The organism is Micromonospora sp. C95 (genome assembly GCF_018070465.1).
Classification (GTDB): domain Bacteria; phylum Actinomycetota; class Actinomycetes; order Mycobacteriales; family Micromonosporaceae; genus Micromonospora.
In genome coordinates this window covers 1-54,515 of the sequence record NZ_JAGPXT010000027.1, presented here as the reverse complement: position 1 = coordinate 54,515, position 54,515 = coordinate 1, and the positions used below count along the sequence as shown (strand labels likewise).

Here is a 54,515-nt window from a genome sequence, read left to right as displayed (position 1 = left end):
CGGAGGAACTCGCCGAGCTGGTGCGCGGCTCCCGCTGGCAGTTGGTCGACGTGGACAACCGCGACGCCCCGTACTACCTGGCCACCCTGCAACTGGCCCGCTGAGCCCGGCAACGGCAGCCAGCGGAAGTGTCAAGAAGGGCCCCTGCTCCAGCGCAGGCGTCGGCAGGGTGCCCTTCCTCACACCTCAGACTCGGACGGTCGGTGGAAGCTGCTCCGGGGGAAGCCCGCCGTCGCCGTCGACGATCTCGTCCGGCTGGCCGTCCTCGTCGATGTCGACCATCGTGATGTCCACCTTGCCGTCGCCGTCGGTGTCGAACTGGAACAGGTCGGCCTTGCCGTCGCCGTCGGTGTCGACCACCCACACGTCGGTACGGCCGTCGTTGTTGGTGTCGGCGCGCAGCAGCTCGACGCGCTCGTCGCCGCGTGTCTCGACGGTCCCCTCGACGGTCCCCTCGGCGCCCGCGCCGTCCACGGTCTCCGGTGCCTGGCTCATCTGCTCGTCCTTCCCTCGGTTGTCGGCGGTCTGTACCCGATCCCGTCCGCCCCCACGCATCGGACCGGGGCCGGCGCTGCATAGGGTCGCAGCATGACTGAGCGGAGCGTACGGGCTGACCCCCGGCGTGGCGGCGATCCCGCGCGCCGGAGGTTTCGGCGAGCGACCGAATCTCACTGTGCGGTGGTGTCGCGATGACGGAACGGTTCGTGGTGGTGGGTGCCGGCACGATGGGTCTCGGCATCGCCTACGTGGCGGCCGGCAGCGGTCACGCCGTGGAGCTGGTCGAGGTGGACCGGGAGCGCGGTGACGCCGCGGTGCGGCGGCTCGCCGAACTCTGGGAGCGGGCCGTGCGGCGGGGCAGGCTCAGCGCCGAGCAGGCGGACGCCAACCAGGCGCGGATCACCCTGCGGGCGGGGCTCGCCGAGGTCGCACCGGCACCGGACGTGATCGTGGAGGCGGTACCGGAACGGACCGACCTCAAGCGGGCCGTGCTCGCCGAGGCGGAGGCGCTGCGGCCGGCGCTGCTGGGCAGCAACACGTCAAGCATCCCGATCGCCGATCTCGCGGCGGGGCTGACCCGGCCGGAGGTCTTCTGCGGGCTGCACTTCTTCAACCCGGTCTGGGCGATGACGCTGCTGGAGATCGTGGTCGGGCCGGCCACCGCGGTGCAGACCACCGACGCGGCCGTCACGCTCGCCGGCCGGCTGGGCAAGGACCCCGTCGTGGTACGCGACATGCCGGGCTTCGCCACGTCGCGGCTCGGCGTGACCCTCGGGCTGGAGGCGATCCGGATGGTCGCCGACGGCGTCGCCAGCCCCACCGACATCGACAAGGCGATGGTGCTCGGCTACCGGCATCCGATCGGGCCGCTGGAACTGACCGACCTGGTCGGTCTGGATGTGCGCCTGGACATCGCGCGGACGTTGCAGGCCGCGTACGGCGACCGGTTCGCGCCGCCGCCGCTGCTCGTGGAGCTGGTCGCCGCCGGTCGCCTGGGCAAGAAGTCCGGGCACGGCTTCTACCGGTGGACCGACGGGGCGCGCTCGGGCGGCAGCGAGCCCGTCGCGACCACTGGTGGTGTTGCGGGCGGTGCCGAGTCACCGGAGGCGGCACGATGAGCGGATTGCGGGTCGAGGAACAACCGGACCGGCTGGTGGTCACGCTGGACCGGCCGGAGAAGCGCAACGCCATCGACGCCGACCTGATCGCGGCGCTGCACGGGGTCTGCGCCGAGTTGGAGGCACACCCCCGGATGCTGCTGCTGACCGGCGGCACCGACGGGATCTTCGCCGGCGGGGCGGACATCGCCCAGTTGCGGGAACGCGGCCGGCTGGACGCACTGGCCGCGATCAACTCGGCGGCCTTCGCCCGGATCCGGGCGTTGCCGATGCCGACCGTGGCGGCGATCGACGGCCCGGCGCTGGGCGGCGGTGCCGAGCTGGCGTACGCCTGCGATCTTCGGGTCTGCTCGGCGCGGGCGGTCTTCGGCCAGCCGGAGGTGCGGCTCGGCATCCTGGCCGGCGCCGGCGCCACCCACCGCCTGCCCGCGCTGGTGGGCGAGGCGCTGGCCAAGGAACTGCTGTTCACCGGCCGACGGGTGGACGCGGCGGAGGCGCTGCGGATCGGCCTGGTGAACCGGGTGGTGGCCACGCCGGAAGAGTTGCTGCCGGCGGCCCACGGTCTGATCGACGAGATGGCCAAGGGCTCGGCGTTGGCGCTGCGGTTGACCAAGCTCGCCGTGGACGCCCCGACCGCCGCGCATCCACAACTGGACCTGGTCAGCCAGGCGGTGCTCTTCACCGACGAGGAGAAGCACCGCCGGATGACGGAGTTCCTGCAACGGCGGCGCGAGCGCTGAGGCGCGCCCGGAAACAGCGACGGCCGCACCGTGTCACGGTGCGGCCGTCGGCGTCGACTGGCTCAGGAGGCGTTCAGCGCGGCCAGCGGTACGTCGGCGTCGGCGAGTGCCCGGATCACCGCGGCGGACTCGCTGAATCCGATGATGAGCACCGCGTCGGCCCCGAACTGCTTGATCTGCTTGGCCCCCTCGGTGAAGTTGATCGGCGCGGCCTCGGCGTCCTCGCCGGGCTCGTAGCCGAGCAATTTCACCTTGTCGCCGCCGAAGCCGGCCCGCTCCAGCTCTGCCCGGACGACCTCCTGGAGCCCCTTGCCGTACGAGTCCTGACGCGCCACGATAGCGATCTTCTGCGGGCCGTCCCGGAGAATCACGTCGGCCAGCGCCCGACCCTGGAGACTGTCCGGCGGGGCGGTACGGAAGTAGAGACCCTTGTCGTCGGCCTCGGTCAGATCCGCGGCCGTGTTCGACGGCGAGAAGAGGATCAGGCCGGCGTCCACCACGTCGGGCAGCACGGCCGCGGAGATGCCCGAGCCGCCGGCACCGATGATCACGTGTACGCCGGCGTCGATGTGGCTGGCCACGGTCGCCTTGGCCACGGTCGGGCTGGTGCCGTCGTCCCCGTCGATCCAGACCACGTCCTCGCCGAGCACCCCACCGGCCGCGTTGATCTCCTTGAGGGCCAGCGCCGCACCGGCCGCGATCGGCGGGTTGGCGATGGCCAGGTCACCGGTCTTGGGGAGCAGGCCACCCAGGACCAGCGGGGCGCCGCTGTTCGGGTCGGGGAAGCTGCCGTTCTGCCGCTTCGCCTTCGGCGGGGATTTCTTGCTGGCCGTCGACTCGTCACCGGCGCCGACGAACTCCGTCTTGGCGTCGTTGAGCTGTTGACCGTCGAAGTGCAGGGTGGCGTAACTGGCGGTGGCCGGCTCGCCCGCGTCCGTGAAGCCGGCCCGGGTGATCGACACGCTGCGGTACTCGATGTCGGTGCCCTGGCGGGCCAGTTGCAGGCACTTGTTGGCCGTGGTGCAGCTGGTGCCCTTGTTCGTGACGCCCACGATCTGCTTGGCGATGTCCGCGGGGTCGGTCGACCCGGCGAGCTGCGCCGCCAGCGCGCTGATCAGCACCGCGTCGTACGCCTCGGCGCTGTAGAGGTAGTCGGTCAACCTCGGGTCCACGGACCGTAGCCGGTTCTTGAAGTTGTCCGGTAGCGGCGTGAGCGGGGTGGTGCCCTTCATCCCGTCGACCAGGCCGGCGCGATCCTTCAACTCCTCCGGGTACGAGTTGAGCATGTTGCCGTCCGTGCCGTAGAGGCGCACCTGTTGGGTGGTCGCCTCCTCGGGCTGGTCTTCCCCGCAGGCACTGGTGGCGAGCAGGACCGTGGCGCAGACAGCCAGGATGGCCGTCCGCGAGCCGCGCGACATGTGCATGGTCGTCCTTCCTCGGGCGAAGGTCCGCTGCGCAGACTAGCGTGCCGTGACCGGCGGCGGGACCGTGGAGGTCGGTCTATCCGCAGGTCGCCTCCACCATGTGCGGAGAGTAACCACGGTGGGTTCCTTGACCGGCACCCGTACTGTGCGGTCCGTGACCGACTCGCCACAGCAGACGTTCGAGGACGCCGCGACGATTCTCAGCTCGGCCCTTGACGGGGACTCCGACGCGGTGGTGGGAACCTTCGACGCGGTGGTGGACCGGGCCGGCCTGTCCGGCGCGTACGACGTGGCGTGGTGCCTGGCCGCGACGATGGTGGGGGATCCGGTGCCGCCCGGAGCCTGCGCGCTCGATTTTCCCGGCATCGACCAGGCCGGGTACGACGCCCGGTGGGTGGCCCGCTTCGTCAGCGCGTACGCCAATGCCGACCTGGACACCGCCCGGGCGCTGTTCGGCGCGGCGGCCGCCGACGGGCTGCTGCCGGAGTGTCTGCTCACGCTGGCCGGCTCGACCGTGGCGACGCTGCGGCATCGGGCCGCCTGACGTTGCGCGTCGATGGTCGAGCCCGGCACGGCGCTCATGCGGGCGAGTGGATCAGTGTCGCGGCGTAGCGGGAGAGCAACTCGTGCCAGCCGGCGGTCAGCGCCTGCCGGTAGCCCTCGGCGGCCGTGCCGTGCCGGTCGAAGTGCCGGTGCGCCACCTCGATCAGGGTGCCGGATTCGGCGGGGGTGAAGAGCACCTCGACCTCGCTGGCCCGGGCCGGGTCGGGCACCGGAGCGCGATCCGCACCGATCTGCCAGGTGAACACCAGGCGGCGGGGCGGATCCCAGGTCAGCACGCGACCCCAGTCGGCGCGGAACCCGTAGGGACCGACCTCGTAGAGCATCCCGCCCGGGCGGGGCTCCATGCCCAGCTCGGCCAGGAGGGTGGGGCCCGACCAGGTGTACTCCATCACCCACCAGTCGGCGAGCCGCCCGGTGAAGACCTCGTACGCCCGTTCGGCGGAAGCGGGGACGAACAGGGTGCTGCGGAGTGCGAACCGTTCAAGTTCCTGCTGGATGTCGGTAGGATCGGCCATCCCCTGTCCCATAGGCCCGGACCATACCGGCTCATGCCTCGGTGCGCAGCTTCCTCCGATGTCTGTCCCGCCTGATGATCGCCGGACTCTTCGATGTCGGGCGGAGCGGGACCACGAGACGCCGCAAGTCGCGCGCTGGACCGCCCCCGGAGGCCGCGACTTGCCGCAATCCGTTGCGCCCGAACGGTGGGAGATCGTTTTTCAGCCGGTGAGCCGGCCCAACCCGGGCAGGAAACGGCCGACCCGTCCCGCGTAGCGGCGGTAGGCGTCACCGTGGGCGGCGAACAGGTACGGCTCCTCCACCGCACGGACCTGTACCTGCAGCGCCACGATCAGGACGCCCAGGGCGGCGAGTGCCGCCGCGTTGGGCACCATGAGGGTCAGGCCGAGCATGGTCACGGCCATGGCGGTGAAGATGGGATTGCGGGCGTACGCGAATGCCCCTCCGGTCACCAGTTCGGTGCGCTCGGTCGGGTCGACTCCGATGCGCCACGAGGCGCCCATGGCCAGTTGGGCGGCGAGCGTCGCGCCGATGCCGACGGCGGCGACGACGAAGCCGGCCACGTGCAGCGGACGGTGATCCAGACCGGGCAGCGGAGGCAGGCCGGCGAGGGCGGCGACCGGGCCGGCCAGGCCGAGCACGAGAGCAGCGACGAACAGCAGCTTGGCCCACCACCGAAGCCTGCCGACCGGGCCGGCGTCGAGACGCAGGCCGGTGTCTCCGGTGCGCCGCCACTGGGCGAACGTGCGCCAGCCGAACGCGAGCAGCAGGCCGAGCAGGTAGAGCAGCAGCGCGGGCCAGGCCACGTCACACCTCCCGATTGGGGCAGCAGTTGTCGGTGGAGCCAGAGGTCGGTCCGGTGGTCTCCGCGACGGCGACCGGTGCGCAGTCGTCGCAGTGCTCGCCGCGCCACGCCTGCACGCCTTCCCTGACCGCGATCCCGGCGATGACGAGCGCCGCGATCGGGTCCGCCCAGGACCAGCCCCACAGGGCGTTGAGGAGCAGGCCGACGAGCAGGACGGCGGACAGGTACGTGCACAGCAGCGTCTGGGTGGAGTCGGCCATGACCGTGGCCGAGCCGAGTTCCCGTCCGGTGCGCCGCTTGGCGGCGACGAGCAGCGGCATCACGATCAGCGACGCCACGGCCAGGCCGATGCCGACCGGGCTGGCCTCGGCCTCACCACTGCCCAGCAGCGACCGGAGGGCGTCGACGCTCACCCACGCGGCCAGGGCGAAGAAGGAGAGGCCGATCAGGCGCAGCGCCAGCCGTTCCCGGTCCTCGGGGACCCGGGAGCGGAACTGCCAGATCAGCACCGCCGCGCTGGACACCTCGACGAACGAGTCCAGGCCGAAGGCGACAAGCGCGGTGGAGGAGGCTGCCGCTCCGGCGGCGATGGCGACCAGGCCCTCCAGGAGGTTGTAGCCGGCGGTGGCGTAGGCGAGCCACAGGCTGCGCCGGGACAGCACCGCCCGCCGTCGCGGGGTGACGGCCGACGAGCTCACGCCCGCGACTCGGCGGGCGCTCCGTACACCGGGCAGAGGGCGACCGCCTCGCCGGTGGCCGCCAGCAGCAGCTCCGCCGAGCGGAGCAGGTCCAGCAGCTCGGGTCGGGTCAACCGGTAGAACGACTGGCGACCCTCGACGCGGTAGTCGACGAGGCCGCAGTCGCGCAGACAGGCCAGGTGCTTGGACACCGTCGACTGGGCCGTGCCCAGCTCGCCGGTCAGATCCACCACCCGCGCCTCCCCGGCCGTGAGACGGCGCACGATGGCCAGCCGGGTCGGGTCGCCGAGGGAGCGGAACAGCGCCACGGCCGGGGTCGGTGCTGACGTGCAATCAATCGCCACAAGGCGATGATAGCCGGGTCTGGATGCTCCACCGCCGTCTGTCCGGCCGCAACCGCAGGTACCGGATGCAAGCTCCGAGGTCGGGCGTTGACACCCGGGTGCATGCTCGTTCCCGTGACCATGGACGACCCGGACCCGGTATGGGTCGCCCTATCTGGCGTCAGCGTGATCCTCAGCCTTGTCGTGGTCGTACTCGGCGTACGGGTTGCCGTGACGCGAACGTTTCCGGCGTTCTGGGTGCGGGTGGCGCGACTGACCACGCGCCAACGAGGCCAGCCGGTCCGTCGCGGTGGCTTCCTGGCCCTGCTCGGTGCGGGCCTGCTCGTCCAGCAGGCACCGCTGCTTCTCCCCGTGCCCCTCGCGGTCGGGCGGGCTCTGTTCGCACTGGCGCTGCTGCTGCTCGTGGGCGCGGTGGGATGGTTCGCCCTGCTCCGGCGCTGAGATCAACCAACCGAGGGCGCAAAGCAGAACGCCGACCGGCGTTTCCGCTGGTCGGCGTTGCAATAGCCCGGCGAAAGGCTATGTGGCCAGGGGCGGGGTCGAACCGCCGACCTTCCGATTTTCAGTCGGACGCTCGTACCAACTGAGCTACCTGGCCGTGGTGCTCGGCCCATGCTACCCAACCTGCGGGATCGCCGCTGGGACGGGTCACATGCCCCGATACGCAGAACGCCGCGCGAGGTGCGCGGCGTCAGCGCTTGCGGTCCTGACGGGACTTGAACCCGCGACCTCCGCCTTGACAGGGCGGCGAGCACTCCAACTGCTCCACAGGACCTTGCTGGTGTTGCCTCCGGCCTGAGCCGAACCGTGCCCCCAACGGGATTCGAACCCGTGCTACCGCCTTGAAAGGGCGGCGTCCTGGGCCGCTAGACGATGAGGGCGGCCCCGCCATCATTGCACACTCGCAACGTTTAGCGGACTTGCTCCCATCCGGCCCCGCCGGAGGCTTCGAAAGCATACGTGATGGCGTACCGGTCGACCAAACCGGTATGGCGGCAGCCGCAACGGCACGGAAAACGCCAGCTCGGAGCCGGTCTAGGTGAGCCCGGCGACGCCGTGGTCACGCTTCAGACCGGCGATCAACTTGGCGCAGGCCGCGAGGGTGGCGGCGCGGTCGCCGCCTCCGTCGTGCAGCAGGACCACGGCTCCGGGGCGGGCCGAGCGCTTCACCCGCTTCTCGATGGTGGCCGCCGTCGGCTTGGCCCAGTCCTGCGGGTCGACGGTCCAGTGCAACGAGCGCATGTCGAGCTGCTTGGCGACCTTCACCACCTCGGCGGTCCACCGGCCGCCGGGCTGGCGGTAGAACGGCACCTTTGCCTTCGGCACCGCCCGCCGGATCTCCCGGTTGGTGCGTACCAGGTCGGCGCGGATCTCGGCGACCGGCCGCCGGGCCAGGTCGAGGTCGTGGTTCCAGCTGTGGTTGCAGAGCTGGTGCCCCTCCCGGACGATCCGCCGCAGCAGGCCCGGATGCTTGCGCACCTGGGTACCCACCACGCAGAAGGTGGCGGTCACCTTGGCCGCCTTCAGGCGGTCGAGCACCTTCGGTGTCCAGGCCGGATCCGGGCCGTCGTCGAAGGTGAGGGCCACCTTGGCGGTGCCGGTGGTGCGGACCAGACCGGCCGGCAGTTTCGCCGGCAGCGGCCGTAGCGGCGGCTTGGGCGGCACGGTACGAGTCGGTGACGGAGTGGGCTCCGGCGGCAGGGCGGCCGAGGGCGGTGGGCTGGTCGGGGCGGTGGCCGTCGGCGTGCCGCCACCGTCGCCGCAACCGGCGACGAGCAGGACGAGCAGGCCGGTGAGGCAGGCCAGCAGGGCACGGTGACGCATCGTTCGCTCCCGAGAGGGGTTCGGGGTACGCGGACGCCCCGACGCTAGTTCACCCGATTCGAGTGGACCGACGCCGGGTCAGGATGCGGGAGCCCGCCGTACCGTCGGTGTGCCCGCCGTACCGTCGGGGTGCCGGCCGCGCCGCCGAAGGGGCCGGGCCGGCGGCCGGGCCGAGCGGTCAGGAGGCGGCCGGGCGGTCGAGCGAGTCGTGCACCGCGACGGTGAGGGAGACCGCCTCGGTCAGATCGGTCGGGCGGACCACGCCGGCCGGCAGGCTCCGGGCCGGCCAGCCCGGCCCGGCTGCGAGCACCAGAAGTGGCCGGCTCGGCGCGGTGAGCAGGGCGGTGAGTTGCGCCGGGTCGGCGGTGGCCCGAGTCTGCGACCAGAGCACCACGGCGGCCGGACCGGTCCGGTCGACGGCGGCGAGCAGTGCCGTCACCGGTACCCGGGCACCGAGCATCCGGTAGCCGACGCCGGCCTCGGCCAACGCCGCGGCGAGTGCCTCCAGCGGCAGACTGTGCTGCTCCTCGTCGGCGCAGGAGAGCAGGACGCGCGGTGGCCCGGGAGCGGGGCCGGCGGACGCCACCGCACCCAACGCCGCCGAGACGCAGCGGGACACCAGGTGCTCGACCTCGATCAGCTCGCCGGTGGCGACGTGTCGCTCGCCGATGCCGACGAGCAGCGGGCGCAGCAGCCGGTCCCAGGTCGTGACCACGCCGTCGGCGGCGATGGCGCGGGAGATCGTCTCACCGATGGCCGCGGCGTCCAGCCGCATCGCGGCGCGGGCCAGCCCCCGCACCGCCGGCCCGGCCCGGCCGACCGGGATGGTCGTACCGCCGCCGTCGCGTCGCCTGAGCACGGCACGGGAGGCACCGACAGCCGCGAGGGTGTCGGGTGCCTGACGGGCCCACCGGGCCGCCTCGGCAGGGCTGACCCCTTCGGCGGTGAGCCGCCGCATCACCTCGAGTCGGGCCAGATCGGCCGGCGTGTAGCGCCGGTGGTGGCCCGGGACGTGCTGGCTGGGCCCGAGGCCGTACCGCTGGTGCCAGGTGCGCAGTGTGGTCACCGCGACCCCCAGGCGCTGGGCGACCGCGCCCGCGCTCAGCGCCTCATCGGCCACCCGGCCGCTCCGACACGTCGTCGGCCGGCCGCCCGGGCGGCTCCGAGGGCGGCCACAGCCGATCCAGTACGCCACCCAGCCACGGCGCGTAGGCGTCGGGCTCGCGGTGCAGCGCGGCGGCGAGCTGGGTCGGCTCCACCCAGCGCAGCTCCGCCACCTCGGTCGGCTCCGGGCGTAGTGCACCGTCGGGATGGAACTCGCCGCGCAGGACGTGGTCGTACTCGACCTCGACCCGCCCGGTGGCCGGATCCTCCGCCCGGTAGACGTAGACGCCCACCTCGCGCAGCGGCACCGGTCCGGCGCCCAGTTCCTCCGACAGCCGCCGGTTGGCGGCCTCGGTAAGCGCCTCGCCCGGCTTGGGGTGACCGCAGCAGGAGTTCGCCCAGCGCAACGGAAAGCGGGTCTTCGTAGCGGCGCGCCGCTGGAGCAGCAACCGACCGTCCGGTGCCACGAGCAGTACGGAGAACGCCCGGTGCAGCTGACCGGGCGGCTGGTGGGCGGCGGCCACCGTGGCCTCCCCGACCGGCAGACCGGTGTCGTCGACCAGTTCGACGAGGTGGCTCTCCCGGGACTGCGGCATCAGCGCCACCCTCCGTTTGTCGACCCGGGGCTCGGCACTGCCTCGTTCCCCGTGCTCACCGAGGCTCCCCGGTGATCCGGGCGGCGGCGAGCTTGCCGGAGATCAGCACCATAGGTACGCCGACACCGGGCTGGGTGCCCGAGCCGACGAAGACCACGTTGGACAGCGAGCGGTGCAGGTTCGACGGTCGGAACGGTCCCGTCTGGAACAGGGTGTGCGCCGAGGCGAACGGTGTACCGGCGGCCATGCCCTGCTCGGCCCACTCCGCCGGGGTGATCGCCCGCAGCACCTCGACGCCGGCCCCGAAGCCGACGTATCCGCGCTCCTCCAGGGTGGCGATGAGCTGATCGGTGTAGCGGGCGGTGAGGTCGCCGCGCCAGTCGAAGGGCGCCCGGTCGAGGTTCGGCACCGGAGCCAGCACGTAATAGGTGTGCCGGCCGGTCGGTGCCACCGCCGGATCCGTCCGGCTCGGGTTGGTGACCAGCAGGGACGGGTCGGACATCAGGTGTCCGCGCCGGATGACCTCGTCGAAGGTGCCCTGCCAGGCCCGCCCGAAGTGGATGTTGTGATGGGCGATCCGCCGGTAGCCCTGGGTCGAGCCGACGTGCAGCACGACACACGAGGGTGAGTAGGTGAGCCGGCGCTGCCGGGCCGGCGGCAGCAGGTCGCGGTAGGCCACCGGGAGGTCGGGGTTGAGCACCACGGCGTCGGCGGGGACGAACTCCCCGTCGGCGGTCACCACCCCGGTGGCCCGGCCGTTCGCGGTCTCCACCCGGGTCACCGCGGTGCCGTACCGGATGCGTACGCCGTGCTTCTCGGCGGCACCGGCCAATCCTCGGGAGACGGCGTGGATGCCGCCGCGCGGGAAGAAGACCCCGGCCACCGAGTCGAGGTACGCGATGACCGCGTAGATGGCAAGCGCGTCGTGCGGGGCGAGACCGGCGTACATCGCCTGGAAGGAGAAGATCCGTCGGGTACGCGGATCCCGGAAGAACTGGTTGATCTTCGTTTGCAGTCGCCGGAAGGCACCGGTGGCGACGAGCTTGAGCAGGTTGCCGGTGAGCAGGTCGGTCGGAGCGTCGAGATTGCGTTCGATGAAGTCGGCCCGTTCCAGTCGCCACAGGTTCCGGGCGAAGTCGACGAACCGCAGGTAGCCGTCGGCCTCCCGGGGCCCGCAGACCCGGGAGATCTCCGCCGCCATCGCGGTGGTGTCGGTGCGCACGTCAAGCGTGGAACCGTCCGGATAGTAGGCCCGGTAGGCCGGGTCCAGCGGCACCAGGTCGAGCCAGTCGGTCAGCTCCTCACCGACTGCGGCGAGCGCCTCGGCGATGAGATCGGGCATGGTGAGCACCGTGGGGCCGGTGTCGAACTCGTAGCCGTCGACGCTGAGCCGGCCGGCCCGCCCACCCGGCACCGGCTCGCGCTCCAGCACGGTCACCTGGCGTCCGCTGCCCGCCAGGTGCAGCGCGCAGGCCAGCCCGCCGAAGCCGGCTCCGACAACCACCACCCGGTCAGTACGCCCGTCAACGGTCCGCACCGGCGACCACCTCTCTGTGCAGGAAGCCCATCATGCCCTCCGGTGCGTGGCGGCGGTCGCGAGGCCGACAAGCGCGGTACGGGCGGTCTCGTCGACGGCGACCGCGTCGAGCGCGGCCAGCGCGTCCTCGACCCGCTCGTCGATCATCCGCTCGATCCGTCGCACCGCGCCGGTGTCGAACACGACCTCGGCGAGCCGGGCGACCTCCGGCCCGTCGGCGCGCCGGCCGGCACCGTCGAGTGCCCGCAACTGCGTCGGCGTGGCCAGCTCCCGGGCCAGGACCAGTAGCGCCGTCGGCTTGCCGGTACGCAGGTCGTCGCCGGCCGGCTTGCCGGTGGTGGTCGGGTCACCGAAGACACCGAGCAGGTCGTCGCAGAGCTGGAAGGCCTCGCCGACGGCGAGGCCGTAGCGGGTGTACGCCGCGGCCAGGTCGCTGTCCCCGTCGACGCCGGCCAGGCTGGCGCCGAAGAGCAGCGGTCGTTGCACCGTGTAGCTGGCGGTCTTGTACCGGGCCACCCGGAGCGCCCGGTCCACCGACCAGCTCAGCGGATCGGTCTCGCCGAGGACGTCGAGGTACTGCCCGGCGACCGTCTCCACCCGCATCCGGTCGTAGCCCCGTCGTACCTGGAGCAGCCGGTCGGCCGGCAGGTCGGCCAGGGCCAGCACCTGGTCGGCCCAGACCATGCAGAGGTCACCGATGAGTACGGCCACCGCCTCGCCGAAACGCCCGGAGTCGCCGTTGCGACCCGCCGCGGCGTGCTGGGTGGCCACCGCCACGTGCGCGGTCGGTCGGCCGCGTCGGGTGGCGGAGGCATCCATCACGTCGTCGTGCACCAGCGCGAAGGTGTGCAGCAACTCCAAGGTGGCCAGTGCGGGCAGCACCGGGGCGACCGGCGTGTCGCCGCCGACCGCGCCACGCCATCCCCAGTAGGCGAACGTGGGTCGGACCCGCTTCCCGCCGGAGAGGACACAGTCGCGTGCGGTGGCGGCGAAGCCGCCCATCGCCGGGTCGATCGCGTCGAGCGCGTCGACCTCGGCGGTCAGGAACTCGGCAAGCGTGTTGTCGACGGCGGTGACGATGTCGCGCGTGTAGGCGGCCAGCACGGCAGCGATCGGGTCGTCTCCACCGACCGGCTGCTCAGGGACCACGCGAAGGAGGTTACCCGTTGGTCCGTCGCTGGCCATGCCGCTGAGCGTACCCTAGGGTCTCAAGTTGCGTCGATTGGTGCGTCGAATCAGAGGAGGGCCGGTGGACCTGGATCTCGCCGCTGCCTACGACAGATGCCGTGAGCTGCACAGACGGCACGGTCGCACCTACTATCTCGCCACCCGGCTGCTGCCCGCATGGAAACGGCGGCATGTGCATGCCTTATATGGATTCACCCGCTACGCCGACGAGATCGTCGATCAGACCGACACGCTGCCGCCGGCCGAGCGCGCGGCGCGGCTGGACGACTGGGGCGGCCGGTTCGTCGCCGGCCTGCACGGGGCGCGGGTGACCGACCCGCTGCTGCCGGCGGTGCTGCACACCATCGCCGTGTTCGATCTCGACCGGGAGGACTTCGCCTCGTTCCTCAAGAGCATGGCGATGGACCTGACCGTCACCTCCTACCGCACCTACGAGCACCTGCTGGACTACATGGAAGGCTCGGCCGCGGTCATCGGCACGATGATGCTGCCCATCCTGGGCAGCTCCGATCCGGTGGCGGCCCGCGAGCCCGCCCGCCAGCTCGGCTTCGCGTTCCAGCTGACCAACTTCATCCGGGACGTCGGCGAGGACCTGGCCCGGGGCCGGACCTACCTACCCGACGAGGACCTGGCCGCCTTCGGCGTGACGCGGGAGGACCTGGTGGCCTGTCACGCGGCCGGGCGGGCCAGCGAGCCGGTCCGCGAACTGATCCGGTACGAGGTGACCCGCGCCCAGGCGCACTACCTCGCCGCCGCGCCGGGCGTGGTCCTGCTCGACGGTGCCTCGCAGTCCTGCATCCGTACCGCCTACCTGCTCTACGGCGGCATCCTCGACGAGGTGGCCGCCCAGGACTACGACGTCTTCGCCCGCCGCGCCACGGTGCCGCAGCGGCGCCGGCTGGGGGTGGCCACCCGCGCCCTGCTGACCCCGGCCGGCAGCCCGGTCGCCGTGCCCGGACCGCCGCTGCGGTGAGCGGCCGTACCGCCGTCGTGCTGTTCACCCGCGACCTGCGGGTGCACGACCACCCGGCACTGGCGACCAGCTGCGCCGCCTTCGACCGCGTGGTCCCGCTGTACGTGTTGGACCCCGCGCTCGCGGAACTGTCGCCGAACCGCACCCGCTTCCTGCATGAGAGCCTCGCCGCGCTCCGCGAGGCGCTGCGTGGGCTCGGCGGTGACTTGGTGCTGCGACACGGTGATCCGGTGGCCGAGACGATCCGGTTGGCCGGCGAGGTGGGTGCCGAGGGCGTCGCGCTCTCCGCCGACGTCTCCCGGTACGCGGCCCGTCGGGCGCGACGCCTGCAAGCCGAGTGCGACCGGCACCGGCTGCATCTGCGGTTCTTTCCCGGTCTGACGGTGGTCGAGCCGGGGGCACTGACCCCGGCCAGCGGTGACCACTACCGGGTGTTCAGTCCGTACCACCGGGCGTGGAGTGCCCGGCGGTGGCGGGAGGAGCTGTCGGCGCCGGCGACCGTCACGTTGCCGGCCGGCGTGCCGGTCGGGCGCTTCCCGGTGCTGCCGTCAGGGGAGTCCCCGGACGCGGTGGCCGGCGGGGAGGACGAGGCGCGGCGTCGGTTGGCACGGTGGCGGCCCGACGTCGCGCGCTACGGCGACCGCCACGACGACATGGCCGGCGACGCCACCTCCCGGCTCAGTCCCTACCTGCGCTTCGGCTGCGTGTCCCCGTTGACCGTGGCCAACGCGATCGACGATCGGGAGTCACCGTTCGTCCGGCAACTCTGCTGGCGGGACTTCTACCACCAGGTGACCGCGGCCTTCCCCGACCTGCCCCGCACGGCGTACCGGCGCCGGGCGACCGAGCACTGGCGCTACGACGAGCAGGCCCTCACCGCTTGGGCGCAGGGGCGCACCGGCCTGCCGGTCGTGGACGCCGGCATGCGTCAGCTCCGGGCCCAGGGGTGGCTGCACAACCGCGCCCGCCTCATCACCGCCGGCTACCTGACCAAGACACTCGGGCTGGACTGGCGGGACGGGCAGGCGGTCTACTTCCGGTGGCTGCTCGACGGCGACATCGCCGACAACTCGGGCAACTGGCAGTGGGTCGCGGGTACCGGCAACGACACCCGGCCGTACCGGGGGTTCAACCCGGTCCGGCAGGCCGAGCGGTACGACCCCGACGGCGCGTACGTACGGCGGTGGGTGCCCGAGTTGGCGTCGGTGGCCGGCGGGGCGGTGCACCAGCCGTGGCGACTGCCCGAAGCGCTGCGCCGCACCCTCGACTACCCGCCGCCGCTGGAGCCGCCCGGTGACACCCCGGTCTGGCTGCGCTAACCGAGCACCTGCTGCCACAGGTAGTACAGCGCGAAACCGGCGAAGAACACGATCGCGATCACCACGAGGCCGGTGGCCACCCGACCGGCGCGCAGCGCGGCCGGGAGCGTACGCCGGTTGAGCCAGAGCACGAGCGCCGCGACGAGCGGAATGTGCAGGGCCTCGATCGACCCGGCCACGGTGAGCAGACCCACCGGGTCGCCGAAGATCACGAACACCGTGAACGGCAGCACCGCGAGCCAGCCGACGACGGCGACCCGACCGATGACCGCCGGTCGGGCCCAGGGCCGCTGCGTGAGGTGGGACGGCAGGGCCTTGCGGATGCCGTCGGTGTACAGCCGTTTCCAGCCGTCGATGTTTGTCAGCGTAGCCGTCCAGAAGGCCGAGATGAGGCCCACCACCATCAACCAGAACCCGACACTGCCGAAGACCTCACTGAACAGCGTGGTCAGGTCGCGGGCGACGTCGGACTCGGCGGGCACGATGCCCTCCGGACGCAGCAGCTCCGCACCGAGCACGAGGAAGGCCACCGTGATGATCCCGACGCCCACGACGGCGAACGTCGAGTCGAGCGTCATGGTCCGCAGCCACTGACGTACCCGGGCCACCTGACCGTCGTCCAGGCCGCGCGGGTCGAGCCGGGTCGGCTGCTCCAGCGCGCCGACACCCACGCCCTTCGCCGCGACCCAGTACGAGTACCACATGAGCCCGGCGGCACCGTTCGACAGGAAACCCAGCCAGGGCAGGATGTCGGCGACCACGAGATCCTCGGGCACGGTGGGCACCACACCCGACGCGGCCTCGCCGAGGTCCGGGCCGACGAGGATGGCGGCCACGACAACCCCGACCGCCAGCAGCAGCCCGATGACCCGGGAGACCCACTCCACCCCGGTGTAGTGGCCGAACAGCACCAGACCGGCCGCCGCCGCGATGACCACCGCCGTCCAGAGCTGGATCGGACCGGGTACGGCCAGGGTGAAGGCGCTGCCAGCGGCGCTCGCGATGCCGGCGATGGCGGCGACACCGACCACCAGCTGCGGTACCAGGATGACCCACAGCGCCCAGCCACGGGGACCGGGCAGCTCGGCCATCCCGCTGAGCAACCGTCGGCCGGTCACCACGCTGTAGCGCCCGATCTCCCGGGTCACGAAGAGCTTGAGCAGCAGGGCCGCGATCAACGCCCACAGCAGGGCGTACCCGTACTGGGCGCCGACCCGGGGCGTGAACAGCAGTTCCCCGGTGGCCAACGCGGCCAGCGCCCAGAGCACACCGGGGCCGATGTAGCCGAGTTTGGCGCGGCCGGTCGGCGGCTCCGGCACCGTCTTCCGTTCCTCGTCGCTGCCGGCCAGAGCCTGTTCCATCACCCGCTCCCTTCGATCCTCGGTTCCTGCCGACCTTGGACCTACCCACCGGGCGCGGCGCCCTACCGACCGGCGACCGATCGGGCCGGGCCGGTCCCCTTCCGTCGACGACGGCGTGGCCGAGTGGCCCGGGCGCAGGTTGGTGCGCGATGCTGGCGGCATGGCGGAGCCGGAACTGGTGGACGTGGTGGTGCTCGGGCTCGGTGTCGGCGGGCAGGAGGTTGCCGGTCGGCTCGCGGAGGCCGGGCTCACCGTGGTCGGCGTGGAACGCGACCTGCTCGGCGGGGAGTGTCCCTACTGGGGGTGCGTGCCGAGCAAGATGATGATCCGGGCGGCCAACGTGGTCGCCGAGGCACGCCGGGTCGACGGCCTGGGCGGCACCGCGCAGGTCACCCCGGACTGGGCGCCGGTGGCCAGGCGGATCCGGGCGGAGGCCACCGACGACTGGGACGACCGGGTGGCGGTGCAGCGGTTCACCGACCAGGGCGGACGCTTCGTACGCGGCAGCGGCCGACTCGACGGCCCGGGCCGGGTGCGGGTCGATGACCAGGTCTTCCAGGTCCGCCACGGGATCGTGCTGGGCACCGGCACCCGCCCGTCGGTGCCGCCGGTGGACGGGTTGGCGGACACCCCGTACTGGACCAACCGCGAGGCCATCGAGGTCGAGGAACTGCCCGCCTCGCTGCTGGTGCTGGGTGGTGGGGCGATCGGGCTGGAGCTGGCTCAGGTGTTCGCCCGTTTCGGCGTACGGGTCACCGTGGTCGAGGCGCTCGACCGGGTACTGGCCGTCGAGGAGCCGGAGTCGTCGGAGGCGGCGGCCGCCGCGTTGCGGTCCGACGGGGTGGAGATCCACACCGGGGTCAAGGCCGCCCGGGTCGAGCACGGCGTCGGCGGGTTCACCCTGCGCGGCACCAAAGGCGAGGAATTCACCGCCGAGCGGCTGCTGGTGGTGACCGGCCGCCGCGCCCACCTGGACGAACTCGGGCTGGACACGGTCGGCGTCGACGCGGGTGGGCGGTACCTGCCGGTGGACGACCGGCTGCACGTCACCGAGGGGATCTGGGCGGTCGGCGACGTCACCGGCGAGGGTGCCTTCACCCACGTCGCGATGTACCAGGCGTCCATCGTGGTCGCCGACGTGCTCGACCACATCCGACGTGCGCAGGGCGGCGCGGACCCGAGCGGTACGGCCAGCGTGGTCGGTGGCGCGGTCGGCGTGGCCAGTTCGCTGGCCGCCACCGGATCGAGCGGCTCGGCCGGATCGGTGCCCCGCGCCGACTACCGGGCGCTGCCCAGGGTCACCTTCACCGATCCGGAGATCGGCGCGGTCGGCCTCACCGAGCAGCAGGCCCGCGAACGCGGCATAAACGTGCAGGTCGGCTTCACCCGGCTGGCGTCGTCGACCCGTGGCTGGATCCACAAGACCGACGAGGACGGCTTCATCAAGCTCGTCGCCGACGCCGACCAGGGTGTGTTGATCGGGGCCACCTCGGCCGGCCCGGCCGGCGGTGAGGTGCTGTCGGGCCTGGTCGTGGCGGTGCACGCGGCCGTACCACTGAGCCAGCTCCGGCACATGATCTACGCGTACCCGACCTTCCACCGGGCGATCTCCGACGCGCTGCGCGATCTCGGACAGTGACCGGACAGCATCCGTCATCCTGCGACAGGTGACTGTTCTTTTCTTGCAGTGTGTCGGCGTACTATTGCGGCCGTGACGAAGAGACTGACCGAGGTCGCCCGCAAGGCAGGCGTCAGCGAGGCCACCGTGAGCCGGGTGCTCAACGGCCGCGATGGCGTGGCCGAGGCGACCCGGACGGCGGTGCTGACCGCCCTGGACGTGCTCGGTTACGAGCGGCCGAGCAAGCTGCGCGGCGAGCGTGCCCGACTGGTCGGGCTGGTCCTGCCCGAGTTGCAGAATCCGATCTTCCCGGCGCTGGCCGAGGTGGTCACCGGCTCGTTGGCCCAACGCGGCTTCACCCCGGCGCTGTGCGCCCGCACCATCGGTGGCGTCTCCGAAGCCGCGTACGTCGAGATGCTGCTGGACCATCAGGTCTCCGGCGTGATCTTCGCCGGCGGGTCGTACGCGCTGGCCGAAGCGTCGCACGAGCACTACCGCCGGCTGACCGACCGGGGGTTGCCGGTGGTGCTGGTCAACGCGGGTGTGGACGAACTCGGCTTCCCCCGGGTCTCCACCGACGACGCGGTCGCGGTCGAGCAGGCGTACGGCCATCTGCGCTCGCTGGGGCACGAGCGGATCGGGTTGGTGCTCGGCCCCGAGGACCATGTGCCGTCGCGGCGGAAGTTAGCCGCGATGGGCCGCGTCACGGGTCGGAGCGAGGGGACCGACTGGGTCGAGCGTTCGAGCTTCTCGATGGAGGGTGCCCGGGTCGCGGCGACCAAGCTGGTCGACCGGGGGGTCACCGGGATCATCTGCGCCAGCGACGTGCTGGCCCTGGGCGCCATTCGCGCGGTGCGCCGGCTCGGTCTTTCGGTGCCCGACGACGTCTCGGTGGTGGGCTACGACGACTCGGTCTTCATGACCTGCACCGATCCGCCGCTGACCACCGTCCGACAGCCGATCGAGACGATGGGGCAGGCGGCCGTGGACCTGCTGGTCACCCAGATCGAGGGCGGGGGTGTGCTCACCGATGAGTTGCTCTTCGAGCCGGAACTGGTGGTGCGCGGCTCGACCGCTCCCACGCCCCGCCGCTGACAAGCCCGTTCTCGGCCGCCGACCGCTACCCGCGGTCGGCGGCCGTTTCGGTGTTGCCGTGCTCCGCTCATCCGGTCTGTCGGTGTCGCCGACCGCTACGGTCTCCGTCTGACAGTACTCAGTCGAATAGTTGCAAGTAAAAATCCAAACCTTGCTGGATTGAGTCGCCGCCGTTACAGTGACTCCACTCACACCTGGCCGCCGACACGTGACGGAGGGGCAGGGCGAAGCGCGGACACCGATCACCAGCAGGGCTTCGCGGCGAGGGGCACCAATCGCCGATCACCGACTTTCACCCAGACACCCGTTCCCGAAGGGATGGACAGATGTCCGTACCGCAGTACCGGAAGGCAGTGGCGTTGACACTCGTGGCCGGGCTGGGGCTCGGCCTCGCGGCCTGCTCCACCAAGAGCGACGACACCAGTGGCGACGCGAGCGGCAAGGTCACCATCACCGTCGACTGCCAGCCGGTCGGTGCCCAGAAAGAGCTGCTGCAGAACTGGAACGCCGACGTCGCCGAGTTCCAGCGGCAGAACCCCGACATCGTCGTCAAGAGCGTGAGCGTCGGTGAGCAGTGCAACAACCCGCCGGACTTCACCGCCCGGCTGGCCGGCGGCACCGTGACCGACGTGTTCTACGGGTACATGACCGACCTGCAGCAGGTGCTCGACTCCGGCCAGGCGATGGACATCACCGAGTACGCCACCACGGACACCATCCCCACCTGGGACAGCGTCGACCCGGCCCTGAAGGAGGTCTTCACCGACGACGGAAAGCTCTACGCCGTACCGGTGAAGAACTACTCCATGGGCCTGGTCTACAACAAGGTGCTGTTCCAACGGGCCGGTCTCGACGTGAACAGCCCACCGAAGACGTGGGCCGAGGTCCGAGACGCCGCCAAGAAGATCTCCGCACTCGGCGACGGCATCGCCGGCTACGCGGAATACAGCGCCGGCAACACCGGCGGCTGGCACTTCACCGCCCTGCTCTACTCGCAGGGCGGCCAGGTGCTGACCGCCGACGGCAGCAAGGCCGACTTCAACAACGCGCTGGGCCGGCAGGTCCTCCAGAACCTCAAGGACATGCGCTACGGCGACGACAGCATGGGCGACCGTCAGCTGCTCCAGTGGGGCGACCTGCTGACCAACGCCGGCGCCGGCAAGGTCGGCATGTTCATCGGCGCCCCGGACGCCACCCAGGCGATCGTCAGCCAGTTCCAGGGCAAGTTCGAGGACTGGGCGATGGGGCCGCTGCCCGGCCAGGACGGGCCGGCCAAGAGCACGCTCGGCGGCGGCGAGGGCTACTTCGTCAAGAAGGACCTCACCCCGGAGCAGGTCCGTGCCGGTCTCAAGTGGATCGCGTACCAGAAGCTCACGCCCGGCAAGGGCCAGCTCGACTACGTCCGGGCCAAGCCACAGAACTACCCGGTCGGTCTGCCGCAGCCGCTGCTGTTCACAAACGGCAGCGAAGCCCAGCAGCAGGAGTTGGAGCTGCGCAAGGCCAACGCGAACGTGGACACCGCGAACTTCGTGAACTTCGAGGCGAACCCGGTCCCGATCAAGGGTGAGCCGCGCAATGCGCAGGCCATCTACGCGGTGCTGGACGCGGTGATGTCGGGAGTGCTGACCAACCCGAACGCCAACATCGACACGCTGCTCAAGACCGCCGAGGACAAGGTCAACAAGCTCCTCGCCACGGCGAGCTGAGCGCGGGGCGGGGGCCCGCTCTCCGGCCCCCGCCCCGACCGCAGCGCCCGACCGCACCGTGCGGGTCGGCGTAGCACCGGCCGGTCACCCAGTCCACCAGGAGTTGCCTTGGCGATCACCACCGTCCCGGGTGCCGTGCGCGCACCGGGTCGACCCGCCCCGTCGCCGCCGGCCGGGCCACCGCGTACCAACCTCGGCCGCAAGGTACGGGACAACCTCACCGGACACGCCTTCCTGATCGGTGCGGTGCTCTGCTTCACGGTCTTCTCCTGGTACCCGATGGTCCGCGGCGTCGTGATGAGCTTCCAGCGCACCCGGCGCGGCGAGACCACCTGGGTGGGCTGGGACAACTACCTCCGGATCCTCGACGACCCCAGCTTCTGGACCGCCTGGCAGAACACCTTCTACTTCACCGGCCTCGCGCTCGTCCTGGGGTTCGCGGTGCCGTTCTTCGTGGCGATCCTGCTCAACGAGTTCCGCCACGCCCGGGGATACCTGCGGATCCTGGTCTACCTGCCGGTGATGCTGCCGCCCGCCTCGGCGCTGTTCCTGTTCAAGTTCTACGCGTACGACCCGAGCGACGCGGGGCTGTTCAACGCGATCCTCAACGCCTTCGGACTGCCCACGTCGCAGTGGATGCAGTCGCCGGAGATGACGATGCCGGCGATGGTGATCGCGTCGACCTGGATGAACATGGGCAGCGCCGTGCTGATCTATCTGGCCGCGTTGCAGAACATCCCGGGTGAGCTGTACGAGGCGGCCGAGCTGGACGGCGCCGGGATCTGGCGGCGGATCATGCACGTCACCATCCCGCAGACCCGGCTGATTCTCGCGCTGCTGGCGATGCTCCAGATCGTCGCCACCATGCAGCTCTTCATCGAGCCGCTGATCCTCGCCAACGGCGCGGGCGCGGAGGACTCGGCGACCTCGGTCGCATACCTCATCTACCAACACGGGTTCTTCCAGAACGATCTCAACGGCGCCGCCGCACTCGGCGTGATCATGCTGGTGGTGCTGGCCGGGTTCTCCGCCGTCTACCTGCGGCTCACCGCGAGACAGGACTAGGAGGAGCACCCATGGCACCGGACACCGGGACCCGGACCCTCATCTCCCAGGCACAGCTTCGGCGCGGTCGCGGACGGGCCGTCTACTGGATGCTGCTCGCCGTCGTGGTCGTCGGGTTCACGCTCGTCTTCCTCGGGCCGCTCTACTGGATGGTCACCGGAGCGCTCAAGTCCGGCCAGGAGATCGCGCAGACCCCACCGTCGCTGTTCCCGCAGGACCCGCAGTGGCAGAACTACGCCGACGCCTGGCACCACCTGGACCTGGCCAAGCTGCTGTTCAACACGTTCTACTACGCGACAGGTGCGGTGCTGTTCCAACTGGTCTTCGACACCGCCGCGGCGTACGCCCTGTCGAAGCTCCGCCCGGTCCTCGGCAACGTGATCCTCGGCATGATGCTGGCCACGCTGATGATCCCGGCGATGGTCCTCATCGTCCCGCAGTACGTGACCGTGATCGACCTGCCGATCCTGCACATCAACCTGCTCGACTCGCCGTTCGCGATCTGGCTTCCGCTGGTCGCCAACGCGTTCAACATCTTCCTGCTGAAACGGTTCTTCGACTCGATTCCGGAGGATCTGATGGCGGCCGCCCTGATGGACGGGGCGACGCCTCTGCGCACGCTCTGGTCGATCGTGCTGCCGATGTCGCGGCCCATCCTCGGCGTTGTCTCGATCTTCGCGGTGACCGCGGTCTGGAAGGACTTCCTCTGGCCGAAGCTGGTCATGCCGTCCCCCGAGACCCGCACGGTGAGCGTGGGGATCTACGCCTTCGCCGGCGGTACGCCGATGAACGTGGTGATCGCCGCGTCGGTGATCGCCGCGATACCGACCGTCGTCATCTTCCTGGTGTTTCAGCGGAACATCATGTCCGGCCTCACCACCGGCGGTCTCAAGGGATGACCGCCGACCCCAGAAAGCAGGTGCGCGTGTCCGCAGCAGCCAGTGGTCCGTGGTGGCGGGGAGCGGTGATCTACCAGGTGTACCCGCGCAGCTTCGCCGATGGAAACGGCGACGGCATCGGCGACATCGCCGGCATCCGATCACGGCTGACCTACCTGTCGGCGCTCGGCGTCGACGCCATCTGGTTCAGCCCCTGGTACCCCTCCCCGATGGCCGACGCCGGCTACGACGTGACCGACCATCGCGACATCGACCCCGTCTTCGGCAGTCTGGCCGAGGCAGAGGCGCTGATTGCGGAGGCGCACGCGCTCGGCATCCGGACCATCGTCGACGTGGTGCCGAACCACTGCTCCGACGCACACCCCTGGTTCCAGGCGGCGTTGGCCGGCGGCCCGGGGGCACCGGAGCGGGAGCTGTTCTGGTTCCGGCCGGGGCGCGGCCCGAACGGCGACCAGCGCCCGACCGACTGGGTGGGCGAGTTCGGCGGGCCGACCTGGACCCGGACCACCGACCCGGACGGCACGCCCGGTGACTGGTACCTGCACCTCTTCGCCCCCGAACAGCCGGACCTCAACTGGGATCACCCGCGGGTGCGCGCCGAGTTCGAAGACATCCTGCGGTTCTGGTTCGACCGGGGCGTGGACGGTATCCGGATCGACTCGGCCGGGCTGCTGGTCAAGGACTCGACGCTGCCCGAGATCGTGGCAGATCGGCCGCACCCGTTCCACGACGTCGACGGGGTGCACGAGATCTACCGGGACTGGCGGCGGATCGCCGACGGGTACCCGGGGGACCGGGCTCTGATCGGTGAGGTGTGGCTGCCGGACCGCCAGCGGTTCGCTCGCTACCTGCGCCCGGACGAACTGCATGCGGCGTTCAACTTCGATTTCCTCGGCTGTGCCTGGGACGCCACCGCACTACGCGAGAGCATCGACGGCACGTTGAACGCACACGCGCCGGTCGGTGCCCCCGCCACCTGGGTGCTCGCCAACCACGACGTCACCCGGCAGGTGACCCGCTACGGCCGGGCGGACACGACGTTCAGCTTCGCGGCCAAGCGCGAGGGCATCCCCACCGACCTGGAACTGGGCACCCGCCGTGCCCGTGCCGCGGCGCTGCTGTCGCTGTCGCTGCCCGGCGCCGCCTACGTCTACCAGGGTGAGGAACTGGGGCTGTGGGAGGTCGAGGACATCCCACCCGCACTCCGGCAGGACCCGATGTTCGTCCGCTCCGGTGGCGCCGACCCGGGCCGCGACGGTTGCCGGGTTCCGCTGCCGTGGTCGGGGGACGCGCCGCCCTTCGGCTTCAGCCCCGACGACGCGAGCCACCTACCGTGGCTGCCCCAGCCCGCCGACTGGAAGGACCGCACCGCCCGGACGCAGGCCGGTGACCCGCAGTCGATGCTGGAGCTGTACCGCAGGGCGATCGCGTTGCGGCGTACCGAGGCGGCGCTCGGTGACGGGACGCACACCTGGTTACCCGCGCCCGACGGGGTGCTGGCGTTCCGCCGGGAACCCGGCTTCACCTGCCTGGTCAACCTGTCCGGCGGTGCCGTGCCACTGCCACCGCACACCGGCAAGCTGCTGGCCAGCGGCCCGCTCGACGACGACCGGCTACCCCCGGACACCGCCATCTGGCTGCGTACCGCCGCCCACCCGTCCTGACCCACCCCACCCCGCGCGCGGGAGAGGGGCCGGGAGGTCAGGCGGCAGGGGTGCCGTGGCGGCCGGCGCCGGCGGTGAAGCGGGCGGCGCCGGCCGTCGCGTCGGTGGCCAGGGAGTGCAGGCCGTAAGTCAGCTCGGTGGCCAGGGCGTCCGCCTCCGGCTGCGCGGCGGTGGCCAGCACCGAGGCGCGGTCGTTGCGCAGGCAGGTCTGCGGATGTCGAGCGATCTCGGCGGCCAGTCGCTCGGCCGCCGTCCGGGACTCGCCCGGGTCGACGAGCCGATTGACCAACCCCATGGTGTACGCCTCCGGCGCCGGCACCGCGCGTCCGGTGAGGATCAGGTCCATGGCCCGGCTCTCGCCGATGAGCCGGGGCAGCCGGACCGTCCCGCCGTCGATCAGCGGCACTCCCCAGCGTCGACAGAAGACTCCGAGCACCGAGTCCGACTCGGCGATCCGCAGGTCGCACCAGAGCGCCAGCTCCAGCCCGCCGGCCACGGCGTACCCGGAGATCGCGGCGATCACCGGCTTGCCCAGGGTCATCCGGGTCGGACCCATCGGTCCGTCGCCGTCTGGCTCGACCCGGTTACCGCGCGGCGTACCGATCGCCTTCAGGTCGGCACCAGCACAGAACGTGCCCCCGGCCCCCCAGAGCACCCCCACCGCCGCCGTCGGATCCGCGTCGAAGGCCCGGAACGCGTCGGCGAGCGCCCGGGCGGTCGGCCCGTCGACCGCGTTGCGGGCCGCCGGCCGGTCCAGGATCACCGTGGTCACCGGCCCGTCCCGTTCCACCCGTACCGTCATCCCGTCAGCATGCCCCGGCGTCGCCCGGCTGGCTATTCGTCCCCGACGACCGGTTTGCGGTCGCGTACGACGGGAAGTCGTTACCCGTGCGAGCGTTGTTGACGAGAATCGAGCAAGCCTCCGGCCTGGACCGGTTCGGTGACCGGTTGCAGCAGACCGTGCAGGGTGTGCTGCGCCCGCAGCGGGTCCGCGACCTGCTGCACGGGGTCTGGCTGGGCCATCCACTGCATCCGGCGATGGTGCAGCTGCCGGTCGGCGCGTGGGTCAGCGCGGCCGTGCTGGACCTGATGCCCGGACAGCGGAGGGCGGCGACCACCCTCACCGCGGTCGGCACGATCGGCGCGCTGCCGGCGGCGGTCGCCGGGCTCAACGACTGGGCGGGGCTCTCCCGTGACCAGCGTCGGGTAGGCCTGGTGCACGCCGCGTCGAACTCCGTCGGGTTGGTGCTCTATGGTGCCTCGCTGGCCGCGCGCCTGTCCGGTCGGCACGGGCTCGGGCGCACCCTCGGCTGGCTCGGTCTCAGCGCCGCCGGTGCCGGGGCGTATCTCGGCGGGCATCTGGCGTACAAGCAGGGTGCCCAGGTGAACGTGAGCGTCTCCGACCTGCACCTGATCAGCGAGGGCTGGCACTCGGTGGCGGAGATGACCAGCCTGCCGCAGCGGGAACTCGTCACCCGCAAGGTCGACGACGTGTCGGTGATTCTCTACCGGCACGGCGACGACGTGACCGTCATGCTTGAGCGTTGCCCCCACCAGAGCGGACCGCTCGGCGAGGGCGAGGTACGCGAGGTCGACGGGCACGCCTGCGTGGTGTGCCCGTGGCACGGCAGCACCTTCCGACTCAACGGTGGCGAGGTGGTGCACGGCCCGTCCCCGAACGACCAGCAGATCCTGCCGACCCGGATCGTCGACGGCCGCCTGGAGGCCCGGCTGCCCTGACCCGGCACCCAGTCGGATGATCCCGGGCGGCCAAGCGTCCGTGCTCCGCTCCGGCGCACGTCGGACCGGCCCGCCAGGACCGAGGTTGTTGTGCGCCTCCTGTCGAGCTGAACCGTTCGTGCTGTCACGCGGGACGAGTCGTTCGTGCTGTCAGCTCGACAGCGTCAGCAACATCCGGTGTCGAGCGGCGCGGCGCTACGGTGCTGACCGGGTCAGTCCTTGCGGTGTCGGCCGATGGGCAGCTCGCGGGGAACGGTGAGGGGCGGTTGGTGGCGGGTGCCGGCGCGGGACATGGCCGGCCGGCGGCGTAGGCCGAGCACCGCACCGATCTGCGCGCCGACGATGCTGGCCACGGCCAGCACGGCGGACACGGCGAGTGGACGGTTCACCCGGTCAGGCTCGCCGGCCCGGGCCGCGCCCACCGTCACCACCGGCGGGTGATCCTCCGGCGTCTCGCCCTGCGCCGGCTCCGGCTGTCGCTCCTCGGGACTGGCCGGCGCGGTCGTGGCCGAACCAGGTCGCTCGGCCGGGTCACCGGGCAACTCGGCCGCGCCGCCGGGCAACTCGGCCGCGCCGCCGGGTCGCGCCGCCGGGTCGCCCGGGTCGCCCGGCGTCGGGCGGGTCTGCTCGGTGCCCTGCCGCTCGGGGGCGGGCCGGGGCTTCGGTGCGACCAGCCGGCCGGTGGCGTGTGGCCGGGAACCCTGGTCGTGTGCCTCCTCGGGCAGCTTGATGAGCTGGCCGGGGCGGATCCGGTCCGGGTCACGCAGCTTGTTGAGTGCGGCCAACCGGTGATAGTCGTCGAAATCGTCGAGATACCGGTCGGCGACTCCGCCCAGGTAGTCACCCTTGGCGACCCGGTACACGGATGCCGGTGCCGAGGTGCCGGCCCCGTCGGCCCGCGCGTCAGCTCCCGGTGCGGTTGCCGAAGTCGTGATCGTCGCCGGTCCGTTCGCCGCCATCGCGGGCGAAGGCGTGAATGCGCTGGCGGCGGCTCCACCGGCGTACGCCGTCGTGCCGTAGACCGTGGTGGCGGCCGTGGCGGCGGGGCTGGCGGCGAGGATCAGCGCGACCGATCCGACAAGTGCGGCGGCGGCCCGCTGCTGGCGGCCCATGCCGGGCAGCCGCGGAGCGGGCCGGTCGAACGCCTGCGCGCCCAGCTCCACGAGCACCGACAGGGCGAAGGTGGCCCAGCCGAACCAGCCGGCGATGGCCAGCGCCCGGAGGAAGAGTTGCCCGTCGTCGCGGCTGGTCAGCGTGGTGCCGATCTCCGCGAGCGTGGGTACGTGATCGGGGAGCGGGTTGCCGGCGAAGGCCAGCAGCGCGATCGGACCGCCGACCAGCAGCCCGATCAGCACGACGAGCGCACCGAAGCCGGTGAGCACCCGACCGGCCCGCCGTACGACGGTGCCACCTGATGCGGCCATGGCCACCTTCCTTCCCTAGGAGCCCCCGGTCAGCGCCCGTGCGGTCGCCTCACCGGAGACGGTGACGGTGTTGGAGAAGCCGAACAGGCCGAGCGCCGCCCGGTCGTAGGTGACCTCGACGCGTACCCGGATCAGGGTTTCGCCGTCGACCACCGGAAAGGTCACGGTGTGGTCGCTGGCCCCGGCGGTGGTGAGGTAGTTCCGGACGGCGCTGCGGGCCTCGCGTCGGTTGATCCGCTTGGGCCCGCCCTCGATGGCGGTGGCCCGGTCGATGGCCTGGCCGCCGGCGCGGGCCGCCTCGGCGGCCAGGTTCTCGGCGCGTTGCAGCGTGCGGAGCTGACCCGCGCCGTCGAACGCCATGCCGATGATCGCGAGCACCCCGATCAGGGCCACGGCCAGGAAGATGCTCACCCGCCCGGCGTCGCCCCGCCCGGCCGTCATCCCCGGCTCCGGTAGCGGTCCAGTGGCGAGGTGAACGAGGCGATGATCCGTTGTCCGTTCGGCATCGTCAGCGCCGGCAGCTTGATGTCGGCGTAGGAGACGGTGCAGGCGATCTCGACGGTGACTGCGGCGTTCTGCCCGACGTCGCTGGTGAAGGCCCGGTTGAAGGATGTCGACTGCCCGTCGACCGAGCCGCGGAAGGTCACCTGCGGAGCCCCGGAGCAGGACACACCCCGCCAGTCGAGCTGGCGGCGGGCCGCCTCCCGGGCCTCCCGGCGGGCAGTGGTGGCGTCCCGGGAGATCGACGCCGCCCGGGCGGCGTCGTGTGCGGCGGCCTCCAGCCCCGCACTGGCCACCGCGGTACGTCCGGCGACCCCACCGAGCACCATCATCGCCACGAAGGCCGGCGCCAGCACCGCCACCTCGATCGAGACGGAACCTCGGCTCATGGCTCGGTCCATCGTTCCACCGTCCCGTGTGCCGTCTGCTCGACGGCGAAGCTGACACCCGGCACCACCGACAGGGCCTTACCACTGACCGTGCAGGTCACGTCGGTGTCCGTGGCGGTGCAGTTCGGTCCCGGGTCGTCCCAGTCGACCAACCAGTCCCCGGCGGCCTCGAGGAACTCGGCCGCCCGCTCCTCACCGGCGCCCGCCGAGGCGTCGTAGAGCCGCTCCGCGTTTACCCCGCTCTGTGCGGCGTTGAGCGCGGTCGACCGGGCGACGAAGACGACGGCGACCTGGATCGAGGCGAACAGCATCACCAGGATCGCCGGCAGGGCCACCGCCAGCTCGACCGGATTGCCACCCCGCTCACCGTCGCCGGGCAGCACGCGGTGCCGGGTGGCGGCGACCACCCGGCACCAGCCGGCGGAGAGGCGACGGAACATCGATCAGTCGGCCGTCGGATCCTGGTGGGCGGGGATGTTGTCCATCCAGTCGTTTGCCGCGCCGAGAGCGGCGGCGGTCACCGCCATCGCCACGGCCACCAGGCCGAAGATGATCACAGCGGTCGGCACCGGGCTGTCACCACGGTCGCCGCGCAGCTCGGCCAGCCGCGCCCGTAGCGCGACGTGCAGGTAGGTGATTACGGACATCGGGGCTCCTTCACTCGGGGTCGGCCTAGAGGCGGGCCAGGAACGGGTAGATGGCGAAGCCGAGCAGGACGAAGACCAGCAGCGCGCCGGGAATGTCGAGCCGACTGGTCACCCCCTCTGCCCGGGCCAGGTTGTCGGTGCGGATCTGGTCGCGCAGCGAGTCGGCCCGGCTGCGCAGGGTCTCGTGCACCTGCGCGCCCTCGCTGCCGGAGGAACGCATGATGGCGCCGACGTCGCCCAGCTCCGGGATGCCGATCCGGTCGGCGAGATCGCGTAGCTCGTCCCAGGGCGAGTGCATCTGCATCTGTGCCATCCGCAGCGCCTCGGAGATCCGGTCGAAGACCCAGCCCTCGCAGATCGCGGCGGCCCGCTCCAGCGACTGCACCGGACCGTGCGCCGCGGACAACTGCAGCGCGACCAGGTCGAGGTAGGTGCAGACGGCCTGGCGGAACTCGTCCCGCGCGGCGTCGGCCCTGGTCAGCACCGACCGGTGTGCCACAAGCGCGCAGAGCAGCGCCAGGCCGAGGCTGCCCAGGACCGGTACGGCCAGCGGCAGCGACACGCCGACGGTGAGGAGGGTGACGCCGAGCAGCGCCGGGGCGGAGAGTCCGATCAGGGCGGACAACAGCAGGGAGAGCGCGTACTGCTCGGGGGTGCGGTCGAGCAGGGCCAGTTGCCGGTGCGGCGGCCGCAGCCAGCGGGCCATCCCGGTGAGCCAGTCCAGCCGCCGGTCGGCGGGGCCGGTGCGGCTTCCCGGCGGCTGGTGCAGCCGGCGCAGCGCCGGGCCGAGCGCCGGAGTCGCCGGCACCAGCTCGCGGACCACCAGGAACACGCCCAGCCCGAGCGTGGCGCCGGCCACCACCGCGAGGGTGAGGTGCAGGTTCACGCCACCACCTCGCCCGGGTCCGGGGCTGGCAGGAAACGGGCCGGTCGGGGTGGCTGGCTCATCGAACGCACCCAGGCCAGCAACGCCACGAAGGCGGCACCGAGCACCGCCATCACCACCTGCCCGAAGGGGGTGTCGTACGGCTGCACGTACTCCCGGTTGAGCAGCCCGTACGCGATGGTGGCCAGCGTCATCCCGGTGAGGAAGCGGACCGCGAACCGGGGCTGGGTGCGCTTGGCCTCGATCTCCCGGCGGGTCGCCACCTCCGCGGCGGCGGCCGAGGCGATCGAACCGAGCACGTCGCCGAGGCGCTCACCCCGGTCGGTGAGGTGCAGGATCAGTGCCGCGACCACCTGGTCGCAGACCGGGTCGCCGATCTCGTCGGCGAAGGCAAGCAGGGCGGAACGGGCCAGCCATCCGGCCTGGAGCCGGGCGGCGAGCAGGCGTACCTCCTCCTGGATCTCCTCAGGTGCCGTGGTGACCGTGCCGATGATCGCCTGCTGGAGCCCCTGCCCGGTGGCGGAGACGTCCTTGAGCCGGCGGGTCCACTCGCCGACCGCCTCGATGCGGGCGATGGCCCGCTGCTCGGCCCGGCCGACCGAGAACAGCCACGGCGCGCCCGGCACCGCCACCGCGACCAGCAGGCCCACTACGGGCAGGCCGGTCAACAGGAAGGCCAGCGCACCGGCGACCACCGCGCCGATCAGCAGCGTCTGGTGCGCCCGCTGCTCGCGGGCGGTGCTGCCGGAGCCGCGCCAGAGCCGCCCGAGCCCCGGGCCCGCGCCGGGTGCCCGCCCGGGCGGCCGGCGGGTGCCGACGAGCGCGACGACCGCCAACACCAGGCCGGCGACGCAGGCCGCCCCCGAGACCAGGGCGATCAGCTCGATGTTCGTACGCACCGGCTCACCGCCGACCGAGTCGGGTCTGCCGGGGCCGGCGCCAGGCGCCCTGACCGGCCTCGATCCAGCGGCTCAGCAACCGGGCGTCGTAGCCCACCCGCAGCAGCTGGTCCCGGACCCGTTCCGGCAGGTGCCGGGGGACCGCCCGACCGTCCGGACCGGGGCCGAAGACCTGGGTGGTGGTGATCCGGCTGCTCTCGCCGACGCCCAGCACCTCCTCGACGTGCGAGACGAAGCGGTGCTTGCGCCCGCCGATGCCGGTCTCGTCGTCGACGGTGACGTAGACGATCAGGTCGAGCGCGTTGCCGGCCATCCGGCGGGCCTGGTCGACGGTCATCTCGCGGCCGTGGGCGAGCGCCAACTCGATGATCCGCTCGCTCACCCCGGCCGGGGTACGCGCGTGGATCGTGCACATCGAACCCCGGCTGGTGGTCATCGCCTGGAGCATCGGCACGATCTCCCGGGACCGCACCTCACCGACGATGATCCGCAGGACGCCCATCCGCAGCGACACCGGGATCAGATCGGCGATGCTCACCTCGCCGGCCGGTCGACCGTCCGGCCCGCGTTCGCCGTGCCCCTCCCGGGCCTCGAAGCTCATCACCGCCCGGTGCCGGTCGCCGCGGCGGGCCGGGAGTAACTCCCGACTCTCCTCCAGCAGCACGTACGGCTCGTCCGGCGGGATCTCGTTCATCATCGCCCGGATCACGGTGGTCTTACCGGCACCGGCCAGCCCGGCGACCATGATGTTCAACCCGGCCCGCATCGACGCCCGGAGGAAGTCGCGCAGCAGCGGGTCGATCATCTCGTCCAGGTCACCCCGGCCGCCGGCCAGGTCGTCCAGGGTCACGTCGAGGGTGTTGTGCTTGCGGATCACCGCGTACGGACGGTGGCTGACCAGGAACACCGCGGCCAGTCGGCTGCCGTCGGGCAGTTGCAGGTCAAGGGTGGGCTTCGAGGTGGACAGGGACCGCTCCGTCGCGCCGGCCCGGCGGGCCGCCGCCTGAAGGATCTCCACCAGCTCGTCGTCGCTGTCGGCGATCGGGTCGGCCCAGTCGACCCCACCGCCGTGCCGGGTGATGCGCACCTGGTCGCAGCCGAGGATGTGCACCTCCTCGATGGTGTCGTCGACAAGCAGGGTCTGGAGTCGACCGAGGCCGGCCAGCTCGGCGGTCACCTGGTCGAGCAGCAGCCGTTCCTCGCCGGCGGCCATCGGTGTGCCGGCGCGGCGCACCGCGTCGGCGTACTCGGCGACCAGCTCGACCGCGAGCCGGGCGCGCTCGGTGTCCTCCTCGGCGACGCTGAACTCGCGGCCACGCTGCCACCGGGTGAGCCGCTCGCTGAGCTGCCGGCGCAGCTCGCGCACCACCTGAAAATCCACCCGGGGCCGGGGTGGCGATGCCGCCGGCGGTGCCGCGACGGGCACCGGCCCGTTCGGTGGCGGGTGCCAACCGTTGACCGGGGCCAGCGGCGGGGCGGTGGAGGTGGCGCCCGGTGGTTGCCGGCGCGGGTCGGACGAGACCGGCTCAAATCGCATCCGGCACCCCCTGGGACACGGGCCACGCCAGCCGGGCCCGCCGCCGTTCCAGCAGCGCGCCGATCGGCACCTCCAGCTCACGGGCCGCCCGGAGCAGCGGCCGGTTGGCCCGCACCGTCCCGCCCAGGCTCAACACCTCGGCGGTACGCGGGTCGTGCGGCAGCCGGGCGATCACCGGCAGGTGAAGGGCCTTGCTGACCTCGCTCCGGCCGTGGCCGCCGCCGACCAGCAGCAGGCGCAGGGTGCCCGACGGCACCCGGTGTTCAGTGAAGTCCCGTTCGATGGCCTGGAGCATGGCCCGGGTACCGGACAGGTCGGGCAACTGCGCCCGGGACACCACGAGCACCACAGAGGCGGCGCGCAGCAGCGGCCAGGGTGGGCCGAGGACGTGCAGGCGTCCACAGTCGACGACCACGTCGTACGGTGGGTCGCCGCGTTCGAGGCCGGTGAAGAAGTCCGCGAACCGCTGCCAGAGTGGGGTGACGCTGCCGGCCTGTGCCGGGTCGATCACCCCCGGCAGCAGGAGCCGTTCCCGGCGCGGCGCGTCCAGGTCGACCAGTTGGGACCAGAACGTGCTCTCCAGGCTGCCGTCGCGCAGCTCGCCGACGGCCAGCTCACCGATGCCGCGCGGTCCGTCGAGCGCGCCACCGAGGTAGCCGGCGAGGACGGAGCCGCCGGCCGGGTCGCACTCGGCGAGGATCAGCCGCCGGTGCCAGCTCAACGCGCAGGCCAGCGCGGTGGTGGTGACTCCCGGCGAACCCTTCGCCGAGACCAGCGCGATGATCGCCATGGTCAGGCCGCCTTGGTCAGGACGACCGCGATCCGATCCTGGGCGGCCAGCGCCACCACGGCCGGTACGTCCCGGACGGCGAGCGCCAGGTAGACGACGACCTCGTCCCGTCCGTCGGTGGTGACGGCGTCGGTGACGGTCGCGGTGAACCGGGTGGCACCGGACGGCGAACCACCGCCGCTGTCGCTGCTCGGCGTGCTGACCAGCAGTATCTGGTCACCGGGGCGGAGCTTCGGCGCCGGCACCTGGGCTGCGCGCAACCCGAGCGCGAGCTGCTGCTGCCCCGGGCCGAGCAGCGGGTCGTCGGTGAGCTGGGCCATCGTCAGCAGGGTGCCCGGTGCCAACGAGACGGCGGCCCGCATCCCGATCACGTCGGCGAGCCGGGAGGCGGGCACCGGTTCGAGCCCCTGACCGCCGGCCACCTGCACCGACACCAGGTCGTCGGCGCGTACCACGTCGCCCACCTCGACCGCCCGGGCCACCGCCAGGTAGCTGCCGGTCGCCCGGACCGAGGTCACCGCGAACGCCGAGCCCAGTCCACCGAGGGCGATCAGCAGGACGGCGAGGCCGAGCAGGCCGGGCCGGACCCGGCGTTGGCGGACCACCCGGGGCGGGGCGACCGGCGCGTCCACGGGAGAGGTTCCGTTCCGGGTCGCCACGCTCACTGGTACCAACCTTCCGTTTGCGACTGCGGGGCTCGCAGGACCGGCTCACTCACCGGGCCACCACCTGAAGCTCGTTGATCTGAATGGCGACCGGGCCGGTGGTGCGGGTGACACCGGGGATGCTGTCGCTTTCACCGCCGCTGCTGGTCCACGTCACCGACCAGTGCGTGGTCGCCCGGACCGTGTACGTCCCGGCCTCGGGGTAGCCGCTGTGGTAGCCGCAGTCGGGTGAAGGCTGCCCGGCGTGTTGGCCTCGGGCGCGGTACCGGGTGCCGGGGCCGGTGCAGGTGACCGTGTCGCCGTTGCCCATGTCCCAGACGACCCGGCTGACCCTGGCCCGGATGGTCACGGTCAGGCCGCGGTCCGTGGCGGAGGCGCGCAACGGGCCGAACTGGTTGGCCCCCCGTTCCGCCCACATCCAGACCGGCAGACCGACCAGACCGGGGCCGACGGACTTGCGGGGTGCGACCGCCGCCCGAGGCGCGAGCAAAGTGATCGAGGCGAACGCCCGGCGGGCCAGTTCCTCCGGGTCCGGCGGAGCGCCGAAGCCCGGCGGCGGCGCGTCCAGCAGCACGAGAACTCCCTGGCCCAGTGCACCGCCGTTGCAGCTCTCCAGGTAGTACTGCTGGCCGGCGGGGGGTTCGGTGGGCGGCGACTCGGCGAGCTTGTAGTAGCAGCCGTTGCCGCTGTTGAACCAGCCGAGCAGGTCGTCGTAGCAGGGGATGGTGCGGCCCTGCCACTGGCAGACGCCGCCCCCGCCGCCGTTGTCGCCGCCGCTGCCGTCGTCCCCGCCGTCACCACCGCCACCGGGGGTGCCTGGATCGTCGTCCCAGACGTTGCAGTTCGGTTGGGCGGGCGGGCAGTCGGCGCCGGGATCGGCGGCGGTCGCCGGCACCGCGCCGGCGCTGGCCAGCAGCACCGCCAGCGCGCCGCCGAGCAACGCCCGCCGGATCATGCCGGCACGAGGTGCAGCCGGGGAGCGGCGATCGTGGGCCGCCGCTCGACCGCGCGGACCGGCCAGCGACGTGCGGCCAGGGCGCCGTGCAGCAGATCCGGAACCGGACGTGGCGGTTGCCGAGGGAAGCGACGCGCTGCTGGCGGACCGGCCGGTCAGCACGGCTGGTCCTGGTGCGCCGCGCCGGTGCTGATCCGCCAGCGACCGTCGGGATAGCGCATCGCCGTGGCGGTGGCCAGGTGGCGGGAGCCGCGGGTGCCCGGTACGACCTTGTCGTCGGCGAGGTAGACCATCCGGTAGTTGCTGGCGTCCACGCAGTCCTGGATCTCCACTGTGGGCGGTGTGGAATCCAGGTCCATCGAGATGACGGTGGGCCCCTCGGAGCGCAGCGTGCCCGCGCTCACCGCGCCGTTCTGGCGGGCCTGACGCAGGCTGAACCGGACCCTGGTCAGCAGTGGGTCGGCGAGGAACCGGGCCAGCGCCGGCTCCTGTGGATCGCTGCGCCGGCTCGCCGTCCGGGACGCCGCGAGGTAGCCGGAGTAGGCCGCCAGCGCCGCCTTCTCCGCAGCCGCCTCCTCGGCGGCCCGTTCGGTGCCGGCCGGTCTGTTCCGGTCAGGTGCTGCGCTGGTGGACGTTTCCTGGGTACCGCCACAAGCGGTGCTCGTGCCGACCGTGGCAACCGCTACCAGGCCGGCCGTCCAGCGGCTCAGCTGCCGTGCTCGCACCTCGTGCCCTCCTCGGTGCCCGACCGGCGTACGCCGTCACCAGCGTCTCCGGGCGTGCGGCGGCGCTACCGGACGAATCTCTTCATCCCGGTTCTGTGCGCAGCCACATTTACGTCTATGGATCTCCTACGAAATGCACTCGCCAGGCTGCTCGTCGGTGGTGGACGTGGGTTGCGTCACATCCAAGGGGCGAGCATAGGCTGACGCTGGCCAATGCAACAGAGGCAATTCACTCGAACACTCTGAGTTATGGATGGTGGTGACGCCGCATGGTTACCGGTAGGTTGCCGATGTTGATCGGCGCGGGGGGCGGCTCGGCCGGGTGTGGGCGGCGGAGCGGACGATCCCATCCGTGGGCGGGCGCCCAGCCGACTGGTCGCAATGGGGCGGGAAATGGCAATCGGTCCGATCCGTCCCCGGCAGAAATGGTGCCAATGGGTCGTCAATTGTCGCCGATGGGAATTCCATCTGCCCGTTACGGGCATTCGGTCCGACGTCCGGACAGCAGGATGGTTGGCGGTGTCCGACGAACGGAAGGCCACCCGAACCGACCGGACACACTACCCTCCGTGAGGGGGTGGTCCGAGTGACCCGGTCACCTGCGCCACCGACACCGGCGCACCGGGCGGCCACGCCGACCGACCCACCGTCCGGGCGCACCACCCGGTCATGGTGGTACGCCGCAGCGGTACTGGCGATCACCCCACTGCTCCGGTACGCCGTCGCCCGGCACGCCGTACCCCCGGGAACCGCCCGCCGGACCGGCTGCGACGCCTGCGGCGCGCCGATCGGCCCACACCGTCCCTGGCCGGCGCTCGGTCCGACCGCCCGCTGCGGCGGGTGCGGCGCCCGGGTCGGTGCCCCGCCGGCCACCCTCGAACTGGCCGCCCTGGCCACCGTGGCCGCGCTGCTGCTGACCCGCCCACCCGCCGTCGAGTTGGCCGCCGCCGGGTGGTGGCTGGCCTTCGCGGTGCCGTTGATCTTCATCGACGGCGCGGTGCACCGGCTGCCGGACCGGCTGACCTGGCCGGCCGCCGCCGGCACCTGGCTGCTGCTCGGGCTGGCCGCGCTGACCGGGGCCGGTGCGGCACCATGGCTGCGCGCCGTCGCCGCCGGGCTCGGGTTGGCGCTCTTCTTCGCCAGCACCACCCTGTTGCTCGGTGCGCGGGGCTTCGGCATCGGCGACGCCAAGCTCGCGCTGAGCGCGGGCGCACTCCTGGGCTGGTACGGCTGGAGTGTGCCGGTGCTCGGCCTGCTGCTCGCGCTGACCGTGTCCGGGCTGGTCGCCCTGGGTCTGCTGGTCAGCCGCCGGGCCCGCTTGTCGAGTCACCTGCCGTTCGGGCCGTACCTGGTGCTCGGCACGGTCGGCGCCCTGCTGCTGGTGTGGTGAACCGGCCGGCGGGGAATTGTCAGCCCGCAGGGACCGTCGGAGAGTCCTGGAGGCACTGTGCACCCCACCCCTGACCAGCAACCGGACGAGCCGCAGCCCGACGAGCGGTGGCGGATCAGACGAACCCGGGACGACCTGGACCGGCTCGGCGAGACCGAGTCGGTCTTCGCGTTGAGCAACGGTTGGCTGGGCTGGCGCGGCACCCTCGACGAGGGCACACCGGTCGACATGCCGGGCAGCTACCTCAACGGGCTGCACGAACGCCGGGAACTCACCTACCCCGAGGACGGCTACGCCTTCCCGCAGCTCAGTGACACCGTGATCAGCCCACCGAACGCCACACTGGTACGCCTCTGGGTCGGTGACGAGCCGCTGGACCTGCGCACCGGCACGGTACTCGCCCACGAGCAGGTGCTCGACCTGCGGGCCGGGGTGATCGAACGGCTCACCGAGTGGATCTCGCCGGCCGGCGACGGGGTGCGGGTACGCAGCACCCGGCTGGTGTCGCTGGCCCGCCGCCGGGTCGCCGCCGTCGACTGGACGGCGGAACCCCTGGACGGGCCGGTCGACGTGCGGATCTGCGCGGACCTGCTGGCCAACGAGCATGTCCCGGAGCGGGCCGACGATCCTCGGGCCGCCTCGCTGATCAAGGACCCGCTGACCGCCGAGCTGCACCGGGTCGACGCTGCCGACGCGCTGCTGGTGCACCGTACCGAGCGCAGCGGGCAGCGGGTCGCCGTCGCGGTCGCCCACCGAGCAGCGGCGCCGGCACACCTCACCACCGACGCCGACGCCACCCCGGACCGGATCCGGCTGACCCTCACCGGTCCACTGCGCGCCGGGGAGCGGGTCCGGCTGACCAAGTTCGCGGCGTTCGAGTGGGCACCCGTGGAGGACTTCACCGTCGAAGGACTTGCCGCCCGGGTGACGGCCGAGGCGGAGGTCGCGCGTACGGATGGCTTCGCCGGCCTGCGTACCGAGCAGCGGGCCGCCCTCGACGAGGCCTGGCGCACCGCGGACGTGCTGCTCGACGGCGACGAGGAGTTGCAGCTGGCGATCCGGTTCGCCATGTTCCACCTGATCCAGGCGGGGCGTTCGGACGGCGACCGGACCATTCCCGCCAAGGGGCTGACCGGCAACGGCTACGACGGGCACGTGCTCTGGGACACCGAGGGCTACGTGCTGCCGGTGCTGACCTACGTCGCGCCCGACATGGCCCGGTCGGCGCTGCGTTGGCGACACGCGCACCTGCCGCAGGCGTACGACCGGGCGGCGGAGCTGCGGCTGACCGGAGCCACCTTCCCCTGGCGGACCATCAGCGGCCGGGAGTGCTCCGGCTACTGGCCGGCCGGCACCGCCGCGCTGCACGTCAACGCCGACATCGCCGACGCGGTCCTGCGCTACGTCGGTGCCACCGACGACGAGGACTTCCGCACCGGTCCCGGGCTGGACCTGCTGGTGGCCACCGCCCGGTTGTGGCACGGCTTCGGGCACTTCACCGACGACGGCAGCTTCCACATCGCCGGGGTCACCGGCCCGGACGAGTACGCCGCGCTCGTCGACGACAACCTGTTCACCAACCTGATGGCGCGGCGGAACCTGCGCGGCGCCGCCGACGCCGTCGAGCGGTACCCGGAGGCGGCCGGCCGGCTGGGCGTGGACCCCGCCGAGGTGGCCGGGTGGCGGGCCGCCGCCGAGGCGATGACCATGCCGTACGACGCCAAGCGGGGGGTGCACCAGCAGGCGGCCGGGTTCACCGACCGGCCGGAGTGGAACTTCGCCGACACCGGCGACGACGACTATCCGCTGCTGCTGCACTTCCCCTACCTGGAGCTGTACCGGCACCAGGTGGTCAAGCAGGCCGACCTGGTGCTGGCGATGCTGCGCTGCCCGGGCGAGTTCACCGCGGAGGAGAAGGCCGCCAACTTCGCCTACTACGAGGCGCGGACGGTCCGGGACTCGTCGCTGTCCGCCGCACCGCAGGGGGTGCTCGCCGCCGAACTGGGCCACCTCGACCTGGCGTACGACCTGTTCGCCGAGTCGGTGCTCCAGGATCTGGAGGATCTCGGCGACAAGACGGGCGACGGGCTGCACCTGGCCTCGCTGGGCGGGGCCTGGCTGGCACTGGTGCAGGGCTTCGGCGGCCTGCGCGACGATCGGGAGCTGTTGTCGTTCGACCCGCGGCTGCCCGACCGGATCGACCGCCTCGCGTTCAGCCTGCTCTGGCACGGTCACCGGCTACACGTGACGCTCACCGCCGACGAGGCCCGGTACGAACTGCCGAACGCCGACGTCGACGCCGCGATCGAGCTGTGGCACCACGGTGAGCGCCTACGGGTGACGGCCGGCCGCCCGACCACCCGCCCCATGCCGCCGCTGCCCGACCCCGGTCCCGAGCCGCCCTCCCCACCCGGCCGCCGCCCCGCCCGCCGCTGACCCGGTTGGTGTCAGTGGACCGGCTCACCCTGGTCGCCGAGGCCCGGACCGCCGGACATCCGCTGTCGCACGGCCGCCAGGTCCTCGAAGGCGTACGCCCAGTTGTGGCACTTGAAGCTGCGCAGTCCCTCGATCGGTGACCGACAGTCGGCGCAGCGTACGCCGGGGATGGCGGCGGGCAGACCGGTGTTCACGTAACGCCGGTCGCCGAGGATCACCGTGGCGATCATCATCGGGTCGTGCACCCCCTTCAGGGCCGAGGCGACGATGTCGTACCAGGTGATCCGGCGACCGCACTTCGGGCAGTCCGGCTGGTCACCGCTGACCCACAGCGGCGCGCCGATGGTCCGGGGCGGCATGTTGAGCAGCTTCTCGATCCGTCGTACGTCGGCCTCCGGGGTGGTCCAGCGGTGCCGGCCGGGCAGTGCGGCGGGCGAGTCGTAGACGGCTTGGAACAGGGCGGGGTCGACCTCGACGGTCTCGCGTTCGCTTGTCATCGGCGTCCCTCCCGGACTTCTCGGCGCCCCCACCGTGGTCACCGGCGGGTGGCAGGCACAACCGGATCAACGACACGGCGGGCCGACCGGCCCGGTTCGGGCGTACCCGGATGCGAGCACCACCCGAACCCGGGCCGACCGGGGCGGTCAGGCGGTCGACGCGGCAGTGAACGGCGTGGTCGGCGTCGTTCGCGGTGTCTCGGTGAGCGCCCGCTTCCGGACGCCGAAGATCACCAGGTAGCCGAGGATCCAGAGTTCGCCCACAGTGGCGGGGACCACCAGCAGATCGGTGGCGATCCCGGCGCCGGGGGCGAGGTATCTGACGAAGGTCATCAGTACGTACCCGACACCACCGGCGACGAGGATCCAGCCGAGGGCCCGGGGCAGCCAACCCGAACGCAGCACGCACCAGCCCATCGGCATCAGCCAGAGGCCGAAGAAGAGTCCGCCCACCGCCCACAGGTTCTCGCTGACGAGGTACAGCAACTGGACGGTGTCGGCGGCTCCGCCGGCCTCGCCGGTGGCCACCCCGAGCGCGGTCCCGAGCATGGCGGCGCTGCCGAGGATGGCGACGGCGTTGACGATGCCGAAGGCGGCGATGCTGCCGGCGGCGATGCTGTCGACGGAACGGAACAGCCGGTAGAACCAGACGGCGGCGAGCGTCTGGGTGAGCACGACGAGCAGTTCGAACGCCACGCCGAGGCGCGCCAACGACTCGTTGGCGACCAGGTTGGCGAGAGTCGCGCCGGCGTCACCGGCCTCGAAGATCATCGGTCGGATGGTGAGGAAGCCCAGTGCGCCGGCGATGCCGAGCCCGAGGTAGAAAAGCCCGGTCGTCCGGGCGGTGCGGATCAGTGGATGCATGGTGCTCCTTCGGTTGCGGCAGCTCCGGTGACCCGGATCAGCCTTACGTCGTAAGGCAACCATACGTTGTAAGGTCAAGGGCAGATGGGAGCCGCATGGGAGTGAGGAAACGCCGGGAGCCGCTGAGCCGTGACCGGGCACTTGCCGCCGCGATCGCGCTTGTGGACGTGGACGGGATGGCGGCGCTGACGATGCGCCGGCTCGCCGCCGACCTCGGCGTCGAGGCGATGTCGCTATACCACCACCTGCCCGGCAAGGAAGGGCTGCTCGACGGCCTCGTCGACGCCGTCGTCGCCGAGATCACCACCGCCGCGACGCAGGCCGAGACGGCGGCGGCCGGCGGAGACTGGCGTACCCGACTACGGCTGCGTTTCCTCGCCGCCCGTGCGGTGATGCTGCGGCACCCGTGGGCGCCCGCCCTGCTCACCTCCCGCTCGACTATTCCCGCCGGGGTGTACGGCTACTACGAGGGCATCCTCGCCACCCTGATCGACGGCGGCTTCTCGTACCGGATCGCCCACCGGGCGCTGCACGCGTTCGGCAGCCTGGCGCTCGGGTTTGCCCAGGAGGTCTTCCAGCCCGGCGCGGGCGAGGAGGTCGACGCCGAAGCGGCGGAGGCGGAACTGGCCGAGCTGTCCGCGCGGCTACCCCACCTGGCGGCGATGGTGGCCGCCGAGCTGCACGAGGCCACCGACCCCACCCTCGGCTGGTGTGACAGCCAGACCGAGTTCGAGTTCACCCTCGACCTGCTCTTCGACGGTCTGGAACAGGCTCGCGACGCAGCCGGCCCGGCGGTACCCCGTACGCCCGCTTGAAGGCACGACAGAATGCCGCCTCCGACTGGTAGCCGAACCGCCGCGCCACCACCGGCAGCGGCTCGTCGGTGCGACCGAGGTGATCGTGGGCGAGTTGCAGTCGCCACGCGGCCACGTACCGCATGACGGGTTCGCCGACCAGTGCGGTGAAGCGTGCGGCGAACGCCGAGCGGGACATCCCCGCCTCCCGGGCCAGCTCGGTCACGCTCCAGTCCCGCTCGGGCGTGCGGTGCAGCGCGGTGAGTGCCTGCCCGATCTGCGGGTCGCGCAGCGCCGCCAGCCAGCCCTGGCGCGCCTCCGGCGCGGCGTCCAACCAGGCGCGGATCGTCTGGATGACCAGGACGTCCGCCAGCCGGGTGAGCATCGTCTCGCCGCCCGGGCGCAACGCCTGCGCCTCCCTGGCCACGAACCGGAGCGTGCTGTGCAGCCACCCCGTCTCGTCGTCGAAGCGGTCCAGGTGCAGCACGGTCGGCAGTTGGGCGACCATCCGCTGGGCCGCGACGTGGTCCAGCCGCAACACCGCGTACGTGACCTGGGTCAGCTCACCGCCACCGCCGTACCGCATGATCTCGTAGCGCTCGCTGAGCCGCTGCACCGGAATCGAGAAGAGTGCCTCGGTCGACGCCTGCGGATCACTGCGGAAGCGGTGCGGAATGCCGTGCGGGATCAGCGTCAGGCTGCCCGGCCCGACCAGGCGCGGTTCGACGCCGTCCGCCTCGAGCCAGCACCGCCCGGCCGTGACCACCTGCAACGTCATGCAGCCGGGCAGGGCCGGCACCGCCACCCCCCACGGTGCGGTCAGCTCGGCGCGGCAGTACAGCGTGCCGGTGAGCCGGAGGAGATGCAGTGTCTCGCCGAGCGGGTCACGGGCTGCCGCGACCTCGCGGGCGGGCGTCGTCCACATCGCTCAAGGCTCTCGCAGATTTGCTGATCGTCCAAGTCGCTGGATGCTAGGCAAAAAAATCCGGCAGCACGATCATTGTTCCACCACCGAATCCGCACCAGGCTGGGTTGGCAGCAAGAATCCTCTCCGAAACGGAGCCACCCATGTCCCGACCGTCAGTACTCGTCACCGGCGCGACCGGCAAGACCGGCCGACGCGTCGCCGATCGCCTCAACCGCCTCGGACATCCGGTGCGGCAGGCTTCCCGCCGTGGCGAACAGCCCTTCGACTGGGCGAGGCCGCAGACGTGGTCGGCCGCGCAGCGGTGAGCGGCCGGCAGTCACCCGTCGAGTCACCGTCCGCACTACTACCCACAGCCGGAAGGATCGGGCTGACCGTCGCCGGACTGGTCGCGATCGTGGTCGGTGGAGCGTTGCTGACCGTGCCGGCGACGTTCCACGCCGGGAACGGCATCGAGTACGCGGGCAACAGCAGCCTGCTCAGCGAGGCCCGCTCCGCCGGAGGTTCGCTGCTGGCCACCGGCGTACTCGTCATGCTCGGCGGGTACGTCCGCCGGCTGACCTACACCGCCGCCCTGGTCGGTGCCGTGGTCTATCTGGCCTACGGCCTGTCCCGGCTGCTCGGCATGGCGCTCGACGGGCCACCGGCCGCCGGCCTCGTTGCCGCCACGGTGGTCGAGTTGATCCTCGGCGCCGTCTGCGGCCGGCTCGTCCTGCGGTACGACCGACAGCCCCGGTCACCACTACTGTCAGACGGTGCGTGACATCTCGACGGTGGCGGAGACCTTTCGCACGGCCCGTGGCTTCGGCAACTCCCCGCTGTACGGCCGGCTGCTCGCGGTCGTCGCGGAGGACAGGTCGCTGCTCGAACTGGCGGCCCGTACCCGCCCCGGCCAGCAGCCCACGTTCGCGCTCTTCGGCGCGGTCCACTACCTACTGCTGGCCGGGACGCCCGGTCCGCTGGCCGAGTACTACCCGTCGGTGGCCGGCGCCGCCGCTCGTCCGGTCGACGGAGGCACCGGCCCGGCCTTCGCCCGCTTCTGCGCGGCGTACTCCGACCGGATCGCATCGCTGCTCGGCACGCGCCTGGTGCAGACCAACCATGTGCAGCGCGCGCTGGTGCTACGGCTGGGACTGGCGCTGCTGCGTCGCACCACCGCGGCACCGGTGTGCGTCGTCGAGGTGGGCTGTAGCGCCGGGCTGAACCTCCGCGCCGACCGATACGCCTACACGGTGGGTGGTAGGCCGGTCGGCGACCACAACTCACCGGTCCACATCGGAGTGGAGGTGCCGGACGCCGACCTGCTACCCGACCTGGATCAGCTACCGGAGATCGCCGACGTGGTCGGCATCGACCTGGCTCCGCCGGACCTCACCGACACCGACGACCGGGCGTGGCTGCGCGCACTCGTGTGGCCGGAGAACTCGCATCAGGCGGCGCAGTTGCAGGCGGCGATGGCCGTCATGGCGGCCGACCCGCCACGCGTGGTGGCCGGCAACGCCACCGAGATCGGTCCCACGGTCGCGGCAACGCTTCCGCCGGGGCTGCCACGCCTCGTCGTGCACACCGCGACGCGGATCCACGTGCCCGCCGAGGATCGTCCGGCGTTCGACGCCGCCGTGACGGCCTTCGGAGCGGACGGACCACTGCTGCACCTCGCACTGGAGGATGACCACCTCGTCGCACCGTCGGGCCGGCCGGGCATCGGGCTCACCGCCACCGACGCGACGGGAAGCCGGACCATCGCCGTCGCCGACGGCCACCTGGCCTGGCTGGAACCCCTACCCGCGATGAACGATCTGGTTCCTTCACGCCGGGCTACGTCGGGTCGTGCCCGTTGAACAGCCGGGTGATGACCTGTTGCAGTCGGATGATGTCGGTGATCGTGTACCGGCCCTCGCCCGGCCGGGGATCGGCGCCCAGCGGTGGCTGCTGATGCCCGGAGGCAAGGGCCAGGACCTGATTGGCGGGGTCGGGCAGGTAGGTGAGCCCGACCACCCCGAACCGGGCCTGGCCACGGTCGCGGGCGGCGGCCCGGCCGGACAACTCGTCCAACGTCGGTGGCCGGTCGAAACGGCAAGCGTAGAACTCGATGATCGGGTACTCGTTGCCGCCCGCGACCTCGCGTACGAACGCCGCGTGGAAGCCGGCCTCCACCTGGATGGACACCACGTCTCCGGGGCGAAGGAGCGTCAGGGTTCCGGGCCGGCGTGGCCGCCGCTTCAGCGGTGGCGGCGGCGTGGCCAGCAGCTCCTTGATGGCCGGAGACTGCCGGGCGAAGGCGTCGGAGAGCACGACATCGCGGTTGAGTGAGTCGATGGCAGCCGACGCGTGGGCCGTGACAGCCGCATCGGCGAGGCCGTACCGGTGCAGCAGCACGGCCATCGCCACCCAGCCACGGTGCCGGGTCTCCGCAGCGGTGTCGTCGGCGTCGAGCAGGCACCGCCAGCGGGTGAGGATCGGTGGAACGACCCGTCGCGCCAGCTCGCGGTGATCGTCCGGTACGGCCGCCAGCTGCCAGCCCACCCACCGGGCCAGATCCTCGTTCAGCGCGCGGACGAGGACCGGCGCGGCGAGCTTGTCCACGATCTGCTGATGCCTCACGCCGAGCGAGTCTGACAGACCTCCGCACCCCGGCGCCGGGCCCGCCGCTGCGAAAAATCCCGCCAGATGGGTACGGGGGAGTGCATGGCTCATGGACGACACTCAGGCGACCCCTCGTGATCACCGGTACCTGGCCGCTGCTGCCCAGCGTGGTCGCGCTGGTCGCCGCCCTCGCGGCGATCCTGTCCGCCGGCCGGGCGTTGGTCCGGACGGCCGACGAACTGGCCGACCGAACCGGGATGGGCGAGGCGGTGGCCGGCGCCCTGCTGCTCGGCGCGGTGACCTCGCTGCCCGGCATCGCCACCACGGTCATCGGGTCGGTTCGGCAGGACGCCGAGTTCGCCCTCGCCAACCCGATCGGTGGCATCGCGGTGCAGACGGTCTGGCTGGCCATCGCCGACCTGCTCTACCGCCGCTCGAACATCGAACACGCGGCGGCCTCCCTGGAGAACGTCCTGCAGGCGGTCGTGCTGGTGGCGCTGCTCTGCCTGCCCGTGGTGGCGTACGCCACGCCTGAGCTGACCGTGCTCTGGGTGCACCCGGCGAGCCTGCTGATCCCCGTCATCTACCTGTACGGCCTGGTGCTGCTGCGCCGGCTCCGCCGGGAACCGATGTGGTTCGCCCGCCGCACCACCGACACCCGTCAGGACGAGCCGGCGGCCGAGACATCCGGAATGAGCCTGCGTCGGCTGTGGTTGCGACTGGCCGCGCTGGCGGCTGTCGTGGCCGCCACCGGCTACCTGATCGGTCAGGGCGGGCTCGGCTTGGTCGCCGCCTCCGGCCTGCCCAGCGGTTTCGTGGGCTTCACCATCACCACGGCGATCACCTCGCTGCCGGAGCTGATCACCCTCATCGCGGCGGTCCGCATCGGCGCGTTGACCCTCGGCATCGGCAACATCCTCGGTGGCAACGCCTTCGACTCTCTGATGATCTTCCTCGCCGACGCCTCGTACCGGCCCGGGTCGATCTACTCCGAGGCGAACCTGTCGGGGCTGCTGTTCACCGGCATGACCACCCTGATGACGGCCACGTTGACCGCCGGCCTGCTGATCAGGGAGCGCCGGGGCATCGGCTTCGAGGGGGCCGCCATCCCGATCATCTACCTGGCCACCGTGGCTCTGCTGCTCCTGCGGCCCGGCTGATGGCCGGGCCCACCTGAGTAGGTGACTTCTCCTAGGGCACGAACTCGGACGGCGTCCGGCGACCCGGGGCCCGAGCAGCCAAGGCCACTGACGCACGCGGCCAAGCAGGATGCTCCCATTGCGGGCACAGTAGTCGCCGCCGGTTACACGCACTGCCCCCCCGTTGTCCACCTAGCCACCGGAGCGCCCGAGCGCCCGCCGGAGGCGATGCCGGACTCGACCGGGACCGCCGACGCTCCCGCTTCCGGCCGGTCCGCTACCGGTCGCCGTAGTGGTAACGGCAGGCGATGATCTCGACGTCGTCCTTGGTGATCCGGTAGACGAGCCGGTGTTCGCGATCGATTCGGCGGGACCAGAAGCCGGACAGCTCTCCCCGAAGGGGTTCCGGCTTGCCGATGCCTTCGTACCCGTTGCGCATCACGTCCGCGATCAGGTCGTTGATGCGCTTGACCAGCTTGCGGTCGGTGTGGCTGAGGTACTGGCTCCATGCTGTCGCGGTGAAGACCAGCCTCACGCGACGTCCCGCACGGTGGCCGGGTCGACCAGGTCCCGCTCGGCCGTGTCGCCCTCATCGAGCTCCGCGATCGAGCGGCGCAGGGCTGCGGCGTTGGCCGGGTTGCGAAGGAGGTACTCGGTTTCCTTCATGGACTCGTACTCCGCAAGCGGCACGATGACCACCGGTTCGTGGCCCGACCGGGTCACCACCACTTCCTCCGCGTCGTTGATGACGCTGTCGAGTTCGGCGGCCAAGTTCTGCCGTAGTTGGGTGAAGTTCACAGTCCGCATGACCACCTCCGGGCAAGTACAGAAAATTGTACCTCGGGCGGCGCGGGTCTCGCTCCTGGTTCAGCTGGCGGTGGATCCACGGGTGCCGCTACGAGCCAAGATCGCGGCCAGAACGGCCCGGCGAAGGGCGGCTGACCTGCGTAAGAGTGGGCCGCCAGGGACTCGAACCCTGAACCTATGGATTAAAAGTCCACAGCTCTGCCATTGAGCTAGCGGCCCGCGTCGCTCAGGTTACCGGACACCGACGGGCGCGGGCTCGCGGCTTCCGGCCCGCCGTCGATGGATGGTGGCGGCTCCCCCGGATCGGGGTGGACGGCGGCTGGCAGGATCGGCTGGGCCGATGCCCGGACCTCGTCGTCGGCCGGGCTGTCCCGCGTCCTGGAGGTGCCGCAATGCCGGAGCCGATCCGCCTCGCCGTCCTGGCCGGGGCGACGCTCACCACCGGGCTGGTGGCGGGGTTGTTTTTCGCGTACGCCTGCTCGGTGATGCCGGGTCTGGCCGCGACCGACGGTCGGACCCTGGTCGGCACCATGCAGTCGATCAATCGGAAGATCATCAACGGCTGGTTCCTGTCGGCGTTTCTCGGTGGGCCGTTGCTCGTGGCGGTGGCCGTCGTCGGGTATCTCGGCACCGGCGGTGCGGTGCTCGGCTGGCTCGTCGCCGCGCTGGTCGGTCATCTGGTCACGCTCGCTGTCACGGGCCGGTGCAACGTGCCGCTGAACAACCGGTTGGAAGCCGCCGGGCCGGTCGACGGGATCAGCGATCTGGCGGGGGTGCGGCAGTGGTTCGAGTCGCCCTGGGTGCGCTGGAACCTGGTCCGCACGGTCAGCTCGGTCACCGCCTTCGCCTGCCTGATCGGCGCACTGCTCGCCCGATGAGCGACCGGTGCCGGTGGTTAGCCCGGGACCGGTGGGCCGCGTTCGGGTCCGGCCGCGACCACCGCTGCGGCTCGATGCCGGCTGGCGCGCGGGAGACGACAACCTGGCCGCTGTGCTTGGAGAGCGGCTGACCGGGTACGGAACCGGGCATGCGGATCGTGGTCGTGGGAGCGAGCGGGAACGTCGGTTCGGCGGTGCTGCGCCGGTTGCGGCGCGAGCGCGACGTGGAGATCGTCGGGGTGGCGCGGCGGTTGCCGCCTCCGGGTGCGGGTGAGCCGTACGACGGGGTGCGGTGGCACTCCTGCGACATCGGCCTGGCCGGCGCGGCGGACGAGTTGGCCGGTGTCTTCGCCGGTGCCGACGTGGTGGTGCACCTGGCCTGGCAGATCCAGCCCAGCCACGACCAGCGCGTGTTGCACCGGACCAACGTCGGTGGCAGCCGGGCGGTGGTCGACGCGGTGCTGCGTGCGCAGGTGCCGGCGCTGGTGTACGCCTCGTCGGTCGGCACCTACGCACCCGGGCCGAAGGACGCCCCGGTCAGCGAGCGCTGGCCGGCCACCGGGGTGTCGGGGTCGTCGTACAGCCGGGACAAGGCGGCGGTGGAGGAGATGCTCGACGGGATCGAGCGGAGCCATCCGGCGCTCCGTATCGTCCGGCTGCGTCCTGGGTTGATCTTCCAGCGGGAGGCCGGTACCGAGATCAGCCGCTACTTCCTCGGTCCGCTGGCACCGGTTCGGCTGCTGCGGTTCGGCCGGCTGCCGCTGGTGCCGACCAATCGGCGGCTGCGGATGCAGGTGGTGCACGCGGACGACGTGGCGGACGCGTACGCCCGGGCGATCATGGGTGACGCGCGAGGTGCGTTCAACGTCGCGTCGGACCCGGTGCTGACTCCCGAGCTGGTGGCCCGGCACTTCCACGGCTGGACGGTGCCGGTGGCCGCGCCGGTGCTGCGGGCCGCCGCGACGCTCACCTGGTGGGCCCGGCTGCAACCGGTCGACGCCGGCTGGATCGAGCTGGCGCTCAACGCCCCGCTGATGTCCAGTGAGCGGGCCGAGACCGAGCTCGGCTGGCACCCGAGCGTCGACTCGGTCACCGCCCTGCGGGAACTCTTCGCCGGCCTGGCCGAGCGCGCCGGAACCGCCAGCCCACCCCTGTCCATCTCGCCCACCCTCCCGGCAGGCCAGGGCAACCCCTACTGACCCCGCCGGCAGGTCAGCGGATGGTGGAGGCGGTGAAGGTGGGCTTGCCGGAGCCCAGGTAGAAGATGCCGGGATGGTTCTCGAAGCCGTGGCTGGGGTTGCGGCGCAGGGTCGAGTTCTCGATGCGCAGGGTGCCGGTGCGGTCGTTGCTGACGAAGAAGATCGCCCCGCCGCCCTCCCGGGCGTCGTTGTCCTCGACGACCGTGCCGGCGAGGCGTACGGAGAACTTGTTGCCGTCGCAGTAGATCGCCCCGCCGCTGCCGCCGCCAGGCGTGCCGGAGCGGGCCGGGTTGGCGCCCTCGCCGACCGCCTCGTTGTCCCGCAGCACACTGTTGAGGAGCACCCAGGACACCCCGATGCTGCTCAACGCGCCGCCGTTGGCGCAGGAGCCGCCGGTGAAGGTGCTGTTGACCACGTACACCGGCTGGTCGTCGTGCTGGTCGAGCACCCGGATCGCGGCGCCGCCCAGGTCGGGGCCGGTCCGGTCGCAGCGGTTGTCGACGAAGCGTGAGTTGACCACCTTGAACCGGCCACCCCGGACGAAGATCGCCCCACCGCCCCCACCGTCGGTGCGCTGGCCGGTGGCGTCGCCGTCGGCGAAGGTGAGGTTCTGCACGGTCAGTCGCGGGTGATCCTGGTCGTCGCAGTGCGAGGTGGTCCAGCCCTGCAACGCGTCGCAGGTGTTCATGTAGAGGATGCGCCGCTTGCCCTGCCCGCTGAGCGTCACCTTGCCGCCACCGTCGAGCACCACCTGCGGGCCGTTGGCGTTGCGCACCTTGGCGGTGGCGGTCATCCGGATGGTCACCGGCTCGGGACCGCAGTCGAAGGTGATGATGCCGCCGGCCGCGACCGCCCGGATGACGGCGGCGGAGGTGCAGCTGTCGGCGGTGCCGTTGCCGACGGTACGGGTCGGCTTCGACGTGTCGACCGCCCGCCCGGCCGCCGGCACGGTCACCCGTCCGCTCGGGTTGCCGCTGTTGGGGGCAGCCCGGGACGCACGGGACGGGGGCGGGCTGGCACTGGCACTCGGGCTGCTGCCCAGCCCGGTCTGAGCCGCCGGGGTGGCCTGCGCGCCCGGCGCCTGCCCCGTGCTCGGCGTCGGGGACGTGCCGCTGTCCGGGGCCTGGGCGCTGCGCGGGTCGGCGCTCGGCACGGACGGGCTGCACGCGGCCAGGGTGGCGACGGCGACGCCGAACGCGAGCGCGGCGATGGAGGGTCTGAGGCGCACCCCGTGATGCTAGGGCCTGTGTCAATGAACCCGGGCCCCGCGTGGACCGGAAGATCAGGCGATCGGCACGTGGTGCAGGTGCCTTCGCCGACGCAGCCGCACGGCGAAGACGCCGGCCACCGTCACGATCAGCAGCACCGTGACCACCAGCCCGTGCAGAGAACCTCGGGTCAGGTAACCGTCGTCGGTGTGGTCCACCGCCCAGGTGGCGATCTCCCGGCTGGACCAGAACGGCGTCAGCTTCGCCCCCGCGTCGGCCGGATCGAGCAGCATCTGCATCGCCACCACGGTGAGCAGCAGCAGCGTCCCCTCCAGCTCGCGGGGCAGCAGGGCACCGATCAGCATGCCGAACGGCGCGGCCACGGCCACGCAGCAGAGCATCGCCACGGCGATCCCGCCGTATCGCAGGTTGTTCGCGTCGACGACGGTGAGCAGGAAGAACGGCACCGAGATCGCCAGTCCGAGCCCCCACAGGCCGAGCATCCGACCGAGGTAGAGGTGGTGCGGCCGGTAGCCGGTGAGCCGGAGCCGGGGCTCCAGTTCGCGGGCCGCGCTGGTGGCGAAGAGGGCCGCGGTGCTGACCGCCCAGCTGATGCCGAGCAGCAGCGCGCGCACGGACTGCCCGACGTAGGAGTCCCGCCGGATCAGCCAGAAGGTCAACGGCATCAACAGCAGGAGCAGGAGTACGCCCCGGCGGCGCGCCAGTTCCCGCAGCGTCATCTCGGCCACGGTGACCAGCCGGTTCACGATCGGCCTCCCTGGTGAGCGGGGGTCAGGTCGAGTACCACGTCGACCCGGTCGAGCTGGTTGAGCAGGTGGGTCACCACGACGATGGCCCGCCCTTCGTCGCGTAGCCGGGTCAGCTGGTCCCAGAGGTCGACGTAGCTGCCCTGGTCGAAGCCCTGGTACGGCTCGTCGAGCAACAGCACGTCCGGCTGCGCCAGGGTGGACATGGTGAGGTTCAGCTTCTGCCGCGTACCCCCGGAGAGGTGCCGGGCGAGCACGGCGTTTCCGGCGTCCCAGCCGAGCTGCCGGGCAGCCGCCCGGCCAGCCTGCCGGGCGGGCCCCCGTGGCACGCCCTGACCGGCACCCACCAGGACGAAGTGCTCGTCGGGCAGTAGGAAGTCGGCGGTGCCGCCCTGCTGCGGGCAGTAGCCCAGCCGGCCCGAGACGGTCACCTCCCCGGCGTCCGGCGAGACCAGGCCGGCGCAGATCCGCAGGAACGTGCTCTTGCCGCAGCCGTTCGCGCCGACCACGGCGGCGATCTGCCCGGCCCGTACGGTAAGCGACGCGTCGCGGAGCACCACCTGCCGGCCGTACCGCTTGGTGATGCCCCGGGCGTGCAGCCGGACGGGGCCCGGGCGCGGGCCGGGTGCGGTGCCGATGCTCTCCACGATGGCGGCGGCGTACGCCTGCGGCGAGCCGAAGACCAGCCACGGATCACCGCCGCCCTCGCGCAGGTGGGTGGCCGCCTCGGCGACCACGTGCCGGGCGGCGTCGCCGCCCACCCGGCGCTGGTACAGCTCGGCCGCGAATGCGCGCAGCCAGTCGTCGGCGTTCACCCGTCGACCCCCTTCGTGACGATGCCGGTCACCGGGGCCACGAACGCCAACCAGGCGTTGCCGCCGTGCCGCAGCGCCGCTCGCCCGTCGTCGGTGAGTTGGTAGTACTTGCGGGCCGGACCGGAGTCGCCCTCCCGCCACCGCGCGGTGACCAGCCCGGTGCGTTGCAGCCGCAGCAGCACCGGGTAGAGCGTGCCGCCCTGGATCGGTCCGACGCCTGCGGCGTCGAGCGACTGGGCAAGCTGATAGCCGTAGGACTCGCCGTCGCGCAGCAGGGCGAGCACGCAGAGATCGAGCACTCCACGCAGCCACTGCCCCCGACGGTCGGAATCCACCCGCCGAACCCTAGTGCCGCTACCTAGATGGCACAACTACCTAGTGCGGTACGGAGGTCCGACCGGCCGGTGTCGGCGTACCTCAGCCGGTCACCACATCGGAGATCACCACGGTGACGTTGTCGGGCGCGCCGGCCTGGTGGGCGAGCTTCACCAACTGTTCGCCGCACTGGTGGCGGTCGGCGTGCATCCCCAACGTGGCGGCGATCGCGTCGTCGGCCACGTAGTCGGAGAGCCCGTCGCTGCACAGCAGCAGCCGGTCACCGGCGGCGAGGGTCACCGCGCCCATCGTCGGTGGCGCGTCGGCGCCCTGCACCGCCCGGGTGACAAGCGAGCGTTGTGGGTGGTGGCGGGCCTGCTCGGGGGAGAGCGCACCCTGGTCGACAAGCGCCTGCACGAACGTGTCGTCCCGGGTCAGCTGGCGCAGTTGGCCGTCGCGGAGCAGATAGCAGCGGGAGTCGCCGACCTGCGCCAGCACCAGCGTCTCCCCGGCCAGCAGGGCCGCGGTCAGCGTCGTACCCATGCCGTCGCGGGCGGGGTCGGCGGCGATCGCGGCGTGGATGCGCTGGTTGGCGGTGCTCACCACGGCACGCAGCGCCTCGGCGGCATCGTCCGGCGCGGTCGGCGGGACCAACTCGTCGAGGATCCGGATGACGATCTCGCTGGCCACCTCGCCGGCGGGCAGCCCACCCATGCCGTCGGCCACCGCGACGAGGCGCTCGCCGGCAAGGGCGGAGTCCTCGTTGTTGGTCCGGACCAGACCGATGTCGTTGAGGATGGCCGAGCGGAGGATCAGCGTCATGGGACAAGCTTGCCAAGAAGACCCTTCCCGCGTCTCTACGCACTACTGCGTAGGGTTGAGGAATGTTGCCGGTGTCCATGGTTGGGCGCGCCGGTGAGCTGGCTGAGCTGGACCGGGCCTGGTCCAGCGTGGTCCTGGGCCGCCGCCGCTCCCCGGCCGTAGCGGTCGTCACCGGGGGGCCGGGCGTGGGCAAGAGCCTGCTGGTCGCCGCCGCGCTCGACGCCTTCACCCCACGACCGGCGGTGGTGCTCAACGGCGCCGCCCGGGTGCACAGCCCCGCCCCGTACGACTGGTTGGCCGCGGTGTTGAGCGGACGCGACACCACCCGGCTCGACCTGCCGGCCGATGCGCTGGCCTGGCTCGCCCAGCAACCCACCGCGCCGCGCGAGCGCTACGCCCCCGGCACCCTGCTCCGGCTGGCGGTGCGTACCGTCCGGGTGCTTGTCGGTGCCGGTCCGGCGGTGCTCGTGGTGGAGGACCTGCACGCCCTCGACCCGGCCAGCCTCAACCTGGTCGGCGAACTGGCCACCGCCGACGGGTTGCTGGCCCTGCTGGTGGTGGCGACCAGGCCCGCCGCGCGTGCGGTCTCACCGGAACTCGCCGGCCGCACCCTGGCCCGCCTCTGCGGGGTACGCGGCGTCGTGCGTCAGCACCTCGGCCCGCTGCGCCCGGCCGAGGTCGCCGAGGTGCTGACCCAGGTGTACGCGGACCCACGCCCCGAACTCGTGCACGAGGTCTGGCGGCGCACCGAGGGCAACCCGTACGCGCTCACCGAACTGCTCGCCGCGTACGCCGGGCAGGATCCGGACGCCCTGCTGGCCCCGGCCGGCTCGCCCGTGCCGCCCGAGTCCGATCCGGCGTCGTCCCCGTCCCGTCCGGCCGTACCCGCGTCCCGGGTTGCCGTGCCGGAGTCCCGTCCCGGCCGGTTGGCGCGTCGCCGTGCCGCGCCGGAGCCTGGGTCCGCCCCCGGGTCGGCGGTCCCGCCGCCGGTCTGCCTGACCGGCCGGGAGGTGGAGGTGCTCGACTGCCTGGTCGCCGGGATGTCCAACAAACAGGCGGCCCGCGCCCTCGGCATCTCGGTACGCACCGTCACCGTGCACGTCTCCAACCTGCTGCGCAAGACCGGCACCGCCTCCCGCACCGAGGTGGCCCTCTGGGCAGTCCGCCAGCGACCCGCCCCACACGGCGCCACCCTCGATGGCGTCGATCATGAAGTTATTGCCCCGGCAAGCGCTTACCCACGGCAATAACTTCATGAT

The 54,515-nt window shown here is 72.0% G+C and carries 60 protein-coding genes and 4 tRNA genes (1 of these 64 running past the window's edge); 24 read left to right on the top strand and 40 right to left on the bottom strand.

What is annotated here, in order from left to right; all coding sequences use genetic code 11:
* Positions 1–104, top strand: partial view of a bifunctional 2-polyprenyl-6-hydroxyphenol methylase/3-demethylubiquinol 3-O-methyltransferase UbiG gene (locus tag KBX00_RS24100; protein ID WP_210830341.1) — the final stretch only. 676 nt of this gene lie to the left of the window's left edge; 104 of the gene's 780 nt are visible here — the last part of the coding sequence; the start codon falls outside the window, past its left edge; its stop codon occupies positions 102–104.
* A gap of 82 nt (positions 105–186) precedes the next feature.
* Here the strand turns inward: KBX00_RS24100 and KBX00_RS24095 are convergent, their stop codons facing one another.
* On the bottom strand, positions 187–495 hold the full coding sequence (locus tag KBX00_RS24095; RefSeq protein WP_210830340.1) for a hypothetical protein: 309 nt from the start codon (positions 493–495) through the stop codon (positions 187–189).
* Positions 496–689: 194 nt separating this feature from the next.
* Between KBX00_RS24095 and KBX00_RS24090 the strand changes: the two genes are divergently transcribed.
* The gene (locus KBX00_RS24090; RefSeq protein WP_210830339.1) at positions 690–1,616 is read left to right on the top strand and encodes a 3-hydroxyacyl-CoA dehydrogenase family protein; all 927 of its coding nucleotides are present in this window, start codon (positions 690–692) and stop codon (positions 1,614–1,616) included.
* Entirely contained in the window at positions 1,613–2,356 is a 744-nt protein-coding gene (locus KBX00_RS24085) for an enoyl-CoA hydratase/isomerase family protein (RefSeq protein ID WP_210830338.1), read from the top strand. Before KBX00_RS24090 ends, KBX00_RS24085 begins: the two co-directional genes overlap by 4 nt.
* Before the next feature lie 62 nt (positions 2,357–2,418).
* Here the strand turns inward: KBX00_RS24085 and KBX00_RS24080 are convergent, their stop codons facing one another.
* Positions 2,419–3,780 carry an ABC transporter substrate-binding protein gene (locus KBX00_RS24080; RefSeq protein WP_210830337.1) on the bottom strand — a complete coding sequence of 454 codons (1,362 nt, stop codon included), beginning with the start codon at positions 3,778–3,780 and terminating at the stop codon, positions 2,419–2,421.
* Between the two features lie 154 nt (positions 3,781–3,934).
* Here KBX00_RS24080 and KBX00_RS24075 point away from each other — a divergent pair, with 154 nt between their 5' ends.
* Complete coding sequence (locus KBX00_RS24075; RefSeq protein ID WP_210830336.1) at positions 3,935–4,324, top strand: hypothetical protein; 390 nt, start codon at positions 3,935–3,937, stop codon at positions 4,322–4,324.
* A gap of 34 nt (positions 4,325–4,358) precedes the next feature.
* Here the strand turns inward: KBX00_RS24075 and KBX00_RS24070 are convergent, their stop codons facing one another.
* From KBX00_RS24070 to KBX00_RS24055, 4 genes are all read right to left on the bottom strand, one after another.
* Complete coding sequence (locus KBX00_RS24070; RefSeq protein WP_210830335.1) at positions 4,359–4,871, bottom strand: SRPBCC family protein; 513 nt, start codon at positions 4,869–4,871, stop codon at positions 4,359–4,361.
* Between the two features lie 189 nt (positions 4,872–5,060).
* Positions 5,061–5,666: an isoprenylcysteine carboxylmethyltransferase family protein gene (locus KBX00_RS24065; RefSeq protein WP_210830334.1), complete on the bottom strand. Its 606-nt coding sequence runs from the start codon at positions 5,664–5,666 to the stop codon at positions 5,061–5,063.
* Between the two features lies 1 nt (position 5,667).
* A complete protein-coding gene (locus KBX00_RS24060; protein WP_210830333.1) occupies positions 5,668–6,363 on the bottom strand; it encodes a cation transporter in 696 nt (231 codons plus the stop codon).
* Complete coding sequence (locus tag KBX00_RS24055) at positions 6,360–6,707, bottom strand: metalloregulator ArsR/SmtB family transcription factor (RefSeq protein ID WP_210830332.1); 348 nt, start codon at positions 6,705–6,707, stop codon at positions 6,360–6,362. The genes KBX00_RS24060 and KBX00_RS24055 overlap by 4 nt, the downstream gene beginning before the upstream one ends.
* Positions 6,708–6,821: 114 nt before the next feature.
* Here KBX00_RS24055 and KBX00_RS24050 point away from each other — a divergent pair, with 114 nt between their 5' ends.
* The gene (locus tag KBX00_RS24050; protein ID WP_210830331.1) at positions 6,822–7,148 is read left to right on the top strand and encodes a hypothetical protein; all 327 of its coding nucleotides are present in this window, start codon (positions 6,822–6,824) and stop codon (positions 7,146–7,148) included.
* 83 nt (positions 7,149–7,231) lie between these two features.
* Here the strand turns inward: KBX00_RS24050 and KBX00_RS24045 are convergent.
* The 8 genes from KBX00_RS24045 to KBX00_RS24010 all read right to left on the bottom strand — a co-directional run bounded on the left by KBX00_RS24045 (position 7,232) and on the right by KBX00_RS24010 (position 12,953).
* A tRNA-Phe gene (locus KBX00_RS24045) sits at positions 7,232–7,305 on the bottom strand.
* Between the two features lie 103 nt (positions 7,306–7,408).
* Positions 7,409–7,482, bottom strand: a tRNA-Asp gene (locus KBX00_RS24040).
* A 33-nt stretch (positions 7,483–7,515) separates the two neighbouring features.
* Positions 7,516–7,588 (bottom strand) — tRNA-Glu (locus KBX00_RS24035).
* A 154-nt stretch (positions 7,589–7,742) separates the two neighbouring features.
* On the bottom strand, positions 7,743–8,531 hold the full coding sequence (locus KBX00_RS24030) for a polysaccharide deacetylase family protein (protein WP_210830330.1): 789 nt from the start codon (positions 8,529–8,531) through the stop codon (positions 7,743–7,745).
* A 178-nt stretch (positions 8,532–8,709) separates the two neighbouring features.
* A complete protein-coding gene (locus KBX00_RS24025; protein ID WP_210830329.1) occupies positions 8,710–9,651 on the bottom strand; it encodes a MerR family transcriptional regulator in 942 nt (313 codons plus the stop codon).
* Positions 9,641–10,231 carry an isopentenyl-diphosphate Delta-isomerase gene (gene idi, locus KBX00_RS24020; RefSeq protein WP_210830328.1) on the bottom strand — a complete coding sequence of 197 codons (591 nt, stop codon included), beginning with the start codon at positions 10,229–10,231 and terminating at the stop codon, positions 9,641–9,643. Before idi ends, KBX00_RS24025 begins: the two co-directional genes overlap by 11 nt.
* A gap of 55 nt (positions 10,232–10,286) precedes the next feature.
* The gene (gene crtI, locus KBX00_RS24015) at positions 10,287–11,768 is read right to left on the bottom strand and encodes a phytoene desaturase family protein (protein ID WP_210830327.1); all 1,482 of its coding nucleotides are present in this window, start codon (positions 11,766–11,768) and stop codon (positions 10,287–10,289) included.
* A gap of 30 nt (positions 11,769–11,798) precedes the next feature.
* Positions 11,799–12,953, bottom strand: a complete 1,155-nt coding sequence (locus KBX00_RS24010; protein ID WP_210830326.1) for a polyprenyl synthetase family protein — start codon at positions 12,951–12,953, stop codon at positions 11,799–11,801.
* Positions 12,954–13,017: 64 nt separating this feature from the next.
* Between KBX00_RS24010 and KBX00_RS24005 the strand changes: the two genes are divergently transcribed.
* The gene (locus KBX00_RS24005; RefSeq protein ID WP_210830325.1) at positions 13,018–13,929 is read left to right on the top strand and encodes a phytoene/squalene synthase family protein; all 912 of its coding nucleotides are present in this window, start codon (positions 13,018–13,020) and stop codon (positions 13,927–13,929) included.
* A complete protein-coding gene (locus KBX00_RS24000; protein ID WP_210830324.1) occupies positions 13,926–15,248 on the top strand; it encodes a deoxyribodipyrimidine photo-lyase in 1,323 nt (440 codons plus the stop codon). Before KBX00_RS24005 ends, KBX00_RS24000 begins: the two co-directional genes overlap by 4 nt.
* On the opposite strand, the gene KBX00_RS23995 is transcribed toward KBX00_RS24000, so the two are convergent.
* Positions 15,245–16,609: an Nramp family divalent metal transporter gene (locus tag KBX00_RS23995; protein WP_210830323.1), complete on the bottom strand. Its 1,365-nt coding sequence runs from the start codon at positions 16,607–16,609 to the stop codon at positions 15,245–15,247. The two genes, KBX00_RS24000 and KBX00_RS23995, sit on opposite strands and share 4 nt — an antisense overlap.
* Positions 16,610–16,769: 160 nt before the next feature.
* Here KBX00_RS23995 and KBX00_RS23990 point away from each other — a divergent pair, with 160 nt between their 5' ends.
* The 6 genes from KBX00_RS23990 to KBX00_RS23965 all read left to right on the top strand — a co-directional run bounded on the left by KBX00_RS23990 (position 16,770) and on the right by KBX00_RS23965 (position 24,656).
* Positions 16,770–18,248 carry an NAD(P)/FAD-dependent oxidoreductase gene (locus KBX00_RS23990; RefSeq protein WP_210830322.1) on the top strand — a complete coding sequence of 493 codons (1,479 nt, stop codon included), beginning with the start codon at positions 16,770–16,772 and terminating at the stop codon, positions 18,246–18,248.
* A gap of 72 nt (positions 18,249–18,320) precedes the next feature.
* Entirely contained in the window at positions 18,321–19,322 is a 1,002-nt protein-coding gene (locus KBX00_RS23985; protein ID WP_210830321.1) for a LacI family DNA-binding transcriptional regulator, read from the top strand.
* 326 nt (positions 19,323–19,648) lie between these two features.
* The gene (locus KBX00_RS23980; RefSeq protein ID WP_210830320.1) at positions 19,649–21,028 is read left to right on the top strand and encodes an ABC transporter substrate-binding protein; all 1,380 of its coding nucleotides are present in this window, start codon (positions 19,649–19,651) and stop codon (positions 21,026–21,028) included.
* Between the two features lie 108 nt (positions 21,029–21,136).
* On the top strand, positions 21,137–22,093 hold the full coding sequence (locus tag KBX00_RS23975; RefSeq protein WP_210830319.1) for a carbohydrate ABC transporter permease: 957 nt from the start codon (positions 21,137–21,139) through the stop codon (positions 22,091–22,093).
* Between the two features lie 11 nt (positions 22,094–22,104).
* Entirely contained in the window at positions 22,105–22,992 is an 888-nt protein-coding gene (locus KBX00_RS23970) for a carbohydrate ABC transporter permease (RefSeq protein ID WP_210830318.1), read from the top strand.
* Positions 22,989–24,656, top strand: a complete 1,668-nt coding sequence (locus KBX00_RS23965; protein WP_210830317.1) for a glycoside hydrolase family 13 protein — start codon at positions 22,989–22,991, stop codon at positions 24,654–24,656. Before KBX00_RS23970 ends, KBX00_RS23965 begins: the two co-directional genes overlap by 4 nt.
* A gap of 37 nt (positions 24,657–24,693) precedes the next feature.
* Here the strand turns inward: KBX00_RS23965 and KBX00_RS23960 are convergent, their stop codons facing one another.
* Positions 24,694–25,458: a crotonase/enoyl-CoA hydratase family protein gene (locus tag KBX00_RS23960; protein ID WP_210830316.1), complete on the bottom strand. Its 765-nt coding sequence runs from the start codon at positions 25,456–25,458 to the stop codon at positions 24,694–24,696.
* Between the two features lie 86 nt (positions 25,459–25,544).
* Here KBX00_RS23960 and KBX00_RS23955 point away from each other — a divergent pair, with 86 nt between their 5' ends.
* On the top strand, positions 25,545–26,396 hold the full coding sequence (locus tag KBX00_RS23955; RefSeq protein ID WP_210830315.1) for a Rieske (2Fe-2S) protein: 852 nt from the start codon (positions 25,545–25,547) through the stop codon (positions 26,394–26,396).
* A 212-nt stretch (positions 26,397–26,608) separates the two neighbouring features.
* On the opposite strand, the gene KBX00_RS23950 is transcribed toward KBX00_RS23955, so the two are convergent.
* The 12 genes from KBX00_RS23950 to KBX00_RS23895 all read right to left on the bottom strand — a co-directional run bounded on the left by KBX00_RS23950 (position 26,609) and on the right by KBX00_RS23895 (position 35,814).
* On the bottom strand, positions 26,609–27,820 hold the full coding sequence (locus tag KBX00_RS23950; protein ID WP_210830314.1) for a LysM peptidoglycan-binding domain-containing protein: 1,212 nt from the start codon (positions 27,818–27,820) through the stop codon (positions 26,609–26,611).
* A gap of 15 nt (positions 27,821–27,835) precedes the next feature.
* Positions 27,836–28,261, bottom strand: coding sequence for a pilus assembly protein TadG-related protein (locus KBX00_RS23945; RefSeq protein ID WP_210830313.1), 426 nt, complete (start codon positions 28,259–28,261; stop codon positions 27,836–27,838).
* Complete coding sequence (locus tag KBX00_RS23940; RefSeq protein ID WP_210830312.1) at positions 28,258–28,722, bottom strand: TadE/TadG family type IV pilus assembly protein; 465 nt, start codon at positions 28,720–28,722, stop codon at positions 28,258–28,260. The genes KBX00_RS23945 and KBX00_RS23940 overlap by 4 nt, the downstream gene beginning before the upstream one ends.
* Positions 28,707–29,150, bottom strand: a complete 444-nt coding sequence (locus tag KBX00_RS23935; protein WP_210830311.1) for a TadE/TadG family type IV pilus assembly protein — start codon at positions 29,148–29,150, stop codon at positions 28,707–28,709. The genes KBX00_RS23940 and KBX00_RS23935 overlap by 16 nt, the downstream gene beginning before the upstream one ends.
* A 3-nt stretch (positions 29,151–29,153) precedes the next feature.
* On the bottom strand, positions 29,154–29,357 hold the full coding sequence (locus KBX00_RS23930; protein WP_093403874.1) for a hypothetical protein: 204 nt from the start codon (positions 29,355–29,357) through the stop codon (positions 29,154–29,156).
* A gap of 25 nt (positions 29,358–29,382) precedes the next feature.
* Positions 29,383–30,243 carry a type II secretion system F family protein gene (locus KBX00_RS23925; RefSeq protein WP_210830310.1) on the bottom strand — a complete coding sequence of 287 codons (861 nt, stop codon included), beginning with the start codon at positions 30,241–30,243 and terminating at the stop codon, positions 29,383–29,385.
* Complete coding sequence (locus KBX00_RS23920) at positions 30,240–31,142, bottom strand: type II secretion system F family protein (RefSeq protein ID WP_210830309.1); 903 nt, start codon at positions 31,140–31,142, stop codon at positions 30,240–30,242. Before KBX00_RS23920 ends, KBX00_RS23925 begins: the two co-directional genes overlap by 4 nt.
* 4 nt (positions 31,143–31,146) lie before the next feature.
* A complete protein-coding gene (locus tag KBX00_RS23915; RefSeq protein ID WP_210830308.1) occupies positions 31,147–32,679 on the bottom strand; it encodes a CpaF family protein in 1,533 nt (510 codons plus the stop codon).
* Positions 32,669–33,469 carry a ParA family protein gene (locus KBX00_RS23910; protein WP_210830307.1) on the bottom strand — a complete coding sequence of 267 codons (801 nt, stop codon included), beginning with the start codon at positions 33,467–33,469 and terminating at the stop codon, positions 32,669–32,671. The genes KBX00_RS23915 and KBX00_RS23910 overlap by 11 nt, the downstream gene beginning before the upstream one ends.
* Positions 33,470–33,471: 2 nt before the next feature.
* Positions 33,472–34,134, bottom strand: a complete 663-nt coding sequence (locus tag KBX00_RS23905) for an SAF domain-containing protein (RefSeq protein WP_210830306.1) — start codon at positions 34,132–34,134, stop codon at positions 33,472–33,474.
* A 49-nt stretch (positions 34,135–34,183) separates the two neighbouring features.
* Positions 34,184–35,089, bottom strand: coding sequence for a hypothetical protein (locus KBX00_RS23900; protein WP_210830305.1), 906 nt, complete (start codon positions 35,087–35,089; stop codon positions 34,184–34,186).
* Between the two features lie 155 nt (positions 35,090–35,244).
* Positions 35,245–35,814, bottom strand: a complete 570-nt coding sequence (locus tag KBX00_RS23895; RefSeq protein WP_210830304.1) for a hypothetical protein — start codon at positions 35,812–35,814, stop codon at positions 35,245–35,247.
* A 691-nt stretch (positions 35,815–36,505) separates the two neighbouring features.
* On the opposite strand from KBX00_RS23895, the gene KBX00_RS23890 reads away from it, so the two are divergent.
* Both KBX00_RS23890 and KBX00_RS23885 read left to right on the top strand, forming a co-directional pair.
* Positions 36,506–37,204: an A24 family peptidase gene (locus KBX00_RS23890; protein WP_301548513.1), complete on the top strand. Its 699-nt coding sequence runs from the start codon at positions 36,506–36,508 to the stop codon at positions 37,202–37,204.
* A 57-nt stretch (positions 37,205–37,261) separates the two neighbouring features.
* Positions 37,262–39,640, top strand: coding sequence for a glycoside hydrolase family 65 protein (locus KBX00_RS23885; RefSeq protein WP_210830302.1), 2,379 nt, complete (start codon positions 37,262–37,264; stop codon positions 39,638–39,640).
* 11 nt (positions 39,641–39,651) lie between these two features.
* Here KBX00_RS23885 and KBX00_RS23880 read toward each other — a convergent pair whose 3' ends face one another.
* Positions 39,652–40,137 carry a hypothetical protein gene (locus tag KBX00_RS23880; protein WP_210830301.1) on the bottom strand — a complete coding sequence of 162 codons (486 nt, stop codon included), beginning with the start codon at positions 40,135–40,137 and terminating at the stop codon, positions 39,652–39,654.
* Between the two features lie 147 nt (positions 40,138–40,284).
* Complete coding sequence (locus KBX00_RS23875) at positions 40,285–41,001, bottom strand: DUF4386 domain-containing protein (protein ID WP_210830300.1); 717 nt, start codon at positions 40,999–41,001, stop codon at positions 40,285–40,287.
* A gap of 95 nt (positions 41,002–41,096) precedes the next feature.
* Here KBX00_RS23875 and KBX00_RS23870 point away from each other — a divergent pair, with 95 nt between their 5' ends.
* Positions 41,097–41,816: a TetR/AcrR family transcriptional regulator gene (locus KBX00_RS23870; protein WP_210830299.1), complete on the top strand. Its 720-nt coding sequence runs from the start codon at positions 41,097–41,099 to the stop codon at positions 41,814–41,816.
* Here the strand turns inward: KBX00_RS23870 and KBX00_RS23865 are convergent.
* Complete coding sequence (locus KBX00_RS23865) at positions 41,737–42,720, bottom strand: AraC family transcriptional regulator (protein ID WP_210830298.1); 984 nt, start codon at positions 42,718–42,720, stop codon at positions 41,737–41,739. The two genes, KBX00_RS23870 and KBX00_RS23865, sit on opposite strands and share 80 nt — an antisense overlap.
* Before the next feature lie 143 nt (positions 42,721–42,863).
* On the opposite strand from KBX00_RS23865, the gene KBX00_RS23860 reads away from it, so the two are divergent.
* The 3 genes from KBX00_RS23860 to KBX00_RS23850 are packed head-to-tail and all read left to right on the top strand — an operon-like array spanning position 42,864 to position 44,561.
* On the top strand, positions 42,864–43,028 hold the full coding sequence (locus KBX00_RS23860) for an NAD-dependent epimerase/dehydratase family protein (RefSeq protein WP_210830297.1): 165 nt from the start codon (positions 42,864–42,866) through the stop codon (positions 43,026–43,028).
* Positions 43,007–43,483, top strand: a complete 477-nt coding sequence (locus KBX00_RS23855; protein ID WP_210830296.1) for a DUF4345 domain-containing protein — start codon at positions 43,007–43,009, stop codon at positions 43,481–43,483. Before KBX00_RS23860 ends, KBX00_RS23855 begins: the two co-directional genes overlap by 22 nt.
* Complete coding sequence (locus KBX00_RS23850) at positions 43,476–44,561, top strand: DUF2332 domain-containing protein (RefSeq protein WP_210830295.1); 1,086 nt, start codon at positions 43,476–43,478, stop codon at positions 44,559–44,561. The genes KBX00_RS23855 and KBX00_RS23850 overlap by 8 nt, the downstream gene beginning before the upstream one ends.
* On the opposite strand, the gene KBX00_RS23845 is transcribed toward KBX00_RS23850, so the two are convergent.
* The gene (locus KBX00_RS23845; protein ID WP_210830294.1) at positions 44,539–45,324 is read right to left on the bottom strand and encodes a hypothetical protein; all 786 of its coding nucleotides are present in this window, start codon (positions 45,322–45,324) and stop codon (positions 44,539–44,541) included. The genes KBX00_RS23850 and KBX00_RS23845 overlap by 23 nt on opposite strands.
* A gap of 116 nt (positions 45,325–45,440) precedes the next feature.
* Between KBX00_RS23845 and KBX00_RS23840 the strand changes: the two genes are divergently transcribed.
* The gene (locus KBX00_RS23840; protein WP_307869063.1) at positions 45,441–46,466 is read left to right on the top strand and encodes a sodium:calcium symporter; all 1,026 of its coding nucleotides are present in this window, start codon (positions 45,441–45,443) and stop codon (positions 46,464–46,466) included.
* 256 nt (positions 46,467–46,722) lie between these two features.
* Here KBX00_RS23840 and KBX00_RS23835 read toward each other — a convergent pair whose 3' ends face one another.
* The 3 genes from KBX00_RS23835 to KBX00_RS23825 form a co-directional block, all read right to left on the bottom strand.
* The gene (locus KBX00_RS23835) at positions 46,723–46,980 is read right to left on the bottom strand and encodes a Txe/YoeB family addiction module toxin (protein WP_111242115.1); all 258 of its coding nucleotides are present in this window, start codon (positions 46,978–46,980) and stop codon (positions 46,723–46,725) included.
* On the bottom strand, positions 46,977–47,252 hold the full coding sequence (locus tag KBX00_RS23830; RefSeq protein WP_210830292.1) for a type II toxin-antitoxin system Phd/YefM family antitoxin: 276 nt from the start codon (positions 47,250–47,252) through the stop codon (positions 46,977–46,979). The genes KBX00_RS23835 and KBX00_RS23830 overlap by 4 nt, the downstream gene beginning before the upstream one ends.
* Positions 47,253–47,399: 147 nt before the next feature.
* Positions 47,400–47,471 (bottom strand) — tRNA-Lys (locus KBX00_RS23825).
* Between the two features lie 173 nt (positions 47,472–47,644).
* Between KBX00_RS23825 and KBX00_RS23820 the strand changes: the two genes are divergently transcribed.
* Positions 47,645–48,130, top strand: a complete 486-nt coding sequence (locus KBX00_RS23820) for a DUF1772 domain-containing protein (protein ID WP_210830291.1) — start codon at positions 47,645–47,647, stop codon at positions 48,128–48,130.
* Positions 48,131–48,279: 149 nt separating this feature from the next.
* Positions 48,280–49,329 carry an NAD-dependent epimerase/dehydratase family protein gene (locus KBX00_RS23815; protein ID WP_210830290.1) on the top strand — a complete coding sequence of 350 codons (1,050 nt, stop codon included), beginning with the start codon at positions 48,280–48,282 and terminating at the stop codon, positions 49,327–49,329.
* A 13-nt stretch (positions 49,330–49,342) separates the two neighbouring features.
* On the opposite strand, the gene KBX00_RS23810 is transcribed toward KBX00_RS23815, so the two are convergent.
* From KBX00_RS23810 to KBX00_RS23790, 5 genes are all read right to left on the bottom strand, one after another.
* The gene (locus KBX00_RS23810; protein WP_210830289.1) at positions 49,343–50,557 is read right to left on the bottom strand and encodes a hypothetical protein; all 1,215 of its coding nucleotides are present in this window, start codon (positions 50,555–50,557) and stop codon (positions 49,343–49,345) included.
* A 54-nt stretch (positions 50,558–50,611) separates the two neighbouring features.
* Entirely contained in the window at positions 50,612–51,304 is a 693-nt protein-coding gene (locus KBX00_RS23805) for an ABC transporter permease (RefSeq protein WP_210830288.1), read from the bottom strand.
* The gene (locus KBX00_RS23800; protein WP_210830287.1) at positions 51,301–52,119 is read right to left on the bottom strand and encodes an ATP-binding cassette domain-containing protein; all 819 of its coding nucleotides are present in this window, start codon (positions 52,117–52,119) and stop codon (positions 51,301–51,303) included. Before KBX00_RS23800 ends, KBX00_RS23805 begins: the two co-directional genes overlap by 4 nt.
* Positions 52,116–52,454: a PadR family transcriptional regulator gene (locus tag KBX00_RS23795; protein ID WP_093403911.1), complete on the bottom strand. Its 339-nt coding sequence runs from the start codon at positions 52,452–52,454 to the stop codon at positions 52,116–52,118. The genes KBX00_RS23800 and KBX00_RS23795 overlap by 4 nt, the downstream gene beginning before the upstream one ends.
* An 82-nt stretch (positions 52,455–52,536) precedes the next feature.
* Complete coding sequence (locus KBX00_RS23790; protein WP_210830286.1) at positions 52,537–53,256, bottom strand: PP2C family serine/threonine-protein phosphatase; 720 nt, start codon at positions 53,254–53,256, stop codon at positions 52,537–52,539.
* Positions 53,257–53,318: 62 nt separating this feature from the next.
* On the opposite strand from KBX00_RS23790, the gene KBX00_RS23785 reads away from it, so the two are divergent.
* Entirely contained in the window at positions 53,319–54,506 is a 1,188-nt protein-coding gene (locus tag KBX00_RS23785; RefSeq protein ID WP_210830285.1) for a LuxR C-terminal-related transcriptional regulator, read from the top strand.
* Positions 54,507–54,515: the final 9 nt, after the last annotated feature.

What these genes read in the sequence shown, in the direction of transcription:
- KBX00_RS23935 (WP_210830311.1), bottom strand. Translation starts at nt 29,150, where the DNA reads ATGTTCCGTCGCCTCTCCGCCGGCTGGTGCCGGGTGGTCGCCGCCACC.
- KBX00_RS24010 (WP_210830326.1), bottom strand. Translation starts at nt 12,953, where the DNA reads ATGGCCAGCGACGGACCAACGGGTAACCTCCTTCGCGTGGTCCCTGAG.
- KBX00_RS23870 (WP_210830299.1), top strand. Translation starts at nt 41,097, where the DNA reads ATGGGAGTGAGGAAACGCCGGGAGCCGCTGAGCCGTGACCGGGCACTT.
- KBX00_RS23990 (WP_210830322.1), top strand. Translation starts at nt 16,770, where the DNA reads ATGGCGGAGCCGGAACTGGTGGACGTGGTGGTGCTCGGGCTCGGTGTC.
- KBX00_RS23875 (WP_210830300.1), bottom strand. Translation starts at nt 41,001, where the DNA reads ATGCATCCACTGATCCGCACCGCCCGGACGACCGGGCTTTTCTACCTC.
- KBX00_RS23960 (WP_210830316.1), bottom strand. Translation starts at nt 25,458, where the DNA reads ATGACGGTACGGGTGGAACGGGACGGGCCGGTGACCACGGTGATCCTG.
- KBX00_RS23945 (WP_210830313.1), bottom strand. Translation starts at nt 28,261, where the DNA reads ATGACGGCCGGGCGGGGCGACGCCGGGCGGGTGAGCATCTTCCTGGCC.
- KBX00_RS23965 (WP_210830317.1), top strand. Translation starts at nt 22,989, where the DNA reads ATGACCGCCGACCCCAGAAAGCAGGTGCGCGTGTCCGCAGCAGCCAGT.
- KBX00_RS23860 (WP_210830297.1), top strand. Translation starts at nt 42,864, where the DNA reads ATGTCCCGACCGTCAGTACTCGTCACCGGCGCGACCGGCAAGACCGGC.
- KBX00_RS23915 (WP_210830308.1), bottom strand. Translation starts at nt 32,679, where the DNA reads ATGCGATTTGAGCCGGTCTCGTCCGACCCGCGCCGGCAACCACCGGGC.
- KBX00_RS23910 (WP_210830307.1), bottom strand. Translation starts at nt 33,469, where the DNA reads ATGGCGATCATCGCGCTGGTCTCGGCGAAGGGTTCGCCGGGAGTCACC.
- KBX00_RS23995 (WP_210830323.1), bottom strand. Translation starts at nt 16,609, where the DNA reads ATGGAACAGGCTCTGGCCGGCAGCGACGAGGAACGGAAGACGGTGCCG.
- KBX00_RS23980 (WP_210830320.1), top strand. Translation starts at nt 19,649, where the DNA reads ATGTCCGTACCGCAGTACCGGAAGGCAGTGGCGTTGACACTCGTGGCC.
- KBX00_RS23820 (WP_210830291.1), top strand. Translation starts at nt 47,645, where the DNA reads ATGCCGGAGCCGATCCGCCTCGCCGTCCTGGCCGGGGCGACGCTCACC.
- KBX00_RS23790 (WP_210830286.1), bottom strand. Translation starts at nt 53,256, where the DNA reads ATGACGCTGATCCTCCGCTCGGCCATCCTCAACGACATCGGTCTGGTC.
- KBX00_RS23865 (WP_210830298.1), bottom strand. Translation starts at nt 42,720, where the DNA reads ATGTGGACGACGCCCGCCCGCGAGGTCGCGGCAGCCCGTGACCCGCTC.
- KBX00_RS24085 (WP_210830338.1), top strand. Translation starts at nt 1,613, where the DNA reads ATGAGCGGATTGCGGGTCGAGGAACAACCGGACCGGCTGGTGGTCACG.
- KBX00_RS23940 (WP_210830312.1), bottom strand. Translation starts at nt 28,722, where the DNA reads ATGGACCGAGCCATGAGCCGAGGTTCCGTCTCGATCGAGGTGGCGGTG.
- KBX00_RS23880 (WP_210830301.1), bottom strand. Translation starts at nt 40,137, where the DNA reads ATGACAAGCGAACGCGAGACCGTCGAGGTCGACCCCGCCCTGTTCCAA.
- KBX00_RS24030 (WP_210830330.1), bottom strand. Translation starts at nt 8,531, where the DNA reads ATGCGTCACCGTGCCCTGCTGGCCTGCCTCACCGGCCTGCTCGTCCTG.
- KBX00_RS23830 (WP_210830292.1), bottom strand. Translation starts at nt 47,252, where the DNA reads ATGCGGACTGTGAACTTCACCCAACTACGGCAGAACTTGGCCGCCGAA.
- KBX00_RS23950 (WP_210830314.1), bottom strand. Translation starts at nt 27,820, where the DNA reads ATGGCCGCATCAGGTGGCACCGTCGTACGGCGGGCCGGTCGGGTGCTC.
- KBX00_RS24070 (WP_210830335.1), bottom strand. Translation starts at nt 4,871, where the DNA reads ATGGGACAGGGGATGGCCGATCCTACCGACATCCAGCAGGAACTTGAA.
- KBX00_RS23930 (WP_093403874.1), bottom strand. Translation starts at nt 29,357, where the DNA reads ATGTCCGTAATCACCTACCTGCACGTCGCGCTACGGGCGCGGCTGGCC.
- KBX00_RS23970 (WP_210830318.1), top strand. Translation starts at nt 22,105, where the DNA reads ATGGCACCGGACACCGGGACCCGGACCCTCATCTCCCAGGCACAGCTT.
- idi (WP_210830328.1), bottom strand. Translation starts at nt 10,231, where the DNA reads ATGCCGCAGTCCCGGGAGAGCCACCTCGTCGAACTGGTCGACGACACC.
- KBX00_RS23900 (WP_210830305.1), bottom strand. Translation starts at nt 35,089, where the DNA reads ATGATCCGGCGGGCGTTGCTCGGCGGCGCGCTGGCGGTGCTGCTGGCC.
- KBX00_RS23815 (WP_210830290.1), top strand. Translation starts at nt 48,280, where the DNA reads ATGCGGATCGTGGTCGTGGGAGCGAGCGGGAACGTCGGTTCGGCGGTG.
- KBX00_RS24095 (WP_210830340.1), bottom strand. Translation starts at nt 495, where the DNA reads ATGAGCCAGGCACCGGAGACCGTGGACGGCGCGGGCGCCGAGGGGACC.
- KBX00_RS24090 (WP_210830339.1), top strand. Translation starts at nt 690, where the DNA reads ATGACGGAACGGTTCGTGGTGGTGGGTGCCGGCACGATGGGTCTCGGC.
- KBX00_RS24080 (WP_210830337.1), bottom strand. Translation starts at nt 3,780, where the DNA reads ATGCACATGTCGCGCGGCTCGCGGACGGCCATCCTGGCTGTCTGCGCC.
- KBX00_RS23785 (WP_210830285.1), top strand. Translation starts at nt 53,319, where the DNA reads ATGTTGCCGGTGTCCATGGTTGGGCGCGCCGGTGAGCTGGCTGAGCTG.